The sequence below is a fragment of the Mycobacterium colombiense genome (assembly GCF_003284935.1).
GTDB classification, from domain to species: domain Bacteria; phylum Actinomycetota; class Actinomycetes; order Mycobacteriales; family Mycobacteriaceae; genus Mycobacterium; species Mycobacterium arosiense_A.
On the sequence record NZ_QMEV01000022.1, the window covers coordinates 1 to 56,909 of the forward strand.

Below are 56,909 nucleotides of genomic sequence, written 5' to 3' on the forward strand. Positions count from 1 at the left end.
CGGCCGGTTGACCGGCGAATGCGGCTGGTGGGGTTGCCATTTGGGTGCGCGCCAAGATGTCGGTGGCGCGATCCTGGTCGGGAGCGGCCAGGGCGCCGTAGGCGGCCGCCGCCAGGTCACCGCAGGTGAGGTAGCGCTCGGCGGGGTCCTTGGCCATGCCGCGGGCGATCACGCCGTCGAAGGCCGCCGGGATGCTGGGACGCGCCGCGCTCGGGCGCGGGATCGGTTGATGGACGTGTGCGCCCATCACGCTGAGCTGGTCACCGGTGTAGGGCGGGGAGCCGGTCAGGCATTCGTACAGCACGCAGGTCAGGGCGTAGATGTCGGCCTTGTGGGTGACGTCGGAGTCGCCGAACCTTTCCGGGGCCATGTATTTGGCGGTGCCCACGGTGGTGCCGAATTGCGTCAGCTTTTCGTCCGACGTGGCGCTGGCGATGCCGAAATCGACGAGGTAGGCGAAGTCGTCGGCGCTCACCAGAATGTTTTCCGGCTTCACGTCCCGGTGCAGGATCCCGGCCGCGTGCGCGGCGTCGAGCGCCGAACCGATCTGGCGGACAATCGCTATCGCGCGCGGCGGGGAGATCGGCCCGTACCGCTTCAGCATGCTGGCCAGGTCTTTGCCGTCGATCAGCCGCATGTCCACGTAGAGCTGGCCGTCGATCTCGCCGAAGTCGTGGATGGGGACCACGTGCGGTTCGTGCAGCCGCCCGGCGGTGCGCGCCTCGCGCTGCATCCGCGAGCGGAACACCGGATCGTTGGACAGGGTCCGCGACATCAGTTTGAGGGCCACGATGCGTTCGCGGACGGTGTCCTCGGCCTCGTAGACGTCGCCCATGCCGCCGCGTCCGACCAGCCGGCCCAGCCGGTACGGCCCGAACTGCGTCCCCTCCCGCGTGTCCGCGGTCGCCTCACCCATCGAAGACTCCTCACCCGCCAGCCGTGCCCGCAAACCGACGACCGGCGCCCTCACGCGCCCGGCCAGTCACTGCGCCGAATCCGCGTACGCGGTGGCATGCAGGCATAAGGCTAAGGTTTTCGCGGCCGCGGGGCACGGCGAATAGCGAAAGCCAGCTAATTCGACGGCGCGCTATTGGCGGTTGTCGTCGTCGCCGGTGGCGCGCTCGGTGAGCCCTTCTCGGGCCAGGGCCCGGACGAATCCGTAGGCCTGCATCCCGGCCGGGCCGGGATTGTCGAAGATCCATTCGTTGATCTTTTCCAGCGCGTTGGCGAGGTCGTCGCGCTTGACGCGCACCAGGTAGGTCTTTCGGTCGTCGTCGGGATCCTCCAGGGATTCGGCGACCGCGACCGGATTTCTGAACGCGTAGGCGATCCCGTGCACCGCGTCGTGGTTCAGGGCCCAGTGAATTTCACTGGGGCGCAGCCGGTTCACCGCAAGATTGCGGTAGTCACGGTCGTCGTCTGAACTGCTCACCTGGCCGGTGATCCTTTTCTGTGTGCATCGGGAAAGTGGACAGCGATCAATTGAAGGGAGGTCGCGCAAAGCGATTCGCTCAGCGTTCATAGCGGGCATTTTCATCATAGGAAGGGGCGCCGTCGGCTGCATGCCGAGCGCGTTGCGCGCGCACGTGCGATCCGGCGAATGCCGCGGGGTTCAGCGGCGATATTTCAAATACAGATAGCCGTCGCACACCAGCGCGTGCTCGAGGCTCATGGTGACGGGCGCGGGCAGGCGCGCCGGATGCAGCCGATGGCCCACCGGTTGGCTCGCCGCCAGTTTCGGGGCGAGCGTCACGCAGATCTCGGTGACGGCGTCGGCCTCCACCAGCTCGTCGAGCAGCGTAGGTCCGCCCTCGCACAGGATGCGGTGCATGCCGTGTTCCCGCAGGGTCGCGACGGCGCGGGACACGTCGACCGAGTCTTGCCCCGCGACCAGGAGGTGTTGTCGGTCGTCATCGGGGTCAAACCGCGCCGCGGTCCGCGCGCAGGTCACCAGGATCGGCGGCTGGTCGGGATTCCTGAACAGCCGGGCCGGTAGCTCACCGCTGCGGCTCACCACGGCGATCGGCGGCGGTTGCGCCCGCCCTTCGTGATGCCGCCGCGCCCGCGCCGCGTCGCTGAGCGCTACCGGGCCGTAGTTCTCGGCGCGGGCGGTGCCGGCCCCGACCAGCACGACGTCGGCGAGGCCACGCAGGATTCGCAAGAGCCGCTGATCGGTGGGGCACGACAGGGGACCGGCACGCCCGCCGAAGGCCGCGGCGCCGTCGGCGCTGAAGATCATGTTGGCGCGCACCCCGTCCGGGGGATCGGCATAGAAGGGCGCGAGCTCGATGATGCTCGGGACGGCGCTGACCCGGGGTGACTCGGCCACGCGTCAGGCCTCGTGGCCGGGCTGCAGCTCGCGCACGTCGCCGAACGACACCCAGGTTTCCAGTTCCCGCGGCGGACTGCCGCCCATCGGTGCGAGCAGGTGCCCGACGTGGTCACCCAGCGTGAAACGTTCCAGGATCTCGCCGACGAACCACGCGGCGGCGTCGTCGAGGATCGGCATCCGTTCGGGGCCGCGGTGCCAGGAACAGCGGTCGAACTTGTCGACCTTGTCGCTGGTCTGGCTGCCGAAGAGCTCGACCACATCGAGGTGGTCGTGGTCGAACACGTGCACGGCCAGGTGTGAGGCGTCGCGGGCGACCCGGAAGGTGTGGTTGCGCTTGGACAGCCCGACCAGGAAGCGCGGCGGGTGGATGCTGGTCTGGCTGGCAAAGCCCACCAGGCAGCCCGCCGGGGTGCCGTTGGCCTGCGTGGTGACGACGAACATCGGATAGTTCAGCAGCGCCACCAGCTTGTCGAATGCTTCGGTTTCCGGGTCGGCCATCCGCTCAGTCTTCCCCGTCCGGCCGCCGGGGAATCGCGATCCCGCGATTTGCCCGCCGGCGGGCGACGGCGCAGGGCGGTGACATTCGCCGATGTCCCGCGCGATTCCGGTTGCGTGGCAACCTCATTGGTGCGGCGACGCGATTGGTGCGACGACGCGCCGAATCAGGTAGGCGGCGGCGCCGAGGCCCAGCACCACCACACCGGAGAGCACCGACCACATCGGCATCGCGAACGCCAGCACCACGCAGCCGAGCAGCCCGATCACCGCGATGGCGCGGTGGGGCCGCCCCTCGTCGCGGCCGAGGGTGAACGCGGACGCGTTGGCGATGGCGTAATAGATCAGCACGGCGAACGAGGAAAACCCGATGGCGGCACGCAGGTCGGCGGTGGCGGCCAACATCGCCACGACGACGCCGATCAGCACTTCCGCGCGGTGGGGGACACCGAACCGCGGGTGCACCGCGGCCAGCGCGTGCGGCAGGTGGTGATCTCGTGCCATGGCGAACGTGGTGCGCGAGACCCCCAGGATCAGCGCGAGCAGCGAGCCCAGCGCCGCGATCACCGCCCCCGCCCGCACGAACGGCACCAGCCAGCCGATCCCCACGGCCCGGGCCATCTCGACGAGCGGGGCGGCGCTCTGGGCGAGGCGGCCCGGCCCCAGCACCGACAGCGCGGCCACGGCCACCACCGCGTAGACGGTCAGGGCAATGGTGAGCGCCAGCGGTATCGCGCGCGGAATGGTGCGCGACGGGTCGCGCACCTCCTCGCCCAGTGTGGCGATGCGCGCATAGCCGGCGAAGGCGAAGAACAGCAGCCCCGCGGCCTGCACCACACCAGCGAGGCTCGCGCCGCTGAGGCGCGGCCACTCCGGTCGGGCCGCGCCGGCGGTGAACGCGGCGACGACGACGGCGGCGAGCACCGCCAGCACCGCGGCGACGATGAGGCGGGTCAGCCAGGCCGATTTCTGCACGCCGCCGTAGTTCACCGCGGTGAGCGCGACCACCGCCGCGACGGCCACCGCGTGCGCCTGCGCCGGCCACGCATAGACGCCGACGGTCAGGGCCATCGCCGCGCACGACGCGGTCTTGCCGACGACGAAGCCCCACCCGGCCAGGTATCCCCAGAAGTCTCCCAACCGTTTTCGGCCGTAGACGTAGGTGCCGCCCGACGCCGGGTAGCGCGCCGCCAGTCGCGCGGAGGAGGTGGCGTTGCAGTAGGCCACCACCGCGGCGGCCGCCAGGCCCAGCAGCAGTCCCGAGCCGGCGGCGCGCGCGGCCGGCCCCAGCGCCGCGAAGATGCCCGCCCCGATCATCGACCCCAGCCCGATCACCACCGCGTCGAAAACGCCGAGGCTGCGGCGCAATTCGTCGTCGCCGGCCGGCGGGGCGCTCCTGGGCACTCGGTCTCCTCGCGGGTCGGAGAAATGGTCACGCCGGGGTCTCACCTCGCGCGGAGCCTAACCTATCAAATCAATTTGATGTATTGTGCCGAAGCATGGCTACGGCCGATCGAGCGGACGTCCCACCGGTGCTACAGCTGGCGGCGCACCCCCTGCGGTGGGCGTTGCTAAGCCAACTGGCATCCGGGGACCACCGAGTGCGGGAACTGGCCGCCGCCGTGGGCGAGCCGCAGAACCTGGTCTCGTATCACTTGCGGCTGTTACGTTCCGCCGGACTCGTCGATGCACGACGTAGTAGCTTTGATGGGCGCGACACCTACTACTGGTTGAATCTGACGAAGTGCGCCACGGCATTTCGTGAGGCTGCCGGGGCTTTGCATCCGGCGTTGGCCCCCGGCCCTCCCGTCCCGGTCGCTCCGCGGTCGGTGTTGTTTTTGTGCACCGGCAACAGCGCGCGGTCACCCATGGCCGCGGCGCTGCTCGAGAAGCGCGGCCAGGGTCGCATTCGAACCGCGAGCGCGGGCAGCCACCCGAAGCCCGACCTCCACGTCAACGCGATCCGGGTAATGCGCGACGAATACGGCATCGACCTCAGCGGCGCCCGGCCCAAATCCCTGGCCGCAGTTTCCCGGCGCCGCTTCGACTGCGTGATCACGCTGTGCGACACAGTGCGTGAATACGCGCACGAACACGACCTGGCGACCACGATGCACTGGAGCCTGCCCGATCCCTCGGCCGCGGGCGGCGGCTACCCGCAATTTCTGCGCGTGGCAGGCGAATTGAGCCGGCGCGTCAGCTTTTTAGTGCCCGATCCAAGCCGCACGGGCGGGCGCCGGTGATGGCGCTCAACCGGCGTCAGTTCGGCAAATGGGCGGGCGTCGCGGTGGCGGCCGCGGGAGGCGCCGGCGTCGCGTGTACGCACCCCTCGCCCCAGGGCCCACCCGGCGGCAAGGCCGACTACACGCTGCGGATCGGCGCGGGGAAGGTCGAGCTGGCGCCGGACCGCATCGTGTCGACCCTGACCTACAACGGCCAATTTCCCGGTCCGCTACTGCGATTCAAGGAGGGCAGGCGCACCTGGGTCGACGTCTTCAACGACACCGATGCACCCGAGCAATTGCATTGGCACGGCCAGCACGTCGGCGTCGACGTCGACGGCGCCGCCGAAGAGGGCACCCCCGACATACCCGCACATGGCATGCGCCGGATTTCCTTCGTCCCCGGCCCGGCGGGCCTGCGCTTCTACCACACCCACGTCGTCCCGCGCGCCGACCTCTCGCGCGGCCAGTACAGCGGGTTGGTGGGCCCGGTCTACATCGAGCCCGCGCACGACGCCGGTGCGTACGATCAAGAAATCTTCCTGACGCTCAAGGAGTTTGAGCCCGCCTTCAGCCGCGGGGGCGACATGGCCAGCGACTTTCTGGCCGGTGCGCAGGATCAAGACCTCAAGGACAGAGGCGAGTCGGCGATGGCTGCCTCGCTGGCGCGCGGCGAGGCACCCGGCAACGAGGTCGGGTACGGGGCGTTCGCGATCAACGGGCGGATGCTGGGCCATGGTGATCCCATTCGCGTCCGAGCCGGTCAGCAGGTGCTGCTCCATGTTCTCAACGGCAGCGCCACCGAGACACGCAGTGTGGCCCTGCCCGGCCACACCTTCACCGTCGTCGCGCTGGATGGCAATCCGGTGCCCACGCGGGCGGCGGTGCCGGTGTTGTGGCTCGGGGCGGGCGAACGGATATCGGCCGTCGTCAGCATGACCAATCCGGGCGTGTGGTTGCTGGGCGATCTGTCCGACGACGACCGCGGCCATGGAATGGGCGTCGTCGTCGAATATGCCGGGCGCGGCGGCGATCCGCAGTGGGCGGCGCCCCCGCCGTTCACGTGGGACTACCGGTCGTTCGGCACACCTCGGCGGGCCGACGCGCCACCGGCCGACCACACCATCGACATGTTGATCGAGAAACGCAACGCCGCCGACAACGGTTTCAATGTCTGGACGATCAACGGCACTCCTTTTGCGATGGACGCCAACAAGCCCGTGCTGCGCATCGAGCGCGACAAGCGTTACCGGCTGAGGTTCCGCAACGCCAGCGACGACCTGCACCCGATGCACCTGCACCGGCACACGTTCGAAATCACCCGGTTCGCGGGGACGCCGACCGCCGGCGTCCGCAAGGACGTCGCCATGCTCGGCGGCTACCAGAGCATGGAGGTCGATTTCGTCGCCGACCAACCGGGTCTTTCGCTGCTGCACTGCCATCAACAGATCCACATGGATTACGGGCTCATGCTGCTGCTCGACTGCAACTGAGCGCCCCTAGCCCAGCGGATCGTTCTGGCGCACCCCGCGATACATGCCCCACCGCACGATCCACGGCATCACCACCCGCTCGACCGACCAGGACGGGAAGCGGAAGGCGTGGCCGGTGGGCAGGAAGACCTCCAGCCCGTTGGGCTGTATGCCCACCAGCGAACCCCAGCGCCGCGTCGGCGCCCGGTAGGTGCGTAACGGTCGGCCGGCGAAGTCGGCGAGGACATTGCGCGCCACCAGGGCATCGCCCCGGTTGCGCGCCGAGCTGCGCAACGGATCGGTCGCCGCGACGTCGCCGACCGCGAACACGCCGCGGTGGCCGGGCACCCGCAGTTCCGGCGTGACGCGCACGAACCCCCGCTCCTCGAGCAGTTCGGCGGGCAGCCACTCGGTGTTGGGCCGCACTTGCCCGATCGCCCACAACACGGCGTCGGCGTGGGCCGTGGGTTGCCCGGTGCTCCAGTCGACCGGCGCGCTGGTCAGTTCGTCGCCCGCGAAACCCTCGGTCAGCACCGCGCGGTGCCCCGGGTGCAGGCCGACGCCCAGCTGGGTCAGCCGGCGGCGGATCCGCTGCCAGATCCGCGGATGGTGTCCCGCCAGGGCGGAGTCGCCGGGGAAGTACAGGTCGATCCGCTTGTCCGGCCACGTGGTCGCCATGTTGAGGGCGCTGCTGACCGCCGCGGCCCCGCCGCCCACCACGGCCACCGACGTGGCGGCGGCCAGCCGATCGTGGGCGGCGCGCAGCCCGGCGCCGATCTCGGCGGCCGACTGCAGGGTCGGCTGGCGCCAAAAGCCGTTGCTGACTCCGGTCGAGATGATCAGCGCGTCGTACGCCTCGGCGATGTCGGCGCCGTCTTCGGTGCGGCCGAAGACGGTGTGGGCCCCCAGGTCCACCCCGGTCAGGATGGCCTGCACCGTTCGGACGCCGTCGAGGCGGCGGAACCGGTCGAACGGGATCCAGTAGTCGCGGGCCCAGTCGTGCGGACGCGCGAGCCGCACGCCGAGTTCCTGACCGCTCACCAGCGCGGGTTTGGCCGAGATTCCGACGACGTCGGCCTGCCGGGACAGGCGGATCGCCGCGAGGACGCCGGCGTCCCCGAGCCCGGCGACGATGACACGCTTGCGGTTCATGCCGTTATCCTGCCCTGCGTAGATTGCGGGCGAGCCGGTGACCGATCCGAGAGCGAGGGGGTACGTCAGTTGATCGTCTCGCGCCGAATCGACAGCCCGGACCTGGGGGAGTCCGGGGTGTTGGCGCATCCGCGGGTGAGCGCCGCGCTGCGCGCCTTTCTGACTGCGATGGTGCGGGCGTCGGCCCCCCGTCCCGCCGCGGCCCGGCGCGCCGCGAAGGACTTCGAGAAGGCTCTGATTCCGGCGGTCGTCGCGGAGATCCGCTGGTCGTTCACCCGGCCGCGCACCTGGTTGATGGGTGTGGTGGCCAACGTGGTCTTCGCCGCCGGCTGGTTGCTGGTGCAGCCGCTGACGCCGGTGGGCCGGCACCCCGACTGGGTGATTTTGGTGGGCACCTACTTTTCGTCGTGGGTCCTCGCCGATGTCACGACCACCAATTTCCTGGGCGCCGACCATTACCGGATCCTGCGGGGTTTGTCCGATCGCGTGCCTTTCTGGCGGATCCTGTTGATCAAGAACCTCGCCCTGCTCGCGATCGTCGGCGTGCCCACCCTGTCCGCCGCGGTGGTGTTGACGCTGTGGCTGGAAACGCCTGCGCGGCTGGGCATTACGATCCCCACCGTCGCGGTGCCCATCGTCTCCTGGCTGGGCGTCGGAAACCTCATCTCGGTGCTACACCCGGTCAGTGTCGAGCCGTTGATCCGGCGCTGGCGCCAGCGCCGCGACCTGCGCCGCACCCGCAGTTGGGTGCTGGCCCTGACGCTGCCCTATGCGCTGTACTACGTGGCCGACCCGATGAACGGCGTGGAGCACCGCGTCTTGTGGCAGCAGGCGCCGGCGCTCATCTGGCCCGTGTTCGGGCGCGACACCAAAAGCTTCGTCCACCTGGGCATCGCCATGACGGTGTGGGTCGCCGGCAGCGTGGCGGCGGTGTACTGGGTGCGCCGGCGCGGATTGCTGATCCGCTAGGACACCTGGGGTTTGATGTCTTCGATGACCCACCGCGCGTAGTCGAGGTATTCGTCCACGCCGCTCACGGCGGGGACGGGAACCGCGGTCACGGTCACGCCCTGCTCGGCGAGCCAGTTCAACCGGTCGACGATCTGTGCGGCACTCATGCCCGGCCGGTCGCTCGCTCGTCGGGCGACGTGCCCCTCGCCGACCCGGTTGGTGCCCAGCCCGTGCATCACGTCGAATTCGTGGCCGTCGTAGGAAGGTTGGGACTTGAGGTAGTCGAGTCTCTCGGCGATCCGCTCGGGCGGGGTGAGAAAGGGCCACCACCCGGTGCCGAACGTGGCCGCCCGGCGCAGCGCGGCGTCGGCGTCGCCGCCGATCCAGATCGGAAGATGCGGTTGTTGAACGGGTTTCGGCTCGAAGGCGATGTCGGAGAACGACACATACCGGCCTTCGAATCGGGGTGCATCGCTGGTCCACAGTTCGACGATGGCGGCCAGATACTCGTCGGCGATGCGGCCCCGTTCACCGAAGGGCACCGAGAGCAGCTCGAACTCGCGGGCCAGCCACCCCACGCCGAAGGTCGCCATCATCCGGCCCCCGCTCATCCAGTCCGCGGTGGCCAGCGCCTTGGCCAGCACGATGGGATGCTGCAGCGGCAGGATGGTGACGCAGGAGTTGATGGCAACCCGCTCGGTGGCGCCCGCGATGAAGGCCTGCGCGGTCGTGGAGTGCAGATAGTGCGGCCCGGACAACTCGACATGGTCGGTGGGGATGACGAGATGCTCGGGCACCGCGATCATGTCGTAGCCCCACCGGTCGGCGCATTGCATCATGCGGCGCTGATCGGGCCCGGTGACCGCCGCCTCCCACGGCTGCGTAATCGCCTTGACGCGCAGCAGGTGCGGAAGGGGAAAGGCGAACTTCACGCGCGTCCCAGCCAGCGGTCCATGTCCTCCAATCTAGGGGCCGGTGTTGTTAACCTGGCGACATGGACTCCGAAATGGACCCTGCCAGCCGAAAGCTGACGAACGCGGCGTTGGCCGCCACCAGCTGGGCGCTGCTGGGCATGATGTCCTACGAAGAAGAGGTTTCGGGCTATGACCTCAAGAAGTGGATCGACTGGAGCGTCGACCTCTATTACTGGAGCCCGTCCTACAGCCAGATCTATACCGAGCTGAAGAAGCTGGAGGCGCTGGGACTGGTGACCTCACGCGTCGAACGCGACGAGGGCACCCGCACTCGGCGGCTCTACAAGATCACCACGGCCGGCATGGATGCCGTCACCGAGTGGACCAATCACGCGCCGGTGGACCCGCCGGTGCTCAAACACAGTGTGCTGCTGCGGGTTACGTTCGGGCACCTCAGTAACCCGAGTCGGCTCAAGGAATTACTGCAGGAGCATGTGGCGTACGCCGAAGCCAGGCACCGCAAGGCGGTCGAGGACGCCGAGGGAGCCGAGGCGGAACCGGCATGGGCGTACTCGGTGCTCGCGCTGCGCTGGGCGGCCAAGTACTACGCGGCCGAACGTGAGTTCGCGCTGGAGATGATCAAGGAGATCGACGAGGCCGACGCCATCCTGCAGAGCGCCGAGAAGGGTGGCTTGGGGAAGCCCCGTCCCAAGCCCGGGAATTGGCGCGAAATCGAGAAACAGGTCCAGGCCAAGCGCGAAGCGGATTAGGTCCGGCGGCGGCGACGGTTGCGTCCGCGCCGGCTGTCCGCCCCACCCTGACGGGATTACGGATACCGATAACGCATACCGAAACCCATTGTGTCACTGTGGTTTCAGTGGTCACAGCGTGGGGTTTTTTGTCGGTGGGTGTGGCTAGTTTGGCGGTGTGACCGATCAGCGGGATGTCGACGGGGTGTTCGAGGCGCTCGATGCCGCCTGGAATCGCGTCTGCGCGCTCGACGTCGACGCGCTGAATCCGCGCCAGCAGCTGGCGGTGCTGGAGCGGTGCGAAAGGCTGCGCCGGCGCATTCCCGCCGTCGAGCATCCGCTGATCAATTCCCTGGCCCGCCAGGCGCCGTCCCTGGAATTGGGCGGCACGGTGGTCTATGCCCTCGCCGAGGCCACCCTGATCAGCCGCGCCGAAGCCTCCCGGCGCCTCAAAGAGGCACGCGATCTGGGCCCACGCCACGGCCTGACCGGCGAACCCATCCCACCCGCGCTGGCCGCCACCGCCGCCGCCCAACGCGCCGGCGCGCTGGGGCCCGCCCAGGTGAGCGTGATCCGCAAGTTCTGCCACGCCCTGCCCGGCTGGATCGACATGCCGACCCGCGAGCGCGCCGAAGCGCGATTGGCCCAGGAGGGCAGCCGGTTTCGCCCCGAACAGCTGGCCGCGCTGGCCACCACCCTGGCCGACTGCCTCAACCCCGACGGCACGTACACCGACGAAGACCGGGCGCGTCAGCGTGGGCTGAGCCTGGGTAACCAGCAGGCCGACGGCATGTCGGCGCTGCGCGGCTGGCTGACCCCCGAAGCGCGTGCGACGCTGGAGGCCGTGTTGGCCAAGTTGGCCGCCCCGGGCATGTGCAACCCCCTCGACGAAAGTCCGTGCGTGGACGGCGCACCCACCCAGGAAGCCATCGAACACGACCCGCGCTCGGCGGCCCAGCGCAACCATGACGGCCTCAACGCCGCATTGCGCGGCGTGCTCGCCTCCGGAAAGCTGGGTCAGCACAACGGGTTACCGACCTCGATCGTCGTCACCACCACGCTCCAAGAGCTGGAGGCCGCCGCCGGGCGCGGCCTGACCGGCGGGGGCACCATCTTGCCGATGAGCGACGTGATCCGCCTGGCCCGCCACGCCCATCACTACCTGGCGATCTTCGACAAGGGCAAGGCGCTGGCGCTCTATCACACCAAACGCCTGGCCTCACCCGGGCAGCGAATAGTCTTGTACGCCAAGGACCGCGGCTGCTCACACCCGGGCTGCACCGTGCCCGGTTACTATTGCGAAGTCCACCACGTCACCGACTACGCCGCGTGCCACACCACCGACGGTAACGACCTCACCTTCGCCTGCGGCCCGCATCACCGACTGCTCAAACCCGGCGGCTGGACCACCCGCAAAACCGCCCGCGGCGACACCGAATGGAGACCGCCGCCCGAACTCGACCGGGGCCAGCCGCGCCTCAATAGCTTTCATCATCCCGAGAAACTGCTCCGCGATGGAGACGACGACGAGGGGGCGGGCCCGGGGGAGGAGTGACCCCCGCGCTCGCGACGGCCGGGTCCCGCGCCGCCTCCTTGGCCGCGATGTAGCCGTACACCAACCCCTGCGCAATCGTCGCGCCCGCACCCGGATACGTCGCGCCGAACGCGTTGGCGGCGGTGTTGCCGATCGCGTACAACCCCGCGATCGCCCCGCCGTCCTCGCGCAACACCCGCGCCCGCTCGTCGGTCCGCAGCCCACCGCAGGTGCCCAGATCGGACAGCACCATTTTCACCGCGTAAAACGGGCCGTTGACCAGCGGACGCAGGTTCGGGTTCGGCTTGTTGGTCGGGTCCCCGTAGTAGCGATCGTAGGCGCTGCGTCCGCGGCCGAAGTCGGGATCCTCACCGGCGGAAGCGTTTTGGTTGAATCGGGTCATGGTCGCGAAGAACTCCGACACGTCAACGCCGATCCGGGCAGCCAGGTCGGTGAGGTTGTCCGCGCGCGCCGCGATGCCGGCGTCATACCACCCCTGCGGGATGCGCATCCGCGGAAAGAGTTCGGCGCCAAAGACGTAACTGTTGCGATACTGCTGATCGAAGACGATCCACATCGCCTCCACCGGACTACCCGAGCGCTCCAGCTCCAGCAATCGCTGCCCGAACGACATGTAGTCCGTCGCTTCGTTGGCGAACCGGCGCCCATGCTGATCCACGATCAGGCACCCCGGCAGCGAGCGCTCGGCCAGCATCACCACCGGCGCCTTGCCCGGCAACGGCGCGACGGCCGGAAACCACCACGCCTGATCCATCAGATCGATGCCGGCCCCGATTTCCTGTCCCGCGCGGATCCCGTCGCCGGTGTTGGCGGTCGTGCCGAGGCTGAGGTGGGCGCCCAACGATTCGGATTGGAACTTCCAGCGCATGTCCATGCTGTGGTCGAAACCGCCGGTGGCAAGCACCACGCCGCGCCGCGCGGTGATGGTCACCTCGTGGCCGTCGTGCTCGACGACGGCGCCGGTTACGCGGTCGCCATCGCGGGCGAGGCGCGCCAGTGCGGTGCCCGTCCACACCGGGATGCCGGCGCGCAGCACCCCGGTGAACAGCCCGGCCATCAAGCCTTGTCCGCCCGCGGCGTAACGCCGGCCCACCATCCGGCCGCCCACGCCCTGCGCCAGCCGCTTGCCGTAGGTCGGAATTCCCTTGCGTGGCATGCGGGTCACCAGGTTCATCCAGCGATAGTCGGCGCCCGTCGTGGGCATCGGAACGGTGACTTCCATCAGGCCGGGCTCCAAGCGGGTGCGGTACTCGCCGAGCAGCGAGGTGTCGAAGGGGCGGCATTCGCAGGTGCGGCCCGCGGCGCTGCCGCCCGGTTCCTCGGGGTGGTAATCGGAGTAATCGCGGGCCCAAAACAGCCGCAGCGGTGTCGTGCGGCGCAGCATGTCGACCGTCGCGGCCACGTGTGCCACGAACGCGGCGGACCGCTGCGCGGGCGCCGAGCCCGCGACCACCGCGTCTAGGTAGGCACCGGCGCGCTCCGCGGTGTCGCCCGCGTTCGCCTCCGTCAGCACCGGGCTGGCCGGCAGCCACAGCGCGCCGCCGGACCGGGCGGTCGATCCGCCCACGTACGACGATTTCTCCACGATCAACACCGACAGCCCCAACTCGTGCGCCGCCAGCGCCGCGGCCATGCCGGTACCGGAGCCGACGACGAGCAGGTCAACGCATGCGTCGGCCACGGGAAGTCCGGCGGGAATCGTCGCGCTGTGCGTCCTCACGTCGGCAACGGTAGGCCGTGACGTCGCCGGGCAGGAATAGCCGTCCTGATCAGTGGAACAAGGGGTCCCGCGAACGGGCCGCAGCGAGTTTAATCAGGCGTATGACGTCGCACATCGAGGCCGACGAGGTTCGTCTGATAGAAGCGCAGGCCGCGCCGACGCGGTTCGCCCGCGGCTGGCACTGCCTGGGCCTGCTCAGGGATTTCGGGGACGGCAAGCCCCACGCGATCAACGCCTTCGGGCAGAAACTCGTCGTCTTCCGGGGCGGTGACGGCAACATCAATGTGCTCGACAGCTATTGCCGCCACATGGGGGGTGACCTGTCCCAGGGGGAGGTCAAGGGCGACGAGATCGCCTGTCCGTTCCACGACTGGCGGTGGGGCGGCGACGGGCGGTGCAAGCAGGTGCCCTACAGCCGGCGCACCCCCAAACTGGCCCGCACCCAAGCCTGGACCACGCTGGAGCAGGACGGCATGTTGTTCGTCTGGAATGACCCCGAGCGCAAACCGCCGCCATCGGAGGTGACGATCCCGCGCATCGAGGGAGCCACCAGCGACCAGTGGACCGACTGGCACTGGTACACCACGGTGGTGGGGAGCAATTGCCGCGAAATCATCGACAACGTCGTCGATATGGCGCATTTCTTCTACATTCACGGCTCGCTGCCGACGTACTTCAAGAACATCTTCGAGGGCCACGTGGCCACGCAATACATGAACGGTGGAAGCCGACCCGACATGGGTGGCACCGGATCGCAGATGTTGGGGACGACGTCGGTGGCGTCCTACTATGGCCCCTCGTTCATGATTGACGACCTGACGTATCACTACGAGCATGGCGACGCCAAGACCATCCTCATCAATTGCCACTATCCGATCGACTCGAATTCCTTTGTGCTGCAATACGGCATCATCGTGAAGAAATCGGATACGCTGCCCGACGATCAGGCCATGCAGACCGCGATCACCCTTGGCGACTACGTCAAACTCGGCTTCGAGCAGGACGTCGAGATCTGGCGACACAAGGCCCGCATCGACAACCCACTGCTGGTCGAGGAGGACGGCCCGGTCTACCAGCTGCGCCGCTGGTATCAGCAGTTCTATGTCGACGCCGCCGACGTGCAGGCGGATATGGTGGACCGCTTCGAATTCGAGCTCGACACTACCCGCCCCTACGAGGCGTGGATGAAAGAGGTCGAGGCCAACATGGCGGCTCAGGCCTGATGTCTTTGAAATCGTCCCTGCGCGAGGACAATCGGCTCGACGAGATGCCGATGGTGCCGGTGACGTGCCGCAACTGTGGTGCGCGGGTGCTGGCACGCAAGAGCAGCTGGAACCAGACCAGCGTGCAGTGGAACGCCGAGGCAACGGCCCAATGCGCTGAACGTGCCGAGGCGCAACAGATTTCGGTGCCCGGCAGTCGCGGCGTGTTCGTGGCATGCTCGGCGCTGAGCGAGTCGATAGTCGACGCGGTGCGACACGGCGCCCTGGCGATGGTCGACGACGGCGTTCCGATCGGGACTTGAAAGTCTCAGGCGCACAGCGGAACCGGTCAGTCGCCGAATATCTCCATTGGTCCGACGTGAGCGCGGTTGATCTTGACCCGCTCCGTCAAGCACCATGATCCATCGGGTCGGCGCCGCCAGGTGTCGTGGTAGTCGCCGATGGTGTAGAACCGCTTCGTCGGGTCAGCCGTCGAGTTCAAGTGCACATCGCGGATATACGCGCGACTGACTGCGCTGTCTCCCGTGACGTCGACGATGACGTTGCCCAAGAGGTGCTGGGTGGGACCGCATCTGTCGAGGTACTGGCGAATCAGTTCGATGATCGCCGTGCGTCCCTGCAGCCGGCCCGTCCCGAGGTCCCCTTGCGCATCCTCGGCAAGGATTTCGGCCGTCGCCGCCCAATCGCGGTCGTCCATGGCCCGGGCGAACCGGATCAGCGCGCGTTGCACGTCACGCTCGTCGCAGAGAGCCTGCAATCGATCAGCAACCATGTCAGGCGTGCGCGCCGCCGTCGATACGGATCTCGGTGCCGGTGATGAATGCGCCGTCGTCGGAAGCGACCATGGCGATCACCGCGGCGACCGAACTCGGGTCGCCCAGGATCTCGTTCTCTGTCCCGTGCAGCAGCGGTGTCTGCTTGGCCCACAGCCCGAGGTCATATCCCTGTGGCATCTTGTCCAGCGTACTCATCGCGAGCGCGGTCGCGACCCCGCCCGGCTGAATGTTGACCGCCCGCAACCCTTGTTTGGAGTACTCGAGGGCCAACGAGTGCGTGAACGACAACACTCCACCCTTGCTGGCCGCGTAGGCCGCCATGTACGGGTGTGCGAATGACGCTGCGGTGGAGGTGAAGTTCACCACCACGCCCCGCCCGGATTCCAGTAGCGCCGGCAGCGCCTGGCGGGTCATCAGGAAGGTGCCCGTCAGATTGACCGCGATGGTGGCGTTCCAGTCGGCCAATGTGTGTTCGTGGGTGTTGGCGCAACGCTGGATGGCGGCCGCGTTGACGAGCGCGTCGAGCCCGCCGAGTCCGATCACCGCTGTGTCGACCGCGGCGGTGACGGCGTCCTCGTCGGAGATGTCCAGGACGGCGGTGCTCAGACGTGTGCCGGTGCCCGCGTCGTCGGCGGCGGCCGCCGTGCGCGCCAAGCCGTCGGGGGCGATGTCGTAGGCGACGACGGTGGCCCCCTCGTCGAGCAGTCGGGCGACGGTGGCTTGTCCGATGCCGGAGCCGGCTCCGGTGACGATGACCCGCCGATCGGCGAAACGAACCATCGGTGCAGACCTTTCCGTCACGTCAGCTGGAACGCGCTGATTGGGGCCTCCTCCGGGTAGGTGGCCGGGCCGCCCAGGTCGTAGGCGGCGTTCAGCGCGCCGATGAACGCGGGATCGTGCAGGGGTTCGCTCGGGATGTCGAGGTTGATGCCCTTGCCCTTGAGGTCGTCGACCATGATGTCGATGGCCTTGTCGACGGTCAGGTCTTCGGAGCCGTCCATGTTCTTCTTGAGTTCGTCGTAGTCGGAGAAGACCTCGGCCGACCAGTGCACCAGAAATCGGAGTTCGTCGGTGTGGTGACGGGCGATCACGTCGTCACCGTTTTTCAGCAGCCAATGCTCGCGGCTTGCAGGGTCTCCGGCGAACACGGTGTCGAACGCCAGGCCGGCCGGAATCTGTTGGTCCAGTGGGCCATTCGCCTCGCCGCGATGCACCATCATCTCGTTCTGCACCACCACGCCGCGGTTGTTGATCGGGGGCAGGATGCGTTGCGGCGCCCTGAGCGGCCCCTGCGGCCAGTAGGTGAAGCCGCTGCCGGCGTCAAGCGAGAACCAGGTGATGACCTGCGCCATTTTGATCAGGTAATCGCGGAACAGCCCGGATTTGCCCATGACGCTGGTAAGCCACGTCGGGGCATTTTCGTGCCGCACACCGCGAAAGCTCGGCGAATCCAGGTGGCCGGGGTCGCGATTCGCGCACGGGCCGTTGATGTTGAACAGCATCAACTCTGGCTTGGCGTACTCGGCGTTCCAGTAGCTCTTGGCCATGTCGAGGAAACGCTCGTTGTAGAAGCAGTCGTGCAGTTGTGGGTAGAGCACCGCGCCGTAGTTGGCGAGGTAGCCGCGGAAGGTCGGGGTCAGGAACAAATCCAGCGACGGGGTGAACCCGTCGGGAAACATGCCGCTCATCGTCGCCATCAATTCGTCGGCGGACGCGAAATGTTGGGCGATGATCAGCTTCCACGGCCCCTGGGTGCGCACGACGTCGAGAAGCCGCTCGCGCTGGTCGTCGGTGTAGACGTGGTCGATTTCGCGGGGCGGGGCGGCCGGCCGCAGCACGTCGGAAAGCTCCATCCGGCGCTCGTCGGTGAGCATCAGCGGTCTCCTTTGCGGTTCAAGGTTGGTTGATTGTGCGCAGCGTCACCGCGATACGGTCGACCGCTGTCCGGTGATCGGGACGTCAAACCGAAGCGGGTGCGCGAACTTGGCGCGCAGCAGCGCCCCGACCTCCGCGATGGCCAGCCGGCCCCGCGCGGTGGCATCGGATCGCATCAGAAAGCCGTGGTACATCCCGGGATAGCGGGTGACGGTGGTCTGCACGTCGGCGTCTCGTAGCCGGTCGGCGTAGCGCTCACCCCAATCCCGGATCGGGTCGCAACCCCCGGTGACCACGATCGCGGGCGGTAGGCCCGAGAGATCGGCCGCATACGCCGGGATCTGATACGGATCCGTGGGTGGTCCGGCGTCGCCATCAACCAGCGTGTGCATGTAGTCGATATCGTCGTGGGCGAGCAGCGGTGCATCGGGCATCGCAGCGACCGAGGCAACGGACATGTCGCGGTCCAGTCCGGGATACAGCAGCACCTGCGCAAAGATGGCCGGTCCGTGGCGATCCCGCGCGGCCAGTGCGACCGCCGCCGCCAGCGAGCCGCCCGCGCTGTCGCCGACGACAGCGAGCCGATCAGCGTCGACGCCCAATTCACCCGCGTTGCGCGACACCCACTCGGTGGCCGCATAGGCATCGTCGAACTGGGCGGGGGGCGGTGCCTCGGGGGCCAGCCGGTAGTCGACGGCCACGACGGTCGCCGCGGCCGCGGCGGCGAGCTCACGCGCCAAGGGTTCGAATGAGCGGTTGGAGCCCATGACCAGTCCGCCACCGTGCAGGTAGATCAACACCGGGCTACCGGATTCCTGTGTCGGACAATAGATCCTGAGCGGGATGTCATCCGGCGCGCCGGGGATGAGAACCTCGGTGACGCGGGCCATCTCGGGCATTGCCTCGGGCGGCGGCGCGGATTCGAGCCCGGCGCGTACCGCGGCCAGGCCCCGTTGCCGCATCGGAGCGATCTCGCCGAACGAGGCGACCCGCGCGGCCGCGTCGGGATCCATTGCATACGGGGTCATGTCGTCGTCACGTCACTGCGGCGCGGACTCGAACCGCGTCTCGGCCCGTAGTTGTGGAGGCTGTTGCGCGGCTAGGACATTCGCGCGCTCGGCCATCGCCGCACCGACGCTGTCCGGGTGGGTGTGCAGGTAGAAGCGGCCCGCGGCGGACTGGCCGAAGATCATTTCGGCGGCTTCCAACGGATCCATGGCCGCCGCCTTGATGCCGAGCATGGTCGAACGTTGGGCTTCGGCGGCGGCCGCGTCGCCGGCCTCGCCCGGTTCGACGCCGCCCGCGGACTCGAAGATGTTCGAGCGCACAGGTCCGGGCAGCACTGCCTGGACGTGGATGTGATGGTGGTGCCCGGTGGCCCGCACCTCGAGGTGCAGGCACTCGGTCAGCGACAGCACCGCGTGCTTGCTCACGATGTAGGGCGCCTGCAAGGGGATCGCCACCACTGCGCCCACTGACGCGATGTTCCACACCCAGGCCTGCTCGTCGGTGGCCACCATTTTCGGCAGAAAGGCACGCACACCGTAGAACACGCCGCTGACGTTGATGTCGATGATGCGCTGCCAGTTGGCCACCGGCGTGTCCCACAGGTAGCCGAACTGCTCGATGCCAGCGTTGTTGACCAGCAGGCGCACCGGTCCGACGTCGCGGTAGGCGCGGTCGGCGAGGTCGCGGAGGGCATCGGGATCGCGCACGTCGCAGACGACGTCGTGTGCCACGCCACCGGCCGCGGACAACTCGTCGCGCAGCGCCGCGACGGCCGCTTCGTCGACGTCGGCCAATACCACCGTCATCCCCAGCCGGCTGGCGTACCGGGCCAGCCCGGCACCGATGCCGGACCCGGCGCCGGTGATGACCGCGACCCCGCCGCCGAACGCTTGTCGAGCGTCCATCACGATGCGCCGGCGCCGCTTTCGGCGTGCAGCTGCGAGAGCAGGACCGAATTGGTGGCGTCGAGGACAACGTCCATCTCGGTGAACTCCAGGCCTAGTGGGCCCGCGCCGCCGCGCTTGACGCCGACGTTGACCGTCCCACTGGACACCGCGAACGGCACGAAGTTCGCGATCTGGTTGACGAAGATGTAGAACCGCGCGCGGGTGGCCCCGTCATCGGAGCCGTCGGAGCCGGTGCGGTGGACGTTGGTGGCGTGGTGCCGCAGCGGGTAGGGGCTTTGCTCGCGGTGCTCGGACAGCCATTCCATCACCGCGTCGCGGCCCTGGAGCTCCGGTGACATCAGCTCTTCGAAAGGGCTTGCGCCGGAATCGCTTCGGGTCAGGTAGCGCACATCTTCGGCGTAACTGGCGGCCAGCTCGTCGTAGTGGGCCTCGTCGTAGTGGTACCAGAAGGATGCGATGAATTCCTGCAATTCCGGCAGCGTGATGTCCTCGCTCATCCCGCCAGTCAACTCCGGGTGTGGCACGGTAACAGCGCGGATGCCCGGTCAGTGGAACACGGGTCTGGGACTCAGCCGGTGATCAGGTCCCACAGGGCTCCGGCGCTCGCGTGCATCGCCGCGTCGGTGACCCGCTCGTCCCAATACCGCACCGAGCCGAACTCCGAGCGCCACGCCAGCGCCGCGCGGGTGAACTCGTGCAATCGGTGCTCACGGGTGGTGCCGATCGCGCCGTGCACTTGATGGGCGTTGCGCACCACCACCGAGGCCGCATGGCCGGCGCACGAACGCGCCACCGCCACAAGGAACTCCAAGTTGAGCGCCGACCATTGACTGACGATCCCGGCGTGCAGTGCGGCCTCGGTCGCCGCCCGGGCGAGCGCGGCCTCGGCGGCGATATCGGAGATCAAGTTCTGTACGGCCTGGAAGCTGGACAGCGGGCGGCCGAACTGAATCCGCGCGGCCGCGTGGTCGATGCACAGCGCCAGGATCCGATCCAGGGCGGCGGTCACTTGGATAGATCGCACCAGGGCGGCTTTCAGCCGTAGCTGGGTGAGCCGGGCCGCGGTGACCGGAACCCCGTGCAGACCAGCCAGATCGGCGGACACCGTGTCGCGCGGCTCGCCGATCAGGTTGCTGCCCGGCGTGATGGTGAGCTGCTCGGTGGCGACGTCGGCGACCCGGTGCCCGCCCTCGGCTCGCCACACGACCGCGATCCGATCGGCGGAAGCGGCCCAGGGCGCGGCGGTCGCGCCGCCCCGCTTGTCGAGCACGCACACGGTCCGAACCGCGTCGTCGACGGGAAGCCCCGTCGCGTCCAGCAGCCAGCAGGCCAATAAGTCGTGCTCGGCCAACGGGATTCGGACGCCGTGGCTGGCGGCCGCGCTCACGAGTTCGGCGGCTTCGTACCAGGTCGCGCCACTGCCGCCGTGCTGTTCCGGACCGGTCAAGCGCACCAGCCCGAGCTCGTCGAGGTGCCGCCACAGGGCGGGGTCGCGCTCGATCGTCGCCGCGGGCGGGTGGGTTTCGCGGTAATCGGAGAAAACCGCGTCCATCATTTCGACGAGGGCGCCGTCAACGGAGGGCCCGGTGCTCATCGCATGCCCAACCCGCGCGCGAGCACGCCACGCAGGACTTCGTTGGTGCCGCCGCGCAGCGTGAAGCCGGGCCGCTGATCCACGGCCGCATTCATCAGGTCGGAGAAGGCCGAGTCCGGCGAGTCCTGCTGGTCGGAGAATTCCGCGATGTCGCCTTCGGTGGTGGTGCCCAGCACCTTGACGACCGCGGCCGGGAGGTCTGCGGGTTCGTGCCGTTCCAGCGCGCCGGCCACCGCGGCGGACATCTGATGTAAGCCGGCGATGCGCGCGACCAGGCGGCCCAGCGTGGGGTCGCGGGGGATGGTGTTCGCCGCCATGCGATCGGCGCACGCCGCCAACAGCACGAACGTGGACAGGAACCGCTCGGGTCCGCTGCGTTCGAACGCGAGCTCGGAAGTCACCTGCTGCCAGCCGTTGCCGATATCGCCGAAGACCATGGCGTCGGTGACGAATGCCGAATCCAGGATCACCTCGTTGAAGTGGTGGGCGCCGTTCATCGACACGATCGGACGGATCTCGATGCCGGGGCCGCGCAGGTCGACGATGAACTGGCTCAGTCCCGCGTGCCGGTTCGCCGGGTCCACCGGCGCGGTGCGGGCCAGGGCGATGAACGCGTGCGCGAGGTGGGCGCCCGACGTCCACACCTTGGTGCCGGTCAGTGACCAGCCGCCGTCGGCGCGGGTCGCGCGGGTGCGCACGCTGGCCAGATCGGAGCCCGAGTCCGGCTCGCTCATCCCGATGCCGAAGAAGCATTCCCCGCGCACGATTCGCGGCAGGAATTCCGACTTCTGGTGTTCCGTACCGTATTTGAGGAGCGAGGGCACGATCTGGCGATCGGCGATCCAGTGCGCCGCCACGGGTGCCCCGGCGGCCAGGAGTTCCTCGGTGACGACGAACCGTTCCAGGAACGAGCGCCCGTGGCCACCATATTCGGCCGGCACCGTCATGCCCAGCCAACCGCGGGCCGCGAGGGCGGCGGTGAAGTTTTCGTCCCAGCCCGTCAGCCAGGCGTCGACCGACGGGGTGAACGCGCCGGCGGCCAACTGGTCGGCAAGGAAGTCGCGCACCTCGTTGCGCAACTCATCGGTCGCCGCGGCGTCGGCGCTGACGGGTGGCACCAAACGGTGGAGTGCCATCAGCGCGTCCCCGGGGTGGCGGTATCCAGACGTGAGCTCATGCCGGCAACTCTAGTGAGCACTGCTTGGTTCGAGATCAACTGAAGGCGTGCTGTTCGAGACTGAAGCGCTCCCGCAGTAGGCGCTTGAGCAGTTTTCCGCTGGGGTTCTTCGGCAGGGCGTCCACGAAGAAGACGCGTTTGGGGGTCTTGAATCCGGCCAGGTGCTCGCGGCAGTGAGCGAGTAGGTCGTCCTCGGTGAGAACGGCGCCGTCGCGCGGGACGACGGCGGCCACCACCGCCTCCACCCACACCGGATGGGGCAGGCCGAACACCGCGACTTCTTCAACACCGTTGTGGCGGTAGATGATCTCCTCTACCTCCCGGCCGGCCACGTTCTCGCCACCGGTCTTGATCATGTCCTTCTTGCGGTCGACGACGTGCAGCAGTCCGTGTTCGTCGTAGTAACCCAGGTCCCCGGAGTGAAACCAGCCGCCCTTGAAGGCCTCGGCGGTGCGTTCCGGGTCGTCGAGGTAGCCCAGCGCCAAATGCGGGCTGCGGTGGGCGATCTCGCCGACCACGCCGGCGGCGACGGGGACGTCGTCGTCATCGAGGATGGTGGTTTCCACATTGAGCACCGGCCTGCCGGCCGAACCGGCGTGCGCGTCCTGCTCGTCGGGTCCGAGGGCGGAGGCCAGCGGCGCCATCTCGGTCTGTCCGTAGAAGTTCCACAGCCGCAGGTGGGGCAGCCGCTCGCGGATCTCGTGCAGGATTTCCACCGGCATTGCCGAGGCGCCGTAATAGCCCTTGCGCAGGCTGGACAAATCCACCTGATCGAACACCGGTGAGCGCAGTAGCGAGATCCACACCGTCGGGGGAGCGAAATAGTTGGTGACGCGGTAGCGCTCGATCGTGCGCAGGACCGCCTCGGGCTCGGGCCGCGGCAGGATGATGCTCGTGGCGCCGAGGTAGAGGTCGGTGGCCAGGAAGTTGTCCAGCTGCGCGCAGTGATACAGCGGCAGCGAATGGATCTCGACGTCGTCGTGCGACATCTCGCCGGCGACGATCGTGCTGACGTACTGCCACATCAGGCTACGGCTGGTGTGGATGGCGGCCTTGGGACGGGATTCGGTTCCGCTGGTGTACATCAGCCGCACCGGCTGGTCGTCGTCGATGTGCGGGTTCGGGGCCGGTGAGTCGGTGGTCAGCCATCCGGCGAAATCGGCCCACCCGGGTACGCCCTGGTGTCCCCTCGGCACCAGGGCGACTTTGGTCCTGACCACACCGCCGCGCCGCATCGCTTCGTCGGCCCTCGCGGTCAAATCCGCCTCGACCACCACGCCGCCGACCCGACTGTGGCCGAGGATGTAAGCGATCTCCTCGGCGGTCAGCATGAAGTTGATCGGCACCAAGACCACTCCGGCGCGCGCCGTCGCGAAGGCCAGCACGGCGTACTGCCAGCAGTTGCGTGATAAGAGTCCTAATCGGCCGCCGGGACCAAAACCGCTGTCGTGCAACGCTGCCGCGGCCCGGTCTACCAGACTGTCGAATTCGGCAAATGTCAGCGTGACACCGTCGTCGATGATCGCGATCTTGTCCGGATGCCGGCGGGCCGATCGCCGGGGAATGTCGCCGAGCCCGTGGCGACGCGCCCGTTCGATCATGACGTCGAGGTCATCGGACTGCATGTCGGTCACGGTAAGCGCCAACGCCGGTTCGCGGGTCGCGCGTGTCCCGCTGAGTAGACAAGCGCTGCCCACGGTCGGGAATCGCGCCGATACTCGTCGCCATGAGCACTGGTGTCCCCGTCACTGAAACCGCCGGATGGGCGGGCGCGGATCCCGATGAAGTCGACGAGCTTCGGGCAAACCTGCGCCAAGCGGACCCCGGGGTTCTGGTCGCCGTTCTGGCGCAGCTGACCGGTGATCCGGCCGTCGCCACGCGCTTCGGATCCAAAATCGCCCATGTGCCCGACCCGCCGGAGCAGGCCGGCGTCACCGATCCGGAGACGGCTGCGCAGCTCATCGAGGAGATCGTCACGGCACTGCGGGAGCCGCGCCGGGCGGACGCGGTACCCGCCGACGACCGCGACCTGTTCGCCCGCATCGCCCCCATCGCGCTCGGGGGAGAGGTCGCCCCCGAGTACCTCGGACTGCTGCTGGAACAGGGCGGATTCCAGCCTTCGCAACCGGTGCTGCCGCGCACCGCAAAACTCCCCGCCGACTTCCGGGTTGTCATCATTGGCGCGGGCATCGCAGGGATAACCGCCGCCCTCGCGTGTGCCGACGCCGGCATCGACTACCAGATCATTGAGCGCAACGACGAGGTGGGCGGGACCTGGTACACCACAAGGTATCCCGGTATCGGCGTGGATACACCGTCGGCGTATTACTCACTGTCGCGCGACATCAACGGTGACTGGTCGAGCTACTACCCGCAAGGCGCGGAGTACCAGGCCTACCTGGTTTCGGTAGCCGACAAGAACGATCTCCGCACACACACCCGGTTCGGTACGACGGTCGAAGCGCTGTGGTGGGAGGAGCGGCGCCGGCAGTGGCAGATCCGGTCGGTCGGCCCAGACGGAAACCGCGACGTCAGTTATGCGAATGTGGTGATCCCGGCCGCCGGGTATCTCAACCGGCCGCGTTGGCCGGATCTGCCTGGCCGCGAGACCTTTTCGGGAACTTCCATCCATTCGGCGCGGTGGGATCCCGAGCTCGATCTCACGGGCAAGAGGGTCGCGATCATCGGGGCAGGCTGCACCGCGGTCCAGATCGTCGACGCGTGCGTGGACCGGGTCGCGCACATGACGGTGTTTCAACGGCAGCCGCACTGGGTCGCGCCGCGACGGCGGTCGTCCGACGATGTTCCGGCCTACCGACGGTGGCTGGGCACCCGGTTGCCGTACTACGCCAACTGGATTCGGCTCAAGTCGTATTGGGGGACATCGGACAACAACTATCCGGTGATCCTGCATGACGAGGACTGGGCTGCCGAGCATCTGTCGATTTCGCCGGCCAACGACGTGTTGCTGCAGATGTGCCTCGACTACATCGATCGCACGTTCGGCGCGGGAAGCGAGCTCGCCCGCAAGCTCACGCCCGACTTCGCTCCGTACGGCAAGCGGATCATCCGTGATCCCGGCGGCTACTACGCGGCGCTCGCCCGCGGGCACGTGGACGTCGAGGCCAGTGAGCCGGCCCGGGTCAACGAGGCCGGGATCGTGACGGAAGACGGCAGACAAATAGACCTCGACGTGATCATCTACGCCACCGGCTACTACCTGGATTTCCTTTCCACGGTGGATATCCGGGGCCGAGACGGCAAGAAGCTGACCGACGAGTGGGGCGACGCTCCCAGGGCCTACCGCGGCGGGATGGTGCCCGGATTCCCCAACATGTTCATTTCCTCGGCACCCAACTACAGCCCGGGGCACGGGGCCGGCCATAACTTCGGCGTCGAGGTGATGGTGCACTACGTGATGGAATGCCTGCAGTTGATGGCGCTGCGCGAGGCCGCCAGCCTGGAGGTGACGCAACGCGCCTACGAAGATTACGTGGACGGCATCGATGCGACCATGGCCGGTACCGTATGGCGCCACACGCCATCGGCCCACACCTACTATCGCTCGGGCGGCCGGATCGTGATCGCCTTCCCGTACCGCCTCATCGATTTTTGGCACGACCACCGCGCCCCGGTCGAAGAGGATCTCGAGCTTCGATGAGCGACGGGATGCTCTGCGGCAGAACGGCTTTGGTTACGGGTAGTAGCCGAGGTATCGGGCGTGCCGTCGCGCAGCGGCTGGCGGCCGAGGGTGCCACGGTGGCGGTGACGGCCCGTTCGCACGCCCCTTCTTTGTCGATGCGGGCCGGTATGACCGCCGCCCTGCCCGGCACCATCGGCGAAACGGTTGGGCTGATCGAGGCCGCCGGGGGGTCGGCCTTCGGCATTGCGGGCGACCTGGAGGACCCCGCGCAACGCGACGCCTTGGTCGACGCGGTCCTCGACCGGACCGGCCGCATCGACATCCTGGTCAACAACGCCGGTTTCGCCGACTACTCGGTGGTCGAGGGCATGAGCCTGGACACCTTTGACCGCACCGTGGAGCACTACCTGCGGACACCGTTTGTGTTGACCAAAGTCGCTGTCCCGCACATGCGTAGGCAAGGCGCCGGATGGATCGTCAACATCGGCTCGGTTACCGGAGTGGCACCGGTGCGTCCCTATCGCGAATACAACAAAACATCCGGCGACGTCATCTACGCGTCATGCAAGGCGGCGCTGCACCGCTTCACGCAGGGTGTGGCGGCCGAGCTCCTCGACGCCAACATTGCCGTGAATTGCGTCGGCCCATCGACCGCGGTCCGCACACCCGGTGCCGCGCAGCTGATTCCGGATACGTTCCCGACCGAACCCGTCGAGTATTTGGCCGAGACCGTGCTGGCGATGTGCCATTTGCCGGCTGCCGAGCGCACCGGCTTGGTCGCATTCAGCCTGCATTACCCGTGGTCGCAACGTCTACCGGTGCACAGCCTGAACGGCACCGAATTGCTGCCCCCGTTAGAGCCGCCGGCGACCGCCAATCCGAATATCGCTCCGGCGGGGATCTGAGACGACGCTGCGCATGCTCGCTCGCACCGAATCGAGTACCGCATCGCCTGACCTATCCGTCGAGCCGAAGAACGGCTGCGTCGCTCCGGCAGAAACTGTGGCAGACGCGATCGCGCACGATGACGTCGGGGCATTCGGGGTCGAACCAACGGTCCACCACCGCCCAGTGGATCGGATGCATCAGGTAGGGCCCCATCAACCCGTCCGTGTCGGTGAAGAGTTGTTCGAACACATGGCTCCACGCCGAGACACCGATCGCCTCGTCGACCCTGCTCAGCTGCCAGTCGGTGATGGTGTGCACGTACCGGGGCATCAGTTGCAGGTCGGCCTCGAACCGGGCAACGGTGTCCCCGTCGGTGCCCGCCGTCACGCTTAAGAGCAGCGCTCGGTACACGGTTCCAGGCTTGTCGCCGGTGCGCACGGGCGTCCCGGAATAGGCCGCGCCGTTCACCCGGCTGACCGCGGGGTCGTCCAGGATCTCGGCGAAACGCATTGCCGCGCGATCCCATTGATCCTTCGAGGCGAAGCGCAGCCGCATGAGAATATCGCCCCCGTTGCGCGAGGCGGGCAGCGTCGGCTCCACGACCCATGGCCGGGACGCCGCCGCGGTCGCGGCGCCGCGTAACTCGCCGAGGATCCGGTCGCGATCGGGCTCGGCGACGTCGATCAGGCGCGTGACGCTATACATCGCACAGTCCGTCGACGTCATCGGCAGCCGCGGCGAAGGACCTCGACCGCTCGGTCACCAATTCGCCGATCCGCGACCACCATTCGCCCAGCGCCGGGTCCGATCGACCCTGCCACGTCATCTCCCACCACGCCCGCGCACCGGGCAGCGTCCAGGTAGCCGTGATGACGTTGACGTCGTCGTCCAACCAGATCGGTGGGCTCACCAGGACGTTGCGCAAGGTCATGCCCCGTTCGCGCGCTCCGGGCGCGTATTCGGCGAGGTACGTGTCCACGAATCGCTGGGCGCACCCGGGGCGGGTCACAACCCGGTCGATCACGAAGACTTCGCCGTCGGCCATGAGCCGACCGTATGGCATCTTGAGCATGTGGCGTCGTCGGCTCCCGGCCACCGGGAACCTACCGGCGCAGCAGCTCGGTGAGCGCCGCGGCCGCCTCCTTGCGCGCCCGGTGTGCGATGTCGAGCATCGGCATCGTCATGAACCCGTGGATTCCGCCGTCGTAACGCAGTTGGCTGGTCGGCACGCCGGCCGCGGCCAGCGCTGCGCCGTACGCCAATCCCTCGTCGCGCAGCGGATCATGGCCGGCGACCACCAGCACGGCGGGCGGAAGCCCTCTCAGGTCGGCGTTGCGCGGGGCGGCGTAGGGGTGCGCGCGGTCCTCGAGCGATGGCACGTAGCAATCCCAGTACCACTGCAGCGCCGGCTTCGGGTTGTAGTAGCCCTGGCCGAACAGCCGGTAGGACTCGGTGTCGAAATCGGCGGCGATCACCGGGTAGAGCAGCAGTTGACTCGCAAGCGCCGGGCCGCCGCGGTCGCGAGCCATGATCGCGGTCACCGCGGCCAGGTTGCCCCCGGCGCTGTCACCGCCCACGACCAGACGCCCGGGGTCGGCCCCGAGCGCGGCGGCGTTGGCGTGGGCCCAGCACGTCACGGCGTAGACGTCCTCGGCGGCCGCCGGCCAGGGATTCTCCGGAGCCAGCCGGTAGTCGACCGAAACAACAACGGCGGGAACAAGATTGGTGATGCTGCGGCAGAGACCGTCGTGGCTGTCCAGGTCGCAGAACACAAAACCGCCGCCGTGCGCGTACACCACGATGGGCAGGGGCCCCAGGGCCTCCGGTCGGTATACGCGCACCGGGATCGGTCCGCCCGGACCGTCGACGCAGCGATCGGCGACCTCGGCGACGGGTTCGGGCTGCGCCGCCGGCACCACCCTGGACCGGATGAGCGCCCGGGCCTCGGCGCCGCTCATCTCCTGAACCGGTGGGAAGCCGCCATCCAGTTGCCCGATGATCGCGGCGATCTGGGGGTCGAGGCTCACGCGTACTGCAACGCGGGGCGCGGGAAACGCAGCGGACGCAAGGGCTGCAGGGTGGGCGCGACGCGGTGCGGGCCGTCCTCGGCGTGCCGCCAGATGCCCATCGCGGTCATCCGAACCGGGGCGATCAGTCGTTGGTCGAACGTCATCCGATTCATCGGACCGCACACTGACACCGCCGCGACGGCTTCACCGGGATCGCCGATGGGCGCCGCCACGCATCCGAATCCGGGCAGCGATTCCTCGCGCTCGAAGGCGACGCCGTGCGCGCGCACCCGGGACAACTCGACGGCCAGCTGCGAACCGGTGGCGATCGAGTACTTCGTCTTTCGCACCCGCAGGTCCACCGGCGCGTCCTCGTCGCGGTAGGCCAGGATCGCCTTCCCGACGGCCGTGCAATGAGCGGGCTGACGGCTGCCCACCCGCGTGGGCATCGGCGTAAGCGGCGAGTCGCCGACCTTGTCGAGGTAGACCACGTCGGGGCCGTCCAGCACCGCGAGGTGCACGACAAGCCCTGTGGCCCGGTGCAATTCGCCCAGCAAGGGAGCGGCAGCGCGCACCAGTCGGTCCTGATGCACGGCCAGCGATCCCAGCTCGACAAGGCGCATGCCGAGCTCGTAGTCGCGGCCGCTGCGGCGCAGCCAGCGCAGCTGCACCAGGCGCTCGAGCATCCGGTGCGCCGACGAACGCGGCAGGCCGGTGCGCCGGACGATCTGGGCCAGCGTCAGCCGGCCCGGGCCGTCGAACGCGTCCAGGACGAGCGAGATGCGGTCGATGACCGCGGTGGGGGTTTCGGCGGGCGCGGACACTGAACCTCCTGGCTGGAATATTCCTATTAGGAAGATAGTTCTATCACACCGGTGTGGTCGCTGTCACACACCATCGGTGGGGCGCGCGAGGTGACCACGCCGCGGATCGCGGTGCGGTCACGCTCGCGATAAAGGGGCGACTCAGCCCTTGGCGGCCGACCGGCCGGCCCGGCGGCCGTAGAAGCTGCCGTCACCCAGCGAGACGCCGCTGGCGTAACCCCAGGCGGCCAGCCCGGCGGTGCACCGGCCCGCGGCGAAGAGCCCCGGGATGGGCGCGCCGCTGACGTGCAGCACCTCGGCGTCCAGCGTGGTGGCCAGTCCGCCCAGGGTGAAACCGCCGGTGTTCTCCCGCAAATCCACCGCGCCGACGGGGGAGCCGATCGGCTTGATCCACTCCGGCTTCTTGTGCAGCAGCGGATCCTCGCCGCGCGCGGCGCCCTCGTTGTACGCCGCGACCGTCGCCTGCAGCGACCCCGGCGGCAGTCCCATGTCGCGTTCTAGGTCGGCGACGGTGTCGGCCACCCAGGTCGCCGGGCGCAGCATGAACTTCGGCGACCACGAGGCCATCGCCTCCTCCTGGGCGTCGCCGTCGATGATCAGGTAGGCGACGTTGTCCTGGTGATAGAGGGTCAGCTGGCCGATCCTGCCCGGGTAGGTGTCCTCGGCGACGTAGCGCTGCCCGCGGCCGTTGACCAGGATGCCCCGCACAAGTTGCTGCGGGTCGATGAAGATCGCGACCTCGGTGGCGTCCATGTGCGCCAGGTCGGCGCCCAGCGCCTGCGCCATCCGGATCGCCTGCCCGTCGTGCTGCTCGATCGAGGCGGCCGGGCGCCCGGCGATCCGCGGCGCGTAGCGCGCCACCATCGCGTCGTTGTAGGCGAAGCTGCCCGTCGCCAGCACCACACCGGTGCGCGCCCGGATGCTCATCTCGGTGCCGTACCGGCGGGCGCGGATGCCGACCACCCGGCCGTCGGATTCGGTGATCAGTCGCTGCACCCGCACGTCGTAGAGCGCGCGTGCGCCTGCGGCGGTGGCTGTTTCGACGAGGGGCTTCATCAGCATGTAGCCGGCGCTGGCCTCACCCTGCTTCTTGTTCTGCATCTGCGGCACGTGCCCGCGCGGGGCGGGGGAGGCGATGGTGTTGAACGGGAAGGAGTTTTCGCCGCCGCTGTACATCAGCCCCTGATCGCCCATCGGCTCCCAACCGGGCTCGGAGAAGAACTCCGCCTTGAACGGCACGCCGCAGCCGACCAGCCACTCGAAGTGGGCGACGCTGCCGGCGCAGTAGTCGGCGATCCGCTGCTCGTCGGCGCCGGGGCCCATCGCCACGTTGAGGAACGCCGCCATGTTGTCGACGGAATCGGTGAAACCGCAGGCCTTTTGGATCGGTGTGCCGCCGCCGAGTAGATGAAGCCGCCGGCCATCGACGCAGCGCCGCCCCACGAGCCGGTGCGCTCGAGCACCAGGACGTCGGCGCCGGACCGGGCCGCCTCCACCGCCGCGGCCGCGCCGGCGACCCCGTAGCCGGCGATGACGACGTCGGCCTCGTCATCCCACGAGGCGATCGAGGACGCCGCGAGCGGCGTCACGTCCGATTCGGGCGTCACAGCCGCATGGCCGCGGGCATTTCGCCGACCCACTGGTGGCCCCAGTAGCTGTCGGCGGTGATTTCCTCTGCGGTGTAATAGGTTTCGTCGACCCGCATCCCGTCGGTACCGAACTCGATGTCCCAGTCACCGGGTGCGCGGACGTAGAACGAGACCATCTTGTCGTTGGTGTGCCGGCCCAGGGTGGACGAGAGCTGGAATCCCTCGGCGTTGACCCGGTCCAGCGCCTGCCCGACGGCGTCGAGGGTGTCGACCTCCACCATGATGTGGACCAGGCGCGGGTCGCGCTGATGTGCGGCCGGCACGATCGCCAGGCTGTGGTGGCGCTCGTTGATCCCGAGGAACCGAACCCGCACCGGCCCAAACTCTTTGGGCAGCGGCACTCGGAAGGCGCCGCGGGCCCGGAACCCCAGGACCTCGGTGTAGAAGTCGAACAGCCCGTTGGGGTCGGTGGCCGGCACCACCACGTGCCCCAAGCCCTGGTCGCCGGTGACGAATCGCGCGCCGAACGGCGTGACGACCGGGCTGTGGTCGAGCACCGCGCCGTGAAACACCTCCAGCGTGGTGCCGGCGGGATCCTCGAACGTGATCACCTCTTCGACGCGGCGCGCCTCGGCCTCGTCGGGGGACAGCTGCTTGTAGGCCACGCCGGCGCCGTCCAGGGTGACCTGCACTCGCTGCAGGGCCGGGTGGTCGCGCACCTCCCAGCCGACGGTCAGCACCCGGTCGGACTCTCCGGGCACCACGATGAGCCGGGCCGCCCGTTCGTCCATCCGCAGATACAGCGCCGACGGATCGGGGCCCTTACCCTCGGCGAACCCCAGCACGCCGAAGGCGAACTGCCGCCAGCGGTCGATGTCGTTGGTCGAAATGGTGATGTAGCCAAGGCTTTTCAGGTCGCTCACGTCTGCTCCTAGATCAGGGCCCGCAGCGGACCCTCGGGCGGGTCGATGCCGATCGAACTCAGCGCCGACGCGTGGTAGGTGGTGCCGGGCACGTGGATGGCGTGCATCTGGCCGACGTGCACGTCGCGCCAATATCGTTGCAGCGGTTTGTCCATCCGCGCCGCGTTGCCGCCCGAGCGGGCGAAGATCTCGTCGACCGCCGACACCGCGCGCCACACCGCGCGCACCTGCGTGCGGCGCCCGGCAGCGCGATCGGCGAACGACACCTCCTTGCCGGCGGCGACCATGTCGTAGATGCGGTCGGCGTTGGCCAGCAGTTCCTGGCGCGCGGCGTTGATGTCGGCGGCCGCCTCGCCGATCGCGTGCATGACGTAGGGGTCGTCCTTGATCGCGGTCCCGGTGGCGCCGACGCGCTCGCGCTGATAGTCCAGATGCGCGGCGAGCGCGCCCTCGGCGATGCCGATGGTGGCCGCGGAGATGCCCAGCGGGAACATCGTCGACCACGGCATCAGGTAGAGCGGTTCGGTCATCCCGGCCTCGCGCTGGGCGGTGCCGTCCATCACCTTGGTCGCGTCCATGGTCCGGTAGCTCGGCACGAACGCGTCCTTGACGATCACGTCCTTGGAGCCGGTTCCGCGCAGCCCCACCACATTCCACGAATCGTCGACGATCTCGTAGTCCTTGCGCGGCAAGATCATGTGCAGCATCTGCGGCGGCATCAGCGGGATGCCCTTCTCGTCGCCGAGCATGGCGCCCAGGATGATCCAGTCGCAGTGGTCGGTGCCCGAGCTGAACTGCCAGCGGCCGTTGAAGAGGTATCCACCGTCGACCGGTTTGGCCACGCCCTGCGGCGCGTAGGGGGAGGCCATCCAGGTGTCGACGTCGTCGGCCCAGATTTCGGCGGCGACTTTCGGATCCGCGTAGGCCAATTGGTAGGGGTGCACGCCGACGACGCCGACGATCCAGCCGGCCGCCGGATCCAGTGCCGCGGTGGCCATCGTCGTCTCGGCGAACTCGCGGGGGTGCACCTCGAAGCCCTGGTACTGCTTGGTCTGCAGCATCCGGATCAACCCGGCGCCCTTCATCAGCTTGACGGTGTCGTCGGTAAGCCGGCCGATCTGCTCGGCCGTGGGCGCCTGCTCGCGCAATTGGTCGGCCATCTCGACGACCCGGTCAAGTACCCGCTCGCTCATGTCATCGTCCTTACGTGTGTGGGCTCAGTAATGGTCTACCGCAGTCGGCGCCGGTCCCAAAGGAAATCCCGATGAGCGGACGCCATCGGCGTCAAAATTCGACGTGAACCTCGACGCCGGCCGCCCTCGCCTGGCAGGCGAGTATCAGGCCGTCCTCGAGATCCGCCGCGTCCAGGACGTCGCACGGCGCCATGTCCACCCGCCCAGCGGCCACGGTCGCCACGCACGAGCCGCACCGACCTTCGCGGCAGGAATGGGGCACAGCGATACCCGCGTCGAGCAGCGTCTCGACCAGCGTTTGTCCGGGAGGCCAGCCCAACCGGTGCCGCCGGCCGTCCAGCTCGACCTCGAGGCGTGTGGCGTCGGGCATGAGCCGATTGTCGGGCGATGGCCACCGGGCGGCGGGCCCGCACGCCCGGTGGCCGGGAAGACTCACCGCAAGCGTCCGGTCACCGGGAGGCGGCGCGGTCCGCGCGGGCCAAGGCCCTACGGTGATTGCTTGTGAGTGAGCCCGGCGCAGCGTCCCTCGACGTCGTCGTGGTCGGCGCGGGGTTCGCCGGCCTGTACGCCCTGCACAAACTGCGCGGCCAGGGCCTGTCGGTGCGGGTGCTGGAGGCCGCGCCCGAGCTGGGCGGCACCTGGTACCACAACCGGTATCCGGGCGCGCGCTGCGACGTCGAGAGCGTCGACTACTGCTACTCGTTCTCCGACGAACTCCAGCAGGAATGGAACTGGACCGAACGGTATGCCACCCAGGCCGAGATCCTGGCGTACCTGAACTGGGTCGCCGACAAGCTCGACCTGCGCTGCGACATCGCGCTGCGCACCCGCGTGGCCTCGGTGCACCTCGATGAGGCGACGCTGCGCTGGACCGTCACCACCGATGCGGGACAACGTTTTTCGGCACGCTTCGTGGTGATGGCGACCGGCCCGCTGTCGGACGCGCTGACCCCGGACTTCCCCGGCCTGGACACCTTCGCCGGCGAAATCCACCACACCGCGAGGTGGCCGCACCGGCCCGTCGACTTCCGCGGCAAGCGGGTGGCGGTCATCGGCACCGGATCGTCGGGCATTCAGTCGATTCCGGTCATCGCCGAGTCCGCCGCCCATCTCTACGTGTTCCAGCGCACCCCCAACTACAGCGTCCCGGCCGGCAACAAGCCGCTGTCCGCCGCGGAGCTCGACGAGATCAAGGCGGGTTACGCGCAGCGCCGTGCGCTGTCGTGGCGCAGCGGCGGCGGCTCGCCGCACGTCACCGCGCCGAAGCCGACGATGCAGTTCACCGCCGAGGAGCGGCGCGCGGCGTTCGAAAAGCGTTGGCAGCAAGGCGGGGTGCTGTTCTCCAAGACGTTCCCGGACCAGATGACCGACCTGGAGGCCAACGACGAGGCCCGCAGGTTCTACGAGGAGAAGGTGCGGGCAGTCATCGACGATCCGGCCGTCGCCGACCTGCTGATTCCCACCGACCACCCGATCGGCACCAAACGAATCTGCACCGACAGCAACTACTTTCAGACCTTCAACCGGCCGAACGTGTCGCTGATCAGCGTGCGGGCCACCCCGATCCGATCCGTCGACGCCACCGGGATCACCACCGCCGGCATCGATGGCAGCGAAGCCCACCACGACGTCGACATGATCGTGCTGGCAACGGGTTTCGACGCGTTGACCGGGGCGCTGGGCAAGATCGACATCGTCGGCCGGCACGGCACCGCCCTGCGCGAGGATTGGGCGCACGGCCCCCGCACGTATCTGGGGCTCGGCGTCGACGGCTTCCCCAACCTGTTCTTGGTCTCGGGCCCGGGGGCGCCCGCCGTCCTGGCGAACATGGTGCTGCACGCCGAGGCCCAGGTGAATTGGATCGCCGACGCCATCGCCTTCCTCGACCTGAACGGGTACGCCGCCCTGGAAGCCACCGTGGACAGCGTGGACGGGTGGGGCGCCGAATGCGCCCGCCGCGCCGAGACGACGCTGTTCACCAAAGCGAACTCCTGGTACATGGGCGCCAACGTGCCGGGCAAGCCGCGCGGCTTCATGCTGTTCACCGGGGGCTTCGCGACGTACAACGACATCTGCGCCGAGGTCGCCGGTGCCGGCTACCGCGGCTTCGATCTAATCGAATGATGACGGGATTGCGGGACAAGGTCGTCGTGGTCACCGGCGCCGCGAAGGGGACCGGCCGGGTGCACTGCGAGCGGTTCGCCGACGAGGGCGCCGACGTGATCGCGCTCGACGCGGCGCCTAGCTAGCCGCGGGACAGGAACGCCAGGACGGTGCTTTCGAACGCCGCCTTGGCCTCGATCATCGCCCAGTGCCCGGAGTTGGGGAAGATGTGCAGCTCCGCGTTGGGAATGGTGCGCATCGGGATCAGCGCCATGTCCGGCGGGCTCACCCTGTCGTCGCGGCCCCAGGTCAGCAGGGTCGGCGCGGTGAGCTTGTGCATCGTCGCCCACGGCAGCGGCCGGTCGGAGGCGTTCAGCGCGGCGTTCATCCCGGAGAATGCCGCCTTGCCGTACATGCGGCGCGCCGCGGCCAGGGTGCCGTCGTCGGTGGCCAGCTGCCAGCGTTCCTCGATCAGCTCGTCGGTGACCAGCGCCTGGTCGTAGACCATCGACTTGAGCCAGTCGACCAGCCGCTGCCGCGTGGGGTCTTCGACGAATTCCTGCAGCAGCCGAATCCCTTCGCTGGGGCTGGGGCTGAAGATATTGGTGCCGATCCCGCCGATGGTCACCAGCCGATCGACGCGGTCCGGACTGTGGGTCGCGAAGTTGATGCCAACGCCACCGCCCATCGAGTTGCCGACGATGTGCACCTTGTCGACGCCGAGCTTGTCCAGGAAGGGCGCGACCGTGCCGAAGGCGGTCACCATCGGATGGCCGCCGAAGTCGTCGCTGACCCCGAAGCCGGGGAACTCGAGGATCAGGCAGCGAAACCGCGCGGCGAAAGCGGGCAGCACCCCGCGAAAGTTGCGCCAGCCGGTGACACCGGGACCGGAGCCGTGCAGGAACAGCAGCGCAGGACCCGAATGGGATCCACCGGTGTCGTAGTAGCGCAAAGCGCCCTTGTCAGTGCCGATTTCGCGCAGGTCGTGCGCCGCGACGCTCGCCGGTTCAGAAGTGTCTGCCACGGATGTCACCCTGCCATGCCGTGCCGGCGAGGGCGGACGGGGTTCCGCTGACCGGGCGGATCAGCCCGGGCGATCCCCCGGGTCGCCGCAATTCAGCAGCTCCTTGAGCGCGGCGGGGAACGCATCGGCGAGATCCCAGAGGTCCGGAACCAGGTCCGGGCAGGAGATGATGCCGATGCCCAGCCGGCCGTTGAGCGACATCACCGTGATGTTCAGCGCGGCGCCGGCGATGATCGGGCCGAGCGGATACATCGCGTCGAGCCGGCAGCCCAGGAAGTAGAGCTGTTCCTGCGGGCCGGCGACGTTCGACATCACCAGGTTGTGCGGCGGGTTCTCGGGCAGGGGGAGGCGCGGCAGCAGCCTTCGGGCGGCGCCGAACACGGTCTGCCCGGCCAGTTGCGTCCAGTCGTGTAGCAGGGTCGGGCCCAGCGCCGCGGAGTGGTCCTTCGCGGCGGCATTTCCGGCGGCGATGCTCGCCAGCCGTTGCACGGGGTCGTCGATGTGGGTTTCGAGGCGGCACAGCATCCAGGTCATCTGGTTGCGGCCCGTGCGGGTGGACTTACCGCGGACCGACACCGGCACGCTCGCGACCAGGGGGACGTCGGGCAGCGCGTGGCGGTCCTGGAAGTACTGCCGTAACGCCCCGGCGCACAGCGCGGTCACGACGTCGTTGACCGTCACCCCGAACCGGCGTTTGACGGCTTTGACGTCCTCGAGGTCCATGCTGGTCAGCGCGATGTTGCGGCGCCGGGTGAACGCCCCGTTGAACGCCGTCGGCGGCGCCGCGAACGGGGCCGCCATCGTCTTGCCCCCGCCGCCGGCGCGCAGCACCGTCTCCGCCACGGTGAGCGCCGTGGCCGGCAGGACCCTGGCCAGCCGCCACGGCCGCAACGCCGCCCCGATCAGCCCGCTCGCGGCGATCTGGAGCGGATTCGCCGCGGCGGCGCGCTCGGCCGGTTCGGGTGGGGGCGCGTCCGGCACGCCGCTGCACAGCTGCGCGAGCAGGTGGGCACCGCCCACACCGTCGACCACCGCGTGGTGGACCTTGAGGACCACGGACAGGGCATCGGTGCCGTGCAGGCCCTCGATCACCCACATCTCCCACAGCGGCCGATCGCGATCGAGCGGCAGTCCCGCGACGTGACCGCAGATGTCCGCTAATTCTCTGGGGCCCCCGGGTGAGGGCAGGGCCACCCGGTGCAGGTGGCGAGCGAGGTCGAACCGATCGTCGTCGACCCACACCGGATGGTCGAAGTTGAGTTCGTTGTCGGCCAGCTTGAGGCGGAATTCGGGCACGGCATCGAGCTGTGCGGACAGCGCCGCGCGGAAGCGGTCGAAGGAGTAGCCCCCCGGCATCGTCGCGGGATCCAATTCCATCACGCAGCAAACATTCAAAGGCTGCGTCGGCGATTCCAGATGCAGAAAGAACGCGTCCAATCCGCTGAGTCGTTGCATTATTGCTCGTCTCGTTTGTGCGGCCATGACCGCTGGTCACATGACCCGCAGTCGTCGCGGGGCTCCTCGAGCGCACACGATCGGAAGACCGCAGTCTTTTGGTGTGTGACTTCTATCTGTAGCCGTTGAGGGGCTTTTGGCAAACATTCGTCAAGACATTTAACGAAATCGCCACGCCGCGGACGCTCGCCGCGGCCGGCGGCTGTCCCATGGCCGACCCCTTTCGCCCACCGCCCGCGGCGTAAAACCGCCTGGCGGACAACAGGTTTCGCAGCGCCGGCGAGCTCCGCCTCCTACGGCTGGCGGGCCATCGCGGAGTCGGGCGCCGCCCAGTCGGTCGAGACTTTGCGGTGCTGGATCAGCCAGTCGCCACCCTCGGGAACCAGGATGTCACGGTACCGGCCGTAGTGGTCCAGACCGATGTGGGTGACCACGGTGAAATAGGAGTCGACCCGGGCCCGGTCGGGTGTCACCTCGGTGAACAACACGTTCGCGACGTTATGGCGCACAATTGGTTTGACGTCGGCGTCGACGGCGATCCGTCCGCTGACACCGCCCAGAAAGGTCGCGATCTCCGCCCGCCCGTGCAAGGGCTCGAGACCCCGGATCTCGAGGACCCCGTCGCGGCAGAACGTCGCCGCCAGATCGTCGAGCCGGCCGGCGTCGCCGGACCAGTTGTAGCGCGCCAGGACGTCGCGTATTCGCTCGCGGGCGACCAGTTCCCACATCTCCACCGTCTCGACTCCTCGCCCGCCGACCGTTTCGGGTGAACAGCCTAGGCCCGTCGGGCGGGCGCGCCGCAGCGAGGCGGGCCGGTATGGCCAATAACACCGGGTCGCAACGGCTTTGAGCCACCGGTGCGGGCTGTGGCGAAGGCTACCCGCCGCCGACGTTTCGAGAATCTCGCGGTTGGGCAATAAAGGGGGCGACCGCACGACACGGGCGCGTGCACGCCATGGAGGGAGAACGCATGTCGGACAAGAGTGGCCCCGAGGAAGCGATCGAGGGCATCGTCGAGGGCGTCAAGGGCAAGGTCAAGGAAGTCGCCGGCGCCGTCGCCGGGCGCGACGACCTGATGCGCGAAGGCCGGGCCCAGCAGGACAAGGCCGACGCGCAGCGCGAGGCGGCCCAGAAAGAGGCCGAAGCCGAGAGCGCCCGCAAGGCCGCCGATATCAACGAGGCGCGGCAAAAAGCCGAGCAGTAGCGGTACTCGAGGGGCCCGGTCGCACGCGTGGCCGGGCCCCGATATTCCCCACTTCCGCGACTCGCGGTAGCGGAATACAGTGGGTGGATGAAACCCGGCGAGGACGGCGTCCACCTGCGCACGTGTCCGTTGTGTGAGGCCATGTGCGGCTTGGAAATTCATGTCGAGGACGGCCGCGTCACCGGCATCCGCGGCAACCGTGACGATGTGTGGAGCCGCGGACATCTGTGCCCGAAGGGCACCTCGCTTGCGGCCCTGCACGACGATCCGGACCGCATCCGAGCGCCGATGATCAAGGTTGACGGCCAGTGGCAGGAAGTCAGTTGGGACGCGGCGTTTCGCCGTTGCACCGAGCTGCTGACCCCTGTGATCGAGAAGTACGGCATCGGCGCGGTCACCGCCTACACCGGCAATCCGCTGGCGCACTCGTTCTCGCTGGCCCGCTATGCCGGCGTGCTGATGGGGATGTCTGGCATGCCCGTCACGTATTCGCCGGGAACGGTCGACCAGTGGCCGAAGAATCTGTCCTCGCACCTGATGTACGGCCTGTGGTGGAACTTCCCGGTGCCCGACATCGAACGCACCGACCTGCTGGTGATCATGGGCGCCAACCCGGCCGCCTCGCAGGGTTCACTGTTGGCCGCGCCCAACGTGATGGGCCTGATCGACGGTATCCGCAAGCGCGGCAAGGTCATCGTGATCGACCCGGTGCGCACCCTGACCGCCGCGCGCGCCGACGAGTGGCTTCCCATCGTGCCGGGAACCGACGCGGCGCTGTTGCTGGCCGTCGCGCACACCCTCTTCGCCGAAGGCCTGACCAACCCGGGGCCACATGTCGACGGTGTCGACACCATGCGGGCCGCCGTCGCGGACTGGCCACCGGAGCGGGTCAGCACCGTCACGGGCATCGACGAAGACCGCATCCGACGGCTGGCCCGCGAACTCGCCGGCACCGAGAGATCGGTGGTGTACGGCCGAATCGGCCTGTGCAATCAGGAGTTCGGCAGCCTTGCCAGCTGGCTGGTGGACGTCATCAACATCCTGACCGGTCACTTCGACACCCCCGGCGGGGCGATGTTTCCCACCCCGGCCGCCTGGTCCATCACCACCGCGCCGCTGCCCGGGTTGGAGGACGGCGCAGCGGAATTCGGTCGCTGGCACACCCGGGTGCGCGGCGCCAAGGAGGTGCTCGGTCAGGCGCCGGTGTCATGCATGGCCGAGGAGATCGCCACACCGGGCGATGGGCAACTCAAGGCGCTGATCACCGTGGCGGGCAACCCGGTGTTGTCCACCCCGGCCGGCGACAAGCTCGACGAAGTGCTGCCGATGCTGGAAGCGATGATCTCCGTTGACCTTTGGCTCAACGAGACGACGCGGCACGCCGACGTGATCCTGCCCGGGCTGTCCCCGCTCGAGCAACCGCACCACGACGATCTGATCCTGCTCTTCGCCATCCGCAGCATCGCGAATTATTCGGCCCCGGTGTTCGATCCGGGCGATCGCCCGCACGAATGGGAAATCCTGATCCGGCTGACCGGCCTGTGCACCGGCACCCCGGCCGAGGACGTGGACGTCGCGGCGATCGACGACGGCTTCTTCGACTACCTGGCCTTCACCCGCGGACTCGACGGGGCCGAGATCCGCACGCTCTACGACCACGGTGGACCCGAGCGAATGCTCGACCTCACCTTGCGGACGGGGCCGTTCGGCGACCAGTACGGCAAGAACCCGGGCGGTCTCACGCTGGACATGCTCAAGGCCAACCCGAACGGGATCGACTTCGGCCCCATGGTGCCGCAGCTGCCCGACCTCCTGGCCACCTCGGACAAAAAGATCCGGCTCGCCCCGCAATACCTGCTCGACGACCTGCCGCGGCTGGCCGCACGCATGGAGCGGCCCGCCGAACCGCTCGTCCTGGTGAGCCGCCGGCACCTGCGATCGAACAACACCTGGCTGCACAACGTACCCGCGCTGATGAAGGGAAAAGACCGGTGCACGTTGCTGATCCATCCTGACGACGCGGCCCGGTGCGGCATCGCCGACGGCGACGTCGTGACGGTGAAATCGGAGGCCGGCGAGATCAAGGTGCCCGTGGAAGTCACGGACTCCATCAAGCCCGGGGTCGTGTCGATGCCCCACGGCTGGGGGCACGGCAAACCGGGCACCCGGATGTCGGTGGCCAACAACTCACCCGGCGCGAACACCAACGTGCTCTCCCCGCCGACCTTCATCGACGAGCCCTCCGGCAACGGCGCGCTCAACGGCATTCCTGTCACGATCATCGATGATCAAGCGCGATTCTCGCCCGCGCCAACCTGATTGGTCTGCTGATTAACGGGCGATGTCCCGTTGTGGTTCATCTCACCCCGGCGCCGATCCGATGAACCTTTTACGGGGTGGCCGTCGTCCGCATAGGCATGACTGCAACAACGTATTCCCCCTTCCCGCCTCGGGCCGCGGGCCGAGGATGCGGCGCTCCCCGGATCGCCGGTACCGCGGTGGCTTTCACGCCGCACCGCTACAACCAGGACGAGGTCGCGCGCGAACTCACCGAATTCACCGATCCGGGATTCGTGCGCTTCGCCCAGACCGCCGGCGTCGACCAGCGCAGCCTCGCGCTGCCGCTGTCGCGGTATCCGCGGCTGAGCGGTTTTACCGAGGCCAACGACGTGTACCTCGAGGTCGCCGTCGACCTCGGTGAGCGGGCGATCAATTCGGCGCTGGAGGCCGCCGGCGTGGCCGCCCACGAGGTCGACACCATCGTGGTGGTCTCCAGCACCGGAATCGCCGTGCCCACCATCGACGCACGACTGATGACGCGAATCGGGCTGCGGCCCGACGTCAAACGCGTCCCCCTGTTCGGGCTCGGATGCGTGGCCGGCGCCGCGGGCATGGCGCGCGTGCACGACTACCTCCGCGGCTACCCCGGCCACGTGGCGGTGCTGCTCTCTGTCGAACTGTGCTCGCTCACGCTGCAGCGCGACGACACCTCGATCCCCGCCCTCATCGGCGTCTCGTTGTTCGGCGACGGCGCCGCGGCGGCCGTCGTTTCCGGTGGAGACCGAATTCCCCTGGCGGACAGCGCCAGCGGCCCGCGTATCCTGGCGACCCGCAGCAGCGTCGTCCCCGATTCCGTTGACGTGATGGGCTGGAACGTCGGTTCGAGCGGGTTCCAGCTGGTGATGTCGCGCGAGGTCCCGAAAATGGCCGACGACCACCTGCGCGCCGAGGTCGACGCGTTTCTGGCCGGCCACGGGCTGACCGTCGCCGACATCTCTGCGTGGGTCTGTCATCCCGGCGGTCCGAAGGTCCTCGAATCGATCGAGGGGGCGGTCGGCCTGCCGGCCGAGGCGCTGGCGCACAGCCGAAACTCGATGCGCGAGAACGGAAACGTGTCGTCGGTCTCCGTGCTGGACGTGCTGCGCCGCACGGTCGCCGCGCCGCCGTCCGACGGCGCGTTCGGGGTGATGCTGGCGATGGGGCCGGGGTTCTGCTTCGAGCTACTCCTGCTGCAGTGGTGACGGGGGGCATCGAATGTACTACTACCTGTTGGTCCTCGCGATCGCAGCCGAGCGGCTGGCCGAGTTGGTGGTCGCCCGGCGCAACGCCCGATGGTCAATGTCGAACGGCGGCAAGGAGTTCGGCCGCGATCACTACCCGGCGATGGTCAGCATGCATGCGCTGCTGCTGATGTCGTGCGTCGTCGAGACCTGGAGCCTCGGGCGGCCGTTCATCTGGTGGCTGGGCTGGCCGATGCTGGCCGTCGTCGCGCTCAGCACGGCCGTGCGGTGGCGCTGCGTCACCGTGCTGGGCAGGCGCTGGAATCCGAGGCTGATCGTCATCCCGGACGCGCCGTTGGTCCGGCGGGGACCGTACCGCTGGATGCGCCACCCCAACTACGCCGCGGTCGCCGCCGAGGTCGCCGCGCTCCCGCTGGTGCATTCCGCGTGGCTGACCGCGGTCGTGTTCAGCGCGGCCAACGCCGCGGTGCTGAACGTGCGGATCCGCGCGGAGAACGCCGCGCTGGGCTACGCCTGACCGGCGCCGGCCCCGATCAGGGGGCGATGGGCCGATTGGTCCACTGGCGGTCGGGGCGGCGCGCCGAGCGGAACCATCCGCCGGCCGCGCCGGTGCCCCCGTCGGTGGGGATGGTGTGACCGGTGACGAACCCGGACAGGTCCGAGGCCAGGAACAGGATCGCCCGGGCCTGATCCTCGGGCACGCCCATCCGCCCGACCGGGACCCACTGCGGCCACTGCGCCTGCTCCTCGGCCGAAAGCCATTGGGAGTAGGGCACTTGCAGGGATTCGGTGACATCGGGTGCGATCGCGTTGACCCGCACCCCGTCGTTGCCTACCTGGACGGCGAGGCTGCGGGTGAACGCGATGACGGCGGCCTTGAAAGCGGCATAGACCGGATCCTCCGGATAGCCCCGCAGCCCCTCGACCGACGAGACGTTCACGATCGCACCGGCGCGCCGCTCAACCATGGTCGGCAGGAACGCGTGGGTGACGAGGAAAACGTGGTGCAGGTTGATGCGGTAGAGGTCGTTCCACAACCCGGGGTCGGTGTCGGCGAAGCTTCCGGGGTGCCGCAGCCAGTGGCCCACGTTGTTGACCAGCACATCGACCCGGCCGAACCGGTCGAGGACCGCCCGGGCCAAGCGGGCGACCTGATCGGGGTCACGGACGTCGGTGGCGACCGCCAGGGCGGACCCGGCGGATTCGGTGATCGAGGCGGCCGTCGCGGCGGCCAGGTCGGCGTCGATGTCGGCGATGACCACCTCCGCGCCGTGTTCGGCGAACAGCCGCGCGGTCGCCGCGCCGATACCGCCCGCGCCGCCCGTCACGACCGCCACCCTGCCGGCCAGCAACGGAACGGGGCGCTTCGCGTGTGTCATCGCTCATATCTTCGGGCATGCGATGGGCTGGACAACAGCCGGTCCGCCCGGATCGAGCCCGCGCAAGGACCGCGAAAGAGTTAGACCAGTAGTACCCATCTCGTCGCGCAGCAAACGTGACGTACCCGACAATTGTATTCCGTTCGTTTCCCATTAACCTCGCGCTGCGGCGGGTACCCGCCTTCCACTTAGGAGGTTGAAGCCCAATGGTGAGTGCAACCGAACCGGCCCGCATATTGCCGAGCGTGGCGATCACGCGGCGCGTCCACCATCGCCACAGCCCGCAATCGGTCGCAGTCGGGCTCGCCAGCCGCCTGATCGTCAAGAACACCGTCCGCGCGTGGGCGCTGACGCCCAACCTCCGCTGGCCGTTCGAATTCGTCGACGGCGTCGCGGGGCTGGTCCCGCGTGTCGGGTCCGACGCGACAATCGAGCCGGTGCGACTGGAGCACTGCGCCGCGGAATGGGTCCGCGCGCCCGGCGTATCGGGGGAGCGGGCCATCCTGTATCTGCACGGTGGCGCCTTCCTCACCTGCGGCCTCAACACCCATCGCTCGATGGTGGCCCGCCTGTCGAAAGCGGCCGACGCCGCGGTGCTGACCGTTGCCTACCGGAAACTGCCCGCCCACAAGATCACCGATGCCATCGACGACGGGATCAACGGCCTTCGGTGGCTTCAGGATCGCGGTTTCGACGGCGACCAGATCGTCGTCGCGGGCGACTCGGCCGGCGGCTATCTGGCGTTCATGACCACCCTGCTGGCGATCAGCGACGACATCATGGAGCCGGCCGGCGTGGCGACCATCTCGCCGTTCACCGATGCGGACCCCGTGCGAAAGCTCAAGCACCGCAACGCCCGCAAGTGCTCCATGTTCACCCGCCGCGCATTCTCGATGTTCGCTCAATACCTCAGCAAGGCACAGGTTTTCGAGGGCCGCGGTGATGCCACGGTGGCCTCGCCGGTGGACGCCGACCTGTCCTCGATGCCGCCGGTCACCATTCACGCCAGCTCCGACGAGCTGTTGGTCGCCGACGCCGAATTGATGGCGAAACGCCTGGAAGCCAGCGGGATCCACTGCGATCTGCATTTGTGGGACGGCCAGATTCACGACTTCCCGATAGCGGCCGACGTCTTGCCCGAGGGCAGGCGTGCCCTGAAGTACATCGGTGATTTCGTCAAGGATGTCACCGCCGCGCGCAGCAAGGCCCCGAGCGTGCGGGGCCTGCGCAACGCCGCGGTTGCGGGTTGAAGGCTGCGAAAGTACTTGCCCCGCAGGCCGGTTCGCCACTCGTTCGCCGCCGTCCGCCTCGGCGGGTTCGCACAGTTTCGGCGCGGCCTTGCCCGCCGGCGGCGCGTGCGAAACGTGCCCGGCGGTGAACCAGGCGGATAAGTTGCGCCGCTGCCGTTACAGTTGGTCTCGATGAGCCCACCAGCCCCGCCTGCGCTGACCGTGCGGTACGACGGAGCCGAGCGCACCTTCGCGCCAGGCAACGATGTCGTGATCGGGCGTGACCTCCGCGCCGACGTCCGGGTCGCGCACCCACTGATCTCCCGCACCCACCTCATCGTGCGATTTGACCAGGGCCGATGGGTCGCCATCGACAACGGCAGCCTCAACGGGCTTTATGTGCACAACCGCCGCGTCCCGGGCGTCGACATCCAGGACGGCCTGCGGGTCAACGTCGGCAATCCGGACGGTCCGGCGCTGACCTTCGAGGTCGGCCGCCATCAGGGTTCGGCCGGGCGGCCGCCCCTGACCACGTCGATACCGATCGTCACCAACCCCAGCGAACCGCTGGCGCGGGCTTCGCAGAGCCAGCCGCTCGACGCGCAGGGCACCGGCCATCCCCAGCAGCCGGCGTCCGCCTCGTTCCGCCACCCCGTCCATCCGCCCACGGCCGCGCAGCCGAGCCAGCCGGTCAGCGGACCCACCCCGAGTCACCCCTCGGCGCCGCAACCGCGCTACCCGACCGGCGGCCTGCCGAGCGCCCCGCCGAGTGGTTCCCAGCCCGCGCCGCAGATCTACCGGTCGCCGTCGATGCACTCCGCGCCGCCGACCACCGCGCAGCCGGCGGCGCCCCCGACGGGCCGCATCGGCGGCGACTCGTCGATCCTCGCGACGTCGATGATGAAAATCCTGCGGCCGGGCCGGGCCGGGCCGGACGTCCCCGGCGCGATCAAGATCGGGCGCGCCAACGACAACGACATCGTCATCCCCGAGGTCCTGGCCTCGCGCCACCACGCCACCCTGATCCCGACGCCCTCGGGCACCGAGATCCAGGACAACCGCAGCATCAACGGCACCTTCGTCAACGGCGTCCGGGTCGACTCGGCCGTGCTGCGGGACGGCGACGTCGTCACGATCGGCAACATCGACCTGGTCTTCCACGGCGGCAACCTGGCCCGCCGCGACCAGGCCGCGACCGCAACCCGCGGCGGCGGCCTCGACGTGCGCGGCGTGACCTGGACGATCGAGAACAACAAGACGCTGCTCGACAACATCTCGCTGACCGCGCTGCCCGGCACGCTGACCGCGATCATCGGGCCGTCCGGTGCCGGCAAGTCCACCTTCGCCCGCTTGGTCGCCGGGTACACGCACCCGACCACGGGGGCCGTGTCGTTCGAGGGTCACAACATCCACGCCGAATACGCCTCGTTGCGCAGCAGGATCGGGATGGTGCCCCAGGACGACGTGGTGCACGGCCAGCTGACCGTGCAGCAGGCGCTGATGTACGCCGCCGAATTGCGGCTGCCCCCGGACACCACGAAGGACGACCGCGCCCAGGTGGTGGCCCGGGTGCTCGAAGAGCTCGAGATGACCCAGCACCTGCACACCCGGGTGGACAAGCTCTCCGGCGGCCAGCGCAAGCGGGCGTCGGTGGCGCTGGAGTTGCTCACCGGGCCGTCGCTGCTGATCCTCGACGAGCCGACCTCCGGCCTGGACCCGGCGCTGGACCGGCAGGTGATGACCATGCTGCGGCAGCTGGCCGACGCCGGTCGCGTGGTGCTGGTGGTCACCCATTCCCTGACCTACCTGGACGTCTGCGACCAGGTGTTGCTGCTCGCCCCCGGCGGCAAGACGGCGTTCTGCGGGCCGCCCAGCCAGATCGGCGCCGCGATGGGAACCACCAACTGGGCCGACATCTTCAGCACCGTCGCCAACGACCCGGACGGGTCCCGCGCGCGCTACCTGGCCCGGACGGGCCCGCCGCCCGCCCCGCCGCCCGCGGAGAAACCCGCCGAACTCGGCGACCCCGCGCACACCAGCCTGGTTCGGCAGTTCTCCACGATCGCGCGCCGCCAGATGCGGCTGATCGTCTCCGACCGCGGCTATTTCGTCTTCCTCGCGCTGCTGCCGTTCATCATGGGGTCGTTGTCCATGTCGGTGCCCGGCGATGTCGGGTTCGGCATCCCTAACCCGATGGGCGCCGCGCCCAACGAACCCGGCCAGATCCTGGTGCTGCTCAACGTCGGCGCGGTGTTCATGGGGACCGCCCTGACCATCCGCGACCTCATCGGTGAGCGCGCCATCTTCCTGCGCGAGCAGGCGGTCGGGCTGTCCACGTCGGCGTACCTGCTGGCCAAGGTCTGCGTGTACACCGTCTTCGCGGTCGTCCAGTCGGCGATCGTCAGCGTCATCGCGGTCCTCGGCAAGGGCGCCCCGACCCAGGGGGCGGTGGCGCTGGGCAAGCCCGGCCTGGAGCTGTTCGCCGACGTCGCGCTGACGTGCGTCGCGTCCGCGATGCTGGGGCTGGCCCTGTCGGCGGTCGCCAAGTCCAACGAGCAGATCATGCCGCTGCTGGTGGTGGCGGTCATGTCGCAGCTGGTGTTCTCCGGCGGGATGATTCCGGTCACCGCGCGCGTCGGGCTCGACCAGATGTCGTGGGCCACCCCGGCGCGGTGGGGATTCGCGGCGTCGGCGTCGACCGCCGACCTGACCAAGCTGGTGCCCGGCCCGCTGACCCCGAAGGATTCGCACTGGCGGCACACCCCGGCGACGTGGTGGTTCGACGTCGGCATGCTGTTCGTGATCAGCGCCGTGTACCTGGGGTTCGTGCGCTGGAAGATCCGGCTGCGGGGCGGCTGAGCGCCCGCGGGCCGGTCAGGCGCCCTTGCGGACCATCTGGTCGGCCGCGGCGCGCATGCGGTCGGACAGTTGCAGCAGACCGTGCTCGCCCACGCCCAGCGGCAGCGTGTACGCGAGTTGCCGCAATTCGACGGCGTAGTTTCTCAGGTCTTCGCGAAGGCGCATCTCAACAGTGGGCATGACTTCTCCCTCGGGTGAGGAACTGGGCGGCGAGCCTGGTCCGCGTCGACCAGCCGATCTGAAAATCCTCCCAGCCCGTTGGCGTATCCGCGAGAGCGCGGCCGTGTTTTAACGGGAGTTTGACAGCGCGTTTACAGCCGGGGCGCGCGACCCCTCGGTGCCCGACGGGCGTAACGCCACCGCGAAATCCCGGGCGCATTCTCGCCGTGGCGTTACGCTGGCGCTGCCCCGTGTAAGGCCGGCAGAAAGGCATAGGCGCCGGAATGGATTTCGAACTCGACGCCGGGCAGCGGGCCTGGCTCAGCGAGATTCGCGAATTTCTGCGCGAGAACGTCACCCCGGAACTGCGGGCCGAGCTCGCCGAGCACGACCTGGAATATCCCCAGGGCGAGGTGGCCCGGTTCCGCCGCAAGATCGGCGAGAGGGGCTGGTTCGGGCTGAACTGGCCGCGCGAGTACGGCGGTCTGGGGCTCGGCGCGATGCACCTGCACCTGCTGATGAGCGAATTCGAATACTGGGGCGTGCCCGGCCCGGATCTGACGGTGACGTCGGTGGCGCCGATGATCATGCGGCACGGCACCGAGCGCAACAAGACCGAATGGCTGCCCCTGATCGCCAGGGGCGAAATGATCTGCGCCGTCGGCTATTCCGAGCCCGAGGCGGGGACCGACCTGGCCAGCCTGCGGACCAGCGCCACCCGTGACGGCGACGAATGGGTGATCAACGGAACCAAGATCTGGAACAGCGGCGCTCAGCGCGCGACGCACGAATGGCTGTGCGTCCGCACCGATCCCGGCGGCGCCCGGCATCGGGGCATCTCGGTCATCATCGTGCCGATCGACAGCCCGGGCGTGGAAATTCGGCCGCTGTATGCGTGGTCGGGGTATCGCACCAACGAGGTGGGATTCCGTGACGTTCGGGTGCCGGCCGGCAACCTTGTCGGCGAGGTCGATCGAGGCTGGACCTACATCACCGGTGCGCTCGATCTCGAACGCGGTGCGCTGACCAACGCCGGCGACCTGCGCCGCGCCGTCGAGGAGTTGCGCGGGCTGGCGCGCCGGCCACGACGCGACGGGACCGTGCCGGCCGACGATCCGTCGCTTCGCCGCCGCCTGGTGCAGGCGGAGGCCGACGTCGCGGTCGCCACGCTGATGGGCTACGAGGCGGCGTCGATCCTGGACAGCGGTGTCATCCCCACCGTCGAGGTCAGCGTCGAGAAGGTGTTCACCAGCGAGCTGCGCCAGCGCATCGCCGGCCTGGCGCTCGACCTCCTCGGTCCGGACGGCCTGCTGGCGCATCGCAGCGAACAGGCCCCGCTGGCCGGCACATTCGAGCGGCTCTACCGGGCCGCCCCGCTGATGCGCTTCGGCGGCGGCACCAACGAGGTGCTGCGCGACATCATCGCCCAGCGCGGGCACGCGATGCCCTCCTATGGACGCTGACCCCGGCCCCCGCACGGCACCGATGAAGATCATCCCCACCGCCGAACAGCGCGAGTTCGCCGCGGCGCTGCGCGCGCTGCTGGCCGCCGAGAATCCGACCACCCTGGTGCGCGCGCTCGCCGAACCCGGCGCCGACCGCGGCACGCCGGCGTTGTGGAAGGCGCTGGCCGACGCGGGCGTCTTCGGCCTCGCCATCGCCGAGGAGTACGGCGGGGCCGGCGGCCGCCTCGACGACCTCGCCGTCTTCTACACCGAGGCCGGCCGCGCGCTGTGCCCGACGACGGTGCACAGCAGCGTTCTCGCCGCGCTGGCCGTCGATCAGCTCGGCTCCCCGGAGCTCAAGGGCCGCTGGCTGCCGGCGCTGGCGTCGGGGAGCGTGCGGGCCAGCACCGCACTGCACAACGCCCGCGACGCCGCCGTCGTCACCCCGGTGCTGCGCGCCGATCCCGACGCGGGGCGGTGGCGGCTGCACGGAACCGCGGACTACGTCCTCGATGCGGACGTCGCCGATCTCCTGGTGGTCTCCGCCGCAGCGGCCGGGCGCACTCTCGTCTTCCTCGTCGACGTCCGCGCCGGTGGCGTCGGGCTCGAACCGCTCGAGATGGCCGGTGGCATCCGGGCTTTCATCGTGCGCTTCGACAACGCGACGGCCGACGCGGCGCTCGACGGGATCACCGCAGCGGCCCTGCGCCGGGTGGCCAACACGGCCGTGGCGCTGGGATCACTGGACCTGGTGGGCGTCGGACAGGCGGTGCTGGACCGCACCGTCGACTACACCAAGCTGCGTCATCAATTCGGCCGGCCCATCGCGTCGTTTCAGGCCGCCCAGCATCTGGTGGCCAACATGCACATCGCACTGGCGGCGGCGCGATTGGCCGCGCACGCGGCGGTGTTCTGGCTGGGGCGGGGGCGCGTCGCCAGCAAGCAGACGGCCATCGCGCGCATGCACGCGGCGACCGCGGCCCGGCTGATCACGCTCGATGCGCACCAATTGCACGGCGGCATGGGCTATGTCACCGAGACCGACCTGCATCTGTGGAGCGAGCGGGCGCGGCTGGGTTCGACATTCGGCGGCGGGGCCGACGTCGCCGCGGCCTGGCTTGAGCAGAGCATGGACGACGAAGGGGAGCGCCTTTGAGCGAGGACAGTTTGATCGATGCGGAATCGGCGGCGCGGGTGGGCACCGTCGCCGCGTCGGCGAGCGGCGAGGTGAACCGGCGCGACTGGCAGCGGTGGGCGGCGGCGGTCGGTGACCACAACCCGCTGTACTTCGACCCGGATTACGCCAGGGCCAACGGATATCGCGACATCGTCTGCCCCCCGCTGTTCCTGCAGTACGCCGTCCTCGGCGTATCCCCGCTGGGATCGCTGCGTCCCGACGGCTCGTCCGGCGCGGTCTCCGGCGGCCTGGCGTTCCCGCGCGCGCCCAAGCGGATGGCCGGCGGCGAGAGCTTCACCTTTCACCTGCCCGCCTACCACCGCGACGAGGTCGAAATGGTCCGCACCATCTCCTCGATAGCCGAAAAGCAAGGCCGCTCGGGCAGATTCGTTCTCGTCACCTGGGACACGGTGTACCACAACCAGGATCGTGACTTGCTCGCCGAAGCGTCGACGTCGATGATCGCCCGCCCCTAGAAAGGCCTTGTGCGCCATGACCGATCACCAGCCGTTCTTCGACGACATCGCGGTGGGCGAGCATATTCCCGTGCTGACCGTCACCGTCGACGAAACGCAGATGTTCTTCTTCAGCGCCGCCACCTACAACGGCCACCGCATCCACTACGACAAGGAGTGGGCCCGCGACGCCGAAGGCTACGACAACGTCCTGGTGCACGGCCCGCTGCAGGCGGCGCTGCTGGCCCGCGCGCTCGGCGACTGGATCGGCGGGCGCGGCCGACTGGTGTCCTTTTCGGTGCAGAACCGGGCGATCGCCTATCCGGGCGAGTCGCTGAGCTTCGGTGGCGAGATCACTGGTAAACGCCTGAGCGACAACGGGACCGGATTGGTCGATCTCGTGATCGCCGGGCGCCGCGGTGACACGATCCTGATGCCGGGCATGGCCACGGTCGAGTTGCCGATGCGGGGAGCCCAGCCATGACCGGGCTGCGCGGCGAGGCCGCCATCGTCGGCATCGCGGAGTTGCCCGCCGAACGCCGCCCCACCCGGGCGCCGCTGTTCACCCTCGACCAGTACGCGATGCTGGCCAAGCTGGTGATCGAGGACGCCGGGGTGGATCCCGGCCGTGTCAACGGCCTGCTGACCCACGGCATCGCCGAATCGGCGATGTTCGCACCGGCGACACTGTGCGAATATTTGGGCTTGGCACTGGATTTCGGCGAGCGGGTCGATCTGGGCGGCGCAACCTCGGCCGGGATGATCTGGCGCGCCGCCGCGGCCGTCGAACTCGGCATCTGCGACGCGGTGCTGGCGGTGGTGCCCGGGTCGTCCGCGGTGCCGCTGTCGCAGCGGCGACCGGCACCCGACCCGAATTGGTATGGGGCGTCGTCGAACAACTATGGCTCGCCGCAGGCCGAGTTCGAGATCCCCTACGGCAACGTGGGCCAGAACGCGCCCTACGCGCAGATCGCTCAGCGCTACGCGGCCGAATTCGGCTACGACCCTGCCGCGGTCGCCAAGATCGCCGTCGACCAGCGGACCAACGCGTGTGCGCACCCCGGCGCGGTCTTCCACGGCACCCCCATAACGGTCGACGACGTGCTGGACAGCGCGATGATCGCCGACCCGATCCACATGCTGGAAACCGTGATGCGGGTGCACGGGGGAGTGGGGGTGCTGATCGCCAACGCCGACATCGCCCGCCGCGGCCGCCACCGCCCGGTGTGGATCAAGGGCTTCGGCGAACACATCGCCTTCAAGACCCCGACCTATGCCGAGGACCTGCTGTCCACCCCGATCGCCCGCGCCGCCGACCGGGCCTTCGCGATGGCGGGGCTCGACCGATCGGATGTCGACATCGCGTCGATCTACGACTGCTACACCATCACGGTGCTGATGAGTCTCGAGGACGCCGGATTCTGCGCGAAAGGCCAAGGCATGTCGTGGGTCAACGAGCACGACCTGACCTACCGCGGCGACTTCCCCCTCAACACCGCCGGTGGCCAGCTGTCCTTCGGTCAGGCCGGCATGGCCGGCGGCATGCACCACGTGGTGGACGGCGCGCGCCAGATCATGGGCCGCGCGGGTGACGCGCAGGTGACCGACTGCCACACGGCGTTCGTCACCGGCAACGGCGGCATCATGAGCGAACAGGTCGCACTGCTCCTGCGGGGGGACTAACCATGACCCGCCCCATCCCGGAGCCCACGCCGGTCTCGCAGCCCTTCTGGGACGGCCTGGCCCGGCACCGCATCCTGGTCCAGTACTCGCCGTCAGCACAACGCTACGTGTTCTATCCGCGCACCCTGACCCCCGGAACCCTGGCCGACGACCTGCAGTGGCGCGAAATTGACGGTGCCGCAACGCTATACACCTTCACGGTCGCCCGCCGGCCCACCGGGCCGCCGTGGGCCGACGCGCTGCCGCAGCTGCCCGCGGTGGTGCAGTGGGATGCCGGACCGAAATTCAGCACCGAGTTGGTCACGTCGACCCGGGTGACATCCGCATCGGCATGCGGGTGCGGCCGGTGTTCTACGATCTGCCCCAAGAGGGCATCACCCTTCTGAAATATCGGCCCGCATGAGCCCGGGCGGTAGGTCGGAGGTGCACATGGACGACCCGGTCGACAGCGACGTCATCGTCATCGGCGCCGGGTTCGCCGGGCTCTACGCCGTGCACCGGGTCGCCTCATCGGGCCTGTCGGTCACCGGCATCGAGGCCGCCCCCGACGTCGGCGGTACCTGGTACTGGAACCGCTACCCCGGCGCGCGCTGCGACGTCGAAAGCGTGGACTACTCCTACTCATTCGACGAAGAACTGCAGCGGAGCTGGTGGTGGACCGAACGCTTCGCCGCCCAGCCGGAAATCCTGGCCTACCTACGCCACGTCGCCGACCGTTTCGAGCTGCGCCGCCACTACCGATTCGGCGTCGACGTCACCGGCGCCAGCTTCGAGGAAGGCCGCTGGCACGTCGACACCGCGACCGGACAGCGCTTTGTCGCACAGTTCCTGTTGTGTGCGACCGGCTGCCTGTCGGCGCTGAATCGTCCCGACATCCCCGGGGCCGAGGACTTTTCGGGGCAGGTGTATTTCACGGCGGCGTGGCCGCGCGAAGATCCCGAGCTGCGCGGCAAGCGGGTGGGCCTGATCGGCACGGGATCGTCCGGGATCCAGGTGGCCCCGATCATCGCGGCCGCCGCCGAAAACCTGGTCGTATTCCAGCGATCCGCGAACTACACCATCCCGATGCCCAACCGGCCGTGGTCGGCCGAGGAACAGCGACAGATCCAGGAGCAGTACCCCGAACGCCGCCGGCTCTCCGCCTATGCGCCGGCGGGCACACCGCACGGCACCTACCACAAGAACGCCGTCGACACCGAACCGCAGGAACGGACCGAAGCGCTGTGGAAACGCTGGCGCGAAGGCGGAGTGCTGTTCGCCAAGACCTTCCCCGACCAGACCAGCGACCTGTCCGCCAACGACATCGCCAGGACGTTCGCCGAGCAGCGGATCCGCGAGATCGTCAACGATCCCGCCGTCGCAGCCGATCTCATTCCGGTCGATCACCCGATCGGAACCAAACGCATCTGCACCGACGACGGCTACTACGCCACCTTCAACCGCGACAACGTTCGGCTGGTGAACCTGCGCCGCGAGCCCATCGAGACGATCACCGCCGACGGGGTGCGAACAAGCGCGACGACATACCCCTGCGACGTGCTGGTCTTCGCGACCGGCTTCGACGCCATGACCGGCGCGCTGACCCGGATCGACCCGAAAGGTCCCGGGGGACAGCGGCTGCGTGACCTCTGGGCCGGCGGCCCGGTGACCTTCCTCGGCCTGATGGTGCCCGGCCTGCCGAACCTGTTCACCATCAGCGGGCCGGGCAGCCCGTCGGTGCTGTCCAATATGGTGCTGCACGCCGAGGTTCAGGTCGACTGGGTGGTCGACCTGGTGCGGACCGCGCGACGCCTCGGCGTGGACGAGGTCGAGCCCCGCCACGACGCGGCGATCGCCTGGACCGAACACGTGGCCCAAGCGGCCGAGCGGACCCTGTTCCCCAGCGCGGCATCCTCGTGGTACCTGGGCACCAACATCGAGGGCAAGAAGCGAGTCTTCATGCCCTACATCGGCGGTTTCGGCACCTATCGGCGGCGCTGCGACGAGGTGGCCCAGAACGACTACGCGGGGCTGGTGTTGACCACCCGATGACGTCGACGAGGAGGTGAACCCGTGCCGGAGACGGTCCAACAGCTGCTGCGGCAACGTCGCCATGACGACGCCCGGGCGCTGGTGCACGGCGAGCGGACCTGGACCTGGCGCGAGCACCTCGCCGAAGCCGAGGCGGAGGCCGCCGCGCTGATCGCGCTGGCCGACCCCGCACGCCCGTTGCATGTCGGCGCCGTACTGGGCAACTCCCCGGCCATGCTGCGCGCCATGGCCGCGGCGGCGCTGGGCGGCTACGTGCTGTGCGGGATCAACACCACGCGGCGCGGATCGGGATTGCTGGCCGACATCCGCCGATCCGACTGCCAGATATTGCTCGCCGACCCGGAGCACCTGGAACTGCTGAAAGACTTGGACCTCAACGGTATTCAGCTAATCGATGTGACCGGCGGCCACTACGCCGACGCCGTCGCGGCTGCGCCACCGCTGGCGCCGCATCGCGAGGTGGCAGCCGAAGACACCCTGATGATGATCTTCACCTCGGGCACCAGCGGTGACCCCAAGGTGGTGCGGTTCGCCCACGGCATGGCGATCATGTGCGGTGCCAGCCTGATCTTTCAGTACGACGTCACCGCCGACGACGTCTGCTACCTGTCGATGCCGCTCTTTCACTCGAACGGCGTCGCCGCGGGGTGGGCGGTCGCCATCGGCAGCGGGGCCACCATGGTGCCGGCGCGGTTTTCGCCGTCCCGCTTCCTCGACGATGTGCGTCGCTATCGCGTGACCTATGTGAACTACGTCGGCAAGCCGCTGGCGCTGATCCTGTCCACGCCCGAGCGTCCCGACGACGCCGACAACACCTTGCGGGTGGCCTTCGGCAACGAGGCGACCGATCGCGACATCGCCGAATTCGCAAGGCGTTTCGGGTGCCGGGTCGTCGACAGCTTCGGGTCGAGTGAATTCGCGGTGATCGTGGTGCGCGAAGACGGCACCCCGCCCGGCTCCATCGGCAAGCCGTACCCGGGGGTGAGCATCTACAACCCGACGACGCTGCGGGAATGCGAACCCGCGAAGTTCGACGCCCACGGGGCGCTGACCAACTTCGACGACGCCGTCGGCGAGCTCGTCAACACCCAGGGGGCGGGCCCCTTCGCCGGCTACTACAACGATCCGGGTGCCACCGCGGAGCGCATGCGGCACGGGATGTACTGGTCGGGAGATCTGGCCTATCGCGACGACGACGGCTGGATTTACCTGGCCGGCCGCACCGCCGATTGGATGCGGGTGGACGGGGAGAACCTGGCGGCCGGCCCGATCGAGCGGATTCTGGCGCGGCTGCCCGAGATCAGCCAGGTCGCCGTCTATGCGGTTCCCGACGACCGGGTCGGCGACCAGGTGATGGCCGCCCTGGTGCTGCGCCCCGGGGCCCGCCTGAGCCCGGACGTTTTCGCGAAATTCCTTGCCGCGCAGCCGGATCTGTCGCCGAAGGCATGGCCCCGCTACGTGCGGATCAACGACCGACTGCCGGCGACCGCGACCAACAAGATTCTCAAGCGGGCGCTCATCGCCGCGGGTGTGACCGCGCAGGAGGGGTTGTTGTGGGCGCGCCCGGCACGTGGCAGCAGTTATGTCCCGGTGAGCGAAAACGCCGCCGGCCGTGCGGCATCCGGCGTCGCAGGATCGTGAAGCGGCCTCAGCCCGCTTCCTCGACGGGGTCGGGCTGGGGTGCCTCCCCGAACCGCGCCAGCACCAGCGTCGCGCACACGGCGACGGCGAAGCCCGCGACCACCAGCCAGCCCAGCCCCTCGCGCGCGGTGTCGCCCAGCCACACCACCCCGACGAATGCCGGTGCGAGCGTCTCGCCGACCACCATGCCGGCGACGGCCGTGGTCACCGATCCGCGGTGCAGCGCCGAGGTGAGCAACAGAAAACCCGCGGCCCCGCCGGCGGCCGCCGCGTACAGCGCGGGGTTGGTGTAGAACGCCCGCTTGGTGGGATCGATCGCCTCGATCAGCCGCACACCCACCTCGACGACGCC

53 protein-coding genes and 3 pseudogenes (1 of these 56 running past the window's edge) are annotated in these 56,909 nt (G+C 68.7%); 25 read left to right on the forward strand and 31 right to left on the reverse strand.

What is annotated here, in order from left to right; all coding sequences use genetic code 11:
- The 5 genes from DQP57_RS12420 to DQP57_RS12440 form a co-directional block, all read right to left on the reverse strand.
- A partial coding sequence (locus DQP57_RS12420; RefSeq protein WP_133259238.1) for a serine/threonine-protein kinase occupies positions 1-916 on the reverse strand: 916 nt, incomplete at its 3' end.
- Positions 917-1,087: 171 nt separating this feature from the next.
- Complete coding sequence (locus DQP57_RS12425) at positions 1,088-1,432, reverse strand: hypothetical protein (protein ID WP_112633270.1); 345 nt, start codon at positions 1,430-1,432, stop codon at positions 1,088-1,090.
- Between the two features lie 180 nt (positions 1,433-1,612).
- Positions 1,613-2,329: a pyrimidine reductase family protein gene (locus DQP57_RS12430; RefSeq protein WP_112633271.1), complete on the reverse strand. Its 717-nt coding sequence runs from the start codon at positions 2,327-2,329 to the stop codon at positions 1,613-1,615.
- Positions 2,330-2,332: 3 nt separating this feature from the next.
- Positions 2,333-2,830 (reverse strand): flavin reductase family protein, encoded by a 498-nt coding sequence (locus tag DQP57_RS12435; RefSeq protein WP_112633272.1) that lies wholly within the window; start codon positions 2,828-2,830, stop codon positions 2,333-2,335.
- Positions 2,831-2,953: 123 nt separating this feature from the next.
- Positions 2,954-4,231, reverse strand: coding sequence for an APC family permease (locus tag DQP57_RS12440; RefSeq protein WP_112633273.1), 1,278 nt, complete (start codon positions 4,229-4,231; stop codon positions 2,954-2,956).
- Between the two features lie 95 nt (positions 4,232-4,326).
- On the opposite strand from DQP57_RS12440, the gene DQP57_RS12445 reads away from it, so the two are divergent.
- Together DQP57_RS12445 and DQP57_RS12450 are read left to right on the forward strand one after the other, a co-directional pair.
- The gene (locus DQP57_RS12445) at positions 4,327-5,070 is read left to right on the forward strand and encodes an ArsR family transcriptional regulator (RefSeq protein ID WP_112633274.1); all 744 of its coding nucleotides are present in this window, start codon (positions 4,327-4,329) and stop codon (positions 5,068-5,070) included.
- Positions 5,070-6,542 carry a multicopper oxidase family protein gene (locus tag DQP57_RS12450; RefSeq protein ID WP_112633275.1) on the forward strand — a complete coding sequence of 491 codons (1,473 nt, stop codon included), beginning with the start codon at positions 5,070-5,072 and terminating at the stop codon, positions 6,540-6,542. Before DQP57_RS12445 ends, DQP57_RS12450 begins: the two co-directional genes overlap by 1 nt.
- 6 nt (positions 6,543-6,548) lie before the next feature.
- Here the strand turns inward: DQP57_RS12450 and DQP57_RS12455 are convergent, their stop codons facing one another.
- Complete coding sequence (locus DQP57_RS12455; RefSeq protein ID WP_112633276.1) at positions 6,549-7,673, reverse strand: FAD-dependent oxidoreductase; 1,125 nt, start codon at positions 7,671-7,673, stop codon at positions 6,549-6,551.
- Between the two features lie 69 nt (positions 7,674-7,742).
- On the opposite strand from DQP57_RS12455, the gene DQP57_RS12460 reads away from it, so the two are divergent.
- Entirely contained in the window at positions 7,743-8,642 is a 900-nt protein-coding gene (locus DQP57_RS12460) for a hypothetical protein (protein ID WP_430918996.1), read from the forward strand.
- Here DQP57_RS12460 and DQP57_RS12465 read toward each other — a convergent pair.
- Positions 8,639-9,556: a TIGR03619 family F420-dependent LLM class oxidoreductase gene (locus tag DQP57_RS12465; protein ID WP_112633277.1), complete on the reverse strand. Its 918-nt coding sequence runs from the start codon at positions 9,554-9,556 to the stop codon at positions 8,639-8,641. The two genes, DQP57_RS12460 and DQP57_RS12465, sit on opposite strands and share 4 nt — an antisense overlap.
- Positions 9,557-9,618: 62 nt before the next feature.
- On the opposite strand from DQP57_RS12465, the gene DQP57_RS12470 reads away from it, so the two are divergent.
- A complete protein-coding gene (locus tag DQP57_RS12470; protein WP_112633278.1) occupies positions 9,619-10,308 on the forward strand; it encodes a PadR family transcriptional regulator in 690 nt (229 codons plus the stop codon).
- A 157-nt stretch (positions 10,309-10,465) separates the two neighbouring features.
- Positions 10,466-11,842 carry an HNH endonuclease signature motif containing protein gene (locus DQP57_RS12475; RefSeq protein ID WP_112633279.1) on the forward strand — a complete coding sequence of 459 codons (1,377 nt, stop codon included), beginning with the start codon at positions 10,466-10,468 and terminating at the stop codon, positions 11,840-11,842.
- Here the strand turns inward: DQP57_RS12475 and DQP57_RS12480 are convergent.
- Entirely contained in the window at positions 11,766-13,562 is a 1,797-nt protein-coding gene (locus DQP57_RS12480; protein ID WP_240631748.1) for a 3-ketosteroid-delta-1-dehydrogenase, read from the reverse strand. The two genes, DQP57_RS12475 and DQP57_RS12480, sit on opposite strands and share 77 nt — an antisense overlap.
- 101 nt (positions 13,563-13,663) lie before the next feature.
- Here DQP57_RS12480 and DQP57_RS12485 point away from each other — a divergent pair, with 101 nt between their 5' ends.
- Together DQP57_RS12485 and DQP57_RS12490 are read left to right on the forward strand one after the other, a co-directional pair.
- Complete coding sequence (locus DQP57_RS12485) at positions 13,664-14,785, forward strand: Rieske 2Fe-2S domain-containing protein (protein ID WP_112633280.1); 1,122 nt, start codon at positions 13,664-13,666, stop codon at positions 14,783-14,785.
- The gene (locus DQP57_RS12490) at positions 14,785-15,087 is read left to right on the forward strand and encodes a ferredoxin (RefSeq protein WP_112633281.1); all 303 of its coding nucleotides are present in this window, start codon (positions 14,785-14,787) and stop codon (positions 15,085-15,087) included. Before DQP57_RS12485 ends, DQP57_RS12490 begins: the two co-directional genes overlap by 1 nt.
- A gap of 26 nt (positions 15,088-15,113) precedes the next feature.
- On the opposite strand, the gene DQP57_RS12495 is transcribed toward DQP57_RS12490, so the two are convergent.
- The 9 genes from DQP57_RS12495 to DQP57_RS12535 all read right to left on the reverse strand — a co-directional run bounded on the left by DQP57_RS12495 (position 15,114) and on the right by DQP57_RS12535 (position 23,757).
- Entirely contained in the window at positions 15,114-15,557 is a 444-nt protein-coding gene (locus DQP57_RS12495; protein ID WP_240631749.1) for a nuclear transport factor 2 family protein, read from the reverse strand.
- A gap of 1 nt (position 15,558) precedes the next feature.
- Entirely contained in the window at positions 15,559-16,341 is a 783-nt protein-coding gene (locus DQP57_RS12500; protein ID WP_112633282.1) for an SDR family NAD(P)-dependent oxidoreductase, read from the reverse strand.
- 17 nt (positions 16,342-16,358) lie between these two features.
- The gene (locus DQP57_RS12505; RefSeq protein WP_112633283.1) at positions 16,359-17,435 is read right to left on the reverse strand and encodes a hypothetical protein; all 1,077 of its coding nucleotides are present in this window, start codon (positions 17,433-17,435) and stop codon (positions 16,359-16,361) included.
- A gap of 45 nt (positions 17,436-17,480) precedes the next feature.
- The gene (locus DQP57_RS12510) at positions 17,481-18,464 is read right to left on the reverse strand and encodes an alpha/beta hydrolase (RefSeq protein WP_112633284.1); all 984 of its coding nucleotides are present in this window, start codon (positions 18,462-18,464) and stop codon (positions 17,481-17,483) included.
- 12 nt (positions 18,465-18,476) lie between these two features.
- Positions 18,477-19,349: an SDR family NAD(P)-dependent oxidoreductase gene (locus DQP57_RS12515; RefSeq protein ID WP_112633285.1), complete on the reverse strand. Its 873-nt coding sequence runs from the start codon at positions 19,347-19,349 to the stop codon at positions 18,477-18,479.
- A complete protein-coding gene (locus tag DQP57_RS12520) occupies positions 19,349-19,849 on the reverse strand; it encodes a nuclear transport factor 2 family protein (RefSeq protein WP_112633286.1) in 501 nt (166 codons plus the stop codon). The genes DQP57_RS12515 and DQP57_RS12520 overlap by 1 nt, the downstream gene beginning before the upstream one ends.
- A 71-nt stretch (positions 19,850-19,920) precedes the next feature.
- Positions 19,921-20,946, reverse strand: coding sequence for an acyl-CoA dehydrogenase family protein (locus tag DQP57_RS12525; protein WP_112633287.1), 1,026 nt, complete (start codon positions 20,944-20,946; stop codon positions 19,921-19,923).
- On the reverse strand, positions 20,943-22,082 hold the full coding sequence (locus DQP57_RS12530) for an acyl-CoA dehydrogenase family protein (protein ID WP_112633288.1): 1,140 nt from the start codon (positions 22,080-22,082) through the stop codon (positions 20,943-20,945). The genes DQP57_RS12525 and DQP57_RS12530 overlap by 4 nt, the downstream gene beginning before the upstream one ends.
- A gap of 76 nt (positions 22,083-22,158) precedes the next feature.
- Complete coding sequence (locus DQP57_RS12535) at positions 22,159-23,757, reverse strand: acyl-CoA synthetase (RefSeq protein ID WP_205869107.1); 1,599 nt, start codon at positions 23,755-23,757, stop codon at positions 22,159-22,161.
- A 92-nt stretch (positions 23,758-23,849) separates the two neighbouring features.
- On the opposite strand from DQP57_RS12535, the gene DQP57_RS12540 reads away from it, so the two are divergent.
- Entirely contained in the window at positions 23,850-25,784 is a 1,935-nt protein-coding gene (locus DQP57_RS12540; protein WP_112633289.1) for a flavin-containing monooxygenase, read from the forward strand.
- Positions 25,781-26,671, forward strand: coding sequence for an SDR family NAD(P)-dependent oxidoreductase (locus DQP57_RS12545; protein ID WP_112633290.1), 891 nt, complete (start codon positions 25,781-25,783; stop codon positions 26,669-26,671). The genes DQP57_RS12540 and DQP57_RS12545 overlap by 4 nt, the downstream gene beginning before the upstream one ends.
- 52 nt (positions 26,672-26,723) lie before the next feature.
- On the opposite strand, the gene DQP57_RS12550 is transcribed toward DQP57_RS12545, so the two are convergent.
- From DQP57_RS12550 to DQP57_RS12585, 8 genes and pseudogenes are all read right to left on the reverse strand, one after another.
- On the reverse strand, positions 26,724-27,359 hold the full coding sequence (locus tag DQP57_RS12550; protein WP_112633291.1) for a Dabb family protein: 636 nt from the start codon (positions 27,357-27,359) through the stop codon (positions 26,724-26,726).
- Positions 27,352-27,699: a hypothetical protein gene (locus tag DQP57_RS12555; RefSeq protein ID WP_112633328.1), complete on the reverse strand. Its 348-nt coding sequence runs from the start codon at positions 27,697-27,699 to the stop codon at positions 27,352-27,354. The genes DQP57_RS12550 and DQP57_RS12555 overlap by 8 nt, the downstream gene beginning before the upstream one ends.
- A gap of 58 nt (positions 27,700-27,757) precedes the next feature.
- Positions 27,758-28,681, reverse strand: a complete 924-nt coding sequence (locus tag DQP57_RS12560; protein WP_112633292.1) for an alpha/beta hydrolase — start codon at positions 28,679-28,681, stop codon at positions 27,758-27,760.
- Positions 28,678-29,487, reverse strand: coding sequence for an IclR family transcriptional regulator (locus DQP57_RS12565; RefSeq protein ID WP_112633293.1), 810 nt, complete (start codon positions 29,485-29,487; stop codon positions 28,678-28,680). Before DQP57_RS12565 ends, DQP57_RS12560 begins: the two co-directional genes overlap by 4 nt.
- 141 nt (positions 29,488-29,628) lie before the next feature.
- A pseudogene (locus tag DQP57_RS12570) lies at positions 29,629-31,094 on the reverse strand (FAD-dependent oxidoreductase).
- On the reverse strand, positions 31,091-31,999 hold the full coding sequence (gene bphC, locus DQP57_RS12575; RefSeq protein WP_112633294.1) for a biphenyl-2,3-diol 1,2-dioxygenase: 909 nt from the start codon (positions 31,997-31,999) through the stop codon (positions 31,091-31,093). Before bphC ends, DQP57_RS12570 begins: the two are co-directional and overlap by 4 nt.
- A gap of 8 nt (positions 32,000-32,007) precedes the next feature.
- Positions 32,008-33,192 carry an acyl-CoA dehydrogenase family protein gene (locus tag DQP57_RS12580; RefSeq protein WP_112633295.1) on the reverse strand — a complete coding sequence of 395 codons (1,185 nt, stop codon included), beginning with the start codon at positions 33,190-33,192 and terminating at the stop codon, positions 32,008-32,010.
- A 91-nt stretch (positions 33,193-33,283) separates the two neighbouring features.
- Positions 33,284-33,562, reverse strand: a complete 279-nt coding sequence (locus DQP57_RS12585) for a 2Fe-2S iron-sulfur cluster-binding protein (RefSeq protein WP_112633296.1) — start codon at positions 33,560-33,562, stop codon at positions 33,284-33,286.
- Positions 33,563-33,693: 131 nt separating this feature from the next.
- Between DQP57_RS12585 and DQP57_RS12590 the strand changes: the two genes are divergently transcribed.
- Complete coding sequence (locus DQP57_RS12590) at positions 33,694-35,316, forward strand: flavin-containing monooxygenase (RefSeq protein ID WP_112633297.1); 1,623 nt, start codon at positions 33,694-33,696, stop codon at positions 35,314-35,316.
- A pseudogene (locus DQP57_RS12595) lies at positions 35,316-35,429 on the forward strand (SDR family NAD(P)-dependent oxidoreductase); the annotation flags it as partial. The gene DQP57_RS12590 and the pseudogene DQP57_RS12595, both read left to right, overlap by 1 nt.
- 8 nt (positions 35,430-35,437) lie before the next feature.
- Here DQP57_RS12595 and DQP57_RS12600 read toward each other — a convergent pair.
- From DQP57_RS12600 to DQP57_RS12610, 3 genes are all read right to left on the reverse strand, one after another.
- A complete protein-coding gene (locus DQP57_RS12600) occupies positions 35,438-36,319 on the reverse strand; it encodes an alpha/beta fold hydrolase (protein WP_205869108.1) in 882 nt (293 codons plus the stop codon).
- Positions 36,320-36,379: 60 nt separating this feature from the next.
- On the reverse strand, positions 36,380-37,774 hold the full coding sequence (locus tag DQP57_RS12605; protein WP_112633298.1) for a WS/DGAT/MGAT family O-acyltransferase: 1,395 nt from the start codon (positions 37,772-37,774) through the stop codon (positions 36,380-36,382).
- A gap of 293 nt (positions 37,775-38,067) precedes the next feature.
- Positions 38,068-38,508, reverse strand: a complete 441-nt coding sequence (locus DQP57_RS12610; protein ID WP_112633299.1) for a nuclear transport factor 2 family protein — start codon at positions 38,506-38,508, stop codon at positions 38,068-38,070.
- Between the two features lie 236 nt (positions 38,509-38,744).
- On the opposite strand from DQP57_RS12610, the gene mbp1 reads away from it, so the two are divergent.
- From mbp1 to DQP57_RS12630, 4 genes are all read left to right on the forward strand, one after another.
- Positions 38,745-38,978: a microaggregate-binding protein 1 gene (gene mbp1, locus DQP57_RS12615; RefSeq protein WP_112633330.1), complete on the forward strand. Its 234-nt coding sequence runs from the start codon at positions 38,745-38,747 to the stop codon at positions 38,976-38,978.
- Between the two features lie 87 nt (positions 38,979-39,065).
- Positions 39,066-41,297 carry a molybdopterin-dependent oxidoreductase gene (locus DQP57_RS12620; protein ID WP_112633300.1) on the forward strand — a complete coding sequence of 744 codons (2,232 nt, stop codon included), beginning with the start codon at positions 39,066-39,068 and terminating at the stop codon, positions 41,295-41,297.
- 179 nt (positions 41,298-41,476) lie between these two features.
- Complete coding sequence (locus DQP57_RS12625; RefSeq protein ID WP_205869109.1) at positions 41,477-42,499, forward strand: type III polyketide synthase; 1,023 nt, start codon at positions 41,477-41,479, stop codon at positions 42,497-42,499.
- A gap of 13 nt (positions 42,500-42,512) precedes the next feature.
- Complete coding sequence (locus tag DQP57_RS12630; protein ID WP_112633301.1) at positions 42,513-43,016, forward strand: isoprenylcysteine carboxyl methyltransferase family protein; 504 nt, start codon at positions 42,513-42,515, stop codon at positions 43,014-43,016.
- A gap of 16 nt (positions 43,017-43,032) precedes the next feature.
- Here the strand turns inward: DQP57_RS12630 and DQP57_RS12635 are convergent, their stop codons facing one another.
- Positions 43,033-43,878, reverse strand: a complete 846-nt coding sequence (locus DQP57_RS12635; protein ID WP_112633302.1) for an SDR family NAD(P)-dependent oxidoreductase — start codon at positions 43,876-43,878, stop codon at positions 43,033-43,035.
- 245 nt (positions 43,879-44,123) lie between these two features.
- Between DQP57_RS12635 and DQP57_RS12640 the strand changes: the two genes are divergently transcribed.
- Both DQP57_RS12640 and DQP57_RS12645 read left to right on the forward strand, forming a co-directional pair.
- On the forward strand, positions 44,124-45,128 hold the full coding sequence (locus DQP57_RS12640) for an alpha/beta hydrolase (protein ID WP_430919018.1): 1,005 nt from the start codon (positions 44,124-44,126) through the stop codon (positions 45,126-45,128).
- 171 nt (positions 45,129-45,299) lie between these two features.
- Positions 45,300-47,966, forward strand: a complete 2,667-nt coding sequence (locus DQP57_RS12645) for an ATP-binding cassette domain-containing protein (RefSeq protein ID WP_112633304.1) — start codon at positions 45,300-45,302, stop codon at positions 47,964-47,966.
- Positions 47,967-47,981: 15 nt separating this feature from the next.
- On the opposite strand, the gene DQP57_RS26860 is transcribed toward DQP57_RS12645, so the two are convergent.
- Entirely contained in the window at positions 47,982-48,146 is a 165-nt protein-coding gene (locus DQP57_RS26860) for a hypothetical protein (RefSeq protein WP_165821806.1), read from the reverse strand.
- 263 nt (positions 48,147-48,409) lie between these two features.
- On the opposite strand from DQP57_RS26860, the gene DQP57_RS12650 reads away from it, so the two are divergent.
- From DQP57_RS12650 to fadD1, 8 genes and pseudogenes are all read left to right on the forward strand, one after another.
- A complete protein-coding gene (locus DQP57_RS12650; protein ID WP_112633305.1) occupies positions 48,410-49,588 on the forward strand; it encodes an acyl-CoA dehydrogenase family protein in 1,179 nt (392 codons plus the stop codon).
- A 22-nt stretch (positions 49,589-49,610) separates the two neighbouring features.
- Positions 49,611-50,726, forward strand: a complete 1,116-nt coding sequence (locus DQP57_RS12655) for an acyl-CoA dehydrogenase family protein (RefSeq protein WP_112633332.1) — start codon at positions 49,611-49,613, stop codon at positions 50,724-50,726.
- Positions 50,723-51,223, forward strand: coding sequence for a MaoC family dehydratase (locus DQP57_RS12660; protein WP_112633306.1), 501 nt, complete (start codon positions 50,723-50,725; stop codon positions 51,221-51,223). The genes DQP57_RS12655 and DQP57_RS12660 overlap by 4 nt, the downstream gene beginning before the upstream one ends.
- 16 nt (positions 51,224-51,239) lie before the next feature.
- Complete coding sequence (locus DQP57_RS12665) at positions 51,240-51,686, forward strand: MaoC/PaaZ C-terminal domain-containing protein (RefSeq protein ID WP_112633307.1); 447 nt, start codon at positions 51,240-51,242, stop codon at positions 51,684-51,686.
- Complete coding sequence (locus DQP57_RS12670) at positions 51,683-52,885, forward strand: thiolase family protein (protein WP_112633308.1); 1,203 nt, start codon at positions 51,683-51,685, stop codon at positions 52,883-52,885. Before DQP57_RS12665 ends, DQP57_RS12670 begins: the two co-directional genes overlap by 4 nt.
- 2 nt (positions 52,886-52,887) lie before the next feature.
- A pseudogene (locus DQP57_RS12675) lies at positions 52,888-53,288 on the forward strand (Zn-ribbon domain-containing OB-fold protein).
- Between the two features lie 26 nt (positions 53,289-53,314).
- Positions 53,315-54,916 (forward strand): flavin-containing monooxygenase, encoded by a 1,602-nt coding sequence (locus DQP57_RS12680; protein ID WP_112633309.1) that lies wholly within the window; start codon positions 53,315-53,317, stop codon positions 54,914-54,916.
- A 21-nt stretch (positions 54,917-54,937) separates the two neighbouring features.
- Positions 54,938-56,557 (forward strand): fatty-acid--CoA ligase FadD1, encoded by a 1,620-nt coding sequence (fadD1, locus tag DQP57_RS12685; protein ID WP_112633310.1) that lies wholly within the window; start codon positions 54,938-54,940, stop codon positions 56,555-56,557.
- Between the two features lie 7 nt (positions 56,558-56,564).
- On the opposite strand, the gene DQP57_RS12690 is transcribed toward fadD1, so the two are convergent.
- A protein-coding gene (locus DQP57_RS12690) for a DMT family transporter (RefSeq protein WP_112633311.1) crosses the window boundary here: on the reverse strand, positions 56,565-56,909 show its end. Its footprint extends 528 nt past the window's final position; 345 of the gene's 873 nt are visible here — the last part of the coding sequence; the start codon falls outside the window, past its right edge; it ends in the stop codon at positions 56,565-56,567.

What these genes read in the sequence shown, in the direction of transcription:
- mbp1 (WP_112633330.1), top strand. Translation starts at nt 38,745, where the DNA reads ATGTCGGACAAGAGTGGCCCCGAGGAAGCGATCGAGGGCATCGTCGAG.
- DQP57_RS12520 (WP_112633286.1), bottom strand. Translation starts at nt 19,849, where the DNA reads ATGAGCGAGGACATCACGCTGCCGGAATTGCAGGAATTCATCGCATCC.
- DQP57_RS12445 (WP_112633274.1), top strand. Translation starts at nt 4,327, where the DNA reads ATGGCTACGGCCGATCGAGCGGACGTCCCACCGGTGCTACAGCTGGCG.
- DQP57_RS12455 (WP_112633276.1), bottom strand. Translation starts at nt 7,673, where the DNA reads ATGAACCGCAAGCGTGTCATCGTCGCCGGGCTCGGGGACGCCGGCGTC.
- DQP57_RS12500 (WP_112633282.1), bottom strand. Translation starts at nt 16,341, where the DNA reads ATGGTTCGTTTCGCCGATCGGCGGGTCATCGTCACCGGAGCCGGCTCC.
- DQP57_RS12485 (WP_112633280.1), top strand. Translation starts at nt 13,664, where the DNA reads ATGACGTCGCACATCGAGGCCGACGAGGTTCGTCTGATAGAAGCGCAG.
- DQP57_RS12550 (WP_112633291.1), bottom strand. Translation starts at nt 27,359, where the DNA reads ATGTATAGCGTCACGCGCCTGATCGACGTCGCCGAGCCCGATCGCGAC.
- DQP57_RS12435 (WP_112633272.1), bottom strand. Translation starts at nt 2,830, where the DNA reads ATGGCCGACCCGGAAACCGAAGCATTCGACAAGCTGGTGGCGCTGCTG.
- DQP57_RS12585 (WP_112633296.1), bottom strand. Translation starts at nt 33,562, where the DNA reads ATGCCCGACGCCACACGCCTCGAGGTCGAGCTGGACGGCCGGCGGCAC.
- DQP57_RS12635 (WP_112633302.1), bottom strand. Translation starts at nt 43,878, where the DNA reads ATGACACACGCGAAGCGCCCCGTTCCGTTGCTGGCCGGCAGGGTGGCG.
- DQP57_RS12605 (WP_112633298.1), bottom strand. Translation starts at nt 37,774, where the DNA reads ATGCAACGACTCAGCGGATTGGACGCGTTCTTTCTGCATCTGGAATCG.
- DQP57_RS12490 (WP_112633281.1), top strand. Translation starts at nt 14,785, where the DNA reads ATGTCTTTGAAATCGTCCCTGCGCGAGGACAATCGGCTCGACGAGATG.
- DQP57_RS12545 (WP_112633290.1), top strand. Translation starts at nt 25,781, where the DNA reads ATGAGCGACGGGATGCTCTGCGGCAGAACGGCTTTGGTTACGGGTAGT.
- DQP57_RS12555 (WP_112633328.1), bottom strand. Translation starts at nt 27,699, where the DNA reads ATGGCCGACGGCGAAGTCTTCGTGATCGACCGGGTTGTGACCCGCCCC.
- DQP57_RS12620 (WP_112633300.1), top strand. Translation starts at nt 39,066, where the DNA reads ATGAAACCCGGCGAGGACGGCGTCCACCTGCGCACGTGTCCGTTGTGT.
- DQP57_RS12645 (WP_112633304.1), top strand. Translation starts at nt 45,300, where the DNA reads ATGAGCCCACCAGCCCCGCCTGCGCTGACCGTGCGGTACGACGGAGCC.
- DQP57_RS12540 (WP_112633289.1), top strand. Translation starts at nt 23,850, where the DNA reads ATGAGCACTGGTGTCCCCGTCACTGAAACCGCCGGATGGGCGGGCGCG.
- DQP57_RS12580 (WP_112633295.1), bottom strand. Translation starts at nt 33,192, where the DNA reads ATGAGCGAGCGGGTACTTGACCGGGTCGTCGAGATGGCCGACCAATTG.
- DQP57_RS12665 (WP_112633307.1), top strand. Translation starts at nt 51,240, where the DNA reads ATGACCGATCACCAGCCGTTCTTCGACGACATCGCGGTGGGCGAGCAT.
- DQP57_RS12650 (WP_112633305.1), top strand. Translation starts at nt 48,410, where the DNA reads ATGGATTTCGAACTCGACGCCGGGCAGCGGGCCTGGCTCAGCGAGATT.
- DQP57_RS12510 (WP_112633284.1), bottom strand. Translation starts at nt 18,464, where the DNA reads ATGACCCCGTATGCAATGGATCCCGACGCGGCCGCGCGGGTCGCCTCG.
- DQP57_RS12630 (WP_112633301.1), top strand. Translation starts at nt 42,513, where the DNA reads ATGTACTACTACCTGTTGGTCCTCGCGATCGCAGCCGAGCGGCTGGCC.
- DQP57_RS12525 (WP_112633287.1), bottom strand. Translation starts at nt 20,946, where the DNA reads ATGAGCACCGGGCCCTCCGTTGACGGCGCCCTCGTCGAAATGATGGAC.
- DQP57_RS12670 (WP_112633308.1), top strand. Translation starts at nt 51,683, where the DNA reads ATGACCGGGCTGCGCGGCGAGGCCGCCATCGTCGGCATCGCGGAGTTG.
- DQP57_RS12495 (WP_240631749.1), bottom strand. Translation starts at nt 15,557, where the DNA reads ATGGTTGCTGATCGATTGCAGGCTCTCTGCGACGAGCGTGACGTGCAA.
- DQP57_RS12470 (WP_112633278.1), top strand. Translation starts at nt 9,619, where the DNA reads ATGGACTCCGAAATGGACCCTGCCAGCCGAAAGCTGACGAACGCGGCG.
- DQP57_RS12530 (WP_112633288.1), bottom strand. Translation starts at nt 22,082, where the DNA reads ATGGCACTCCACCGTTTGGTGCCACCCGTCAGCGCCGACGCCGCGGCG.
- DQP57_RS12680 (WP_112633309.1), top strand. Translation starts at nt 53,315, where the DNA reads ATGGACGACCCGGTCGACAGCGACGTCATCGTCATCGGCGCCGGGTTC.
- DQP57_RS12450 (WP_112633275.1), top strand. Translation starts at nt 5,070, where the DNA reads ATGGCGCTCAACCGGCGTCAGTTCGGCAAATGGGCGGGCGTCGCGGTG.
- DQP57_RS12655 (WP_112633332.1), top strand. Translation starts at nt 49,611, where the DNA reads ATGAAGATCATCCCCACCGCCGAACAGCGCGAGTTCGCCGCGGCGCTG.
- DQP57_RS12505 (WP_112633283.1), bottom strand. Translation starts at nt 17,435, where the DNA reads ATGCTCACCGACGAGCGCCGGATGGAGCTTTCCGACGTGCTGCGGCCG.
- DQP57_RS12515 (WP_112633285.1), bottom strand. Translation starts at nt 19,349, where the DNA reads ATGGACGCTCGACAAGCGTTCGGCGGCGGGGTCGCGGTCATCACCGGC.
- DQP57_RS26860 (WP_165821806.1), bottom strand. Translation starts at nt 48,146, where the DNA reads ATGCCCACTGTTGAGATGCGCCTTCGCGAAGACCTGAGAAACTACGCC.